Source organism: Rahnella sp. BIGb0603 (genome assembly GCF_024808755.1).
Lineage (GTDB): Bacteria > Pseudomonadota > Gammaproteobacteria > Enterobacterales > Enterobacteriaceae > Rahnella > Rahnella contaminans.
Map to the genome: position 1 here is coordinate 57,672 of NZ_JANUEX010000004.1, position 57,671 is coordinate 115,342.

At 50.5% G+C, this 57,671-nt stretch carries 52 protein-coding genes, 1 tRNA gene and 1 other RNA gene (2 of these 54 cut by a window edge); 26 read left to right on the top strand and 28 right to left on the bottom strand.

Annotated elements, in window-relative coordinates; all coding sequences use genetic code 11:
* From zapA to asr, 4 genes are all read left to right on the top strand, one after another.
* Positions 1-99 carry the 3' end of a cell division protein ZapA gene (zapA, locus tag M2403_RS11635; RefSeq protein ID WP_013576788.1) on the top strand. It extends 231 nt beyond the left edge of the window, so 99 of the gene's 330 nt are visible here — the last part of the coding sequence; its start codon lies beyond the left edge, outside the window; its stop codon occupies positions 97-99.
* Between the two features lie 49 nt (positions 100-148).
* Positions 149-332, top strand: a non-coding RNA gene (ssrS, locus tag M2403_RS11640) — 6S RNA.
* A gap of 39 nt (positions 333-371) precedes the next feature.
* Positions 372-968: a 5-formyltetrahydrofolate cyclo-ligase gene (locus tag M2403_RS11645; RefSeq protein ID WP_259229241.1), complete on the top strand. Its 597-nt coding sequence runs from the start codon at positions 372-374 to the stop codon at positions 966-968.
* A gap of 180 nt (positions 969-1,148) precedes the next feature.
* Positions 1,149-1,628 (top strand): acid resistance repetitive basic protein Asr, encoded by a 480-nt coding sequence (gene asr / locus M2403_RS11650; RefSeq protein WP_259229242.1) that lies wholly within the window; start codon positions 1,149-1,151, stop codon positions 1,626-1,628.
* 352 nt (positions 1,629-1,980) lie between these two features.
* On the opposite strand, the gene serA is transcribed toward asr, so the two are convergent.
* Both serA and rpiA read right to left on the bottom strand, forming a co-directional pair.
* Positions 1,981-3,219: a phosphoglycerate dehydrogenase gene (serA, locus tag M2403_RS11655; protein ID WP_165059167.1), complete on the bottom strand. Its 1,239-nt coding sequence runs from the start codon at positions 3,217-3,219 to the stop codon at positions 1,981-1,983.
* 340 nt (positions 3,220-3,559) lie between these two features.
* A complete protein-coding gene (rpiA, locus tag M2403_RS11660; RefSeq protein ID WP_152327761.1) occupies positions 3,560-4,222 on the bottom strand; it encodes a ribose-5-phosphate isomerase RpiA in 663 nt (220 codons plus the stop codon).
* Positions 4,223-4,437: 215 nt separating this feature from the next.
* Between rpiA and M2403_RS11665 the strand changes: the two genes are divergently transcribed.
* Positions 4,438-5,340 (top strand): LysR family transcriptional regulator ArgP, encoded by a 903-nt coding sequence (locus M2403_RS11665; protein WP_101075345.1) that lies wholly within the window; start codon positions 4,438-4,440, stop codon positions 5,338-5,340.
* A gap of 62 nt (positions 5,341-5,402) precedes the next feature.
* Here the strand turns inward: M2403_RS11665 and M2403_RS11670 are convergent, their stop codons facing one another.
* The 10 genes from M2403_RS11670 to tkt all read right to left on the bottom strand — a co-directional run bounded on the left by M2403_RS11670 (position 5,403) and on the right by tkt (position 19,806).
* Positions 5,403-6,143, bottom strand: a complete 741-nt coding sequence (locus M2403_RS11670; protein WP_193333203.1) for an oxidative stress defense protein — start codon at positions 6,141-6,143, stop codon at positions 5,403-5,405.
* 122 nt (positions 6,144-6,265) lie between these two features.
* Positions 6,266-6,883 carry an arginine exporter ArgO gene (argO, locus tag M2403_RS11675; RefSeq protein ID WP_152327759.1) on the bottom strand — a complete coding sequence of 206 codons (618 nt, stop codon included), beginning with the start codon at positions 6,881-6,883 and terminating at the stop codon, positions 6,266-6,268.
* Positions 6,884-7,053: 170 nt separating this feature from the next.
* The gene (gene mscS, locus M2403_RS11680; RefSeq protein ID WP_152327758.1) at positions 7,054-7,935 is read right to left on the bottom strand and encodes a small-conductance mechanosensitive channel MscS; all 882 of its coding nucleotides are present in this window, start codon (positions 7,933-7,935) and stop codon (positions 7,054-7,056) included.
* A 135-nt stretch (positions 7,936-8,070) separates the two neighbouring features.
* The gene (locus tag M2403_RS11685) at positions 8,071-9,339 is read right to left on the bottom strand and encodes an MFS transporter (protein WP_259229246.1); all 1,269 of its coding nucleotides are present in this window, start codon (positions 9,337-9,339) and stop codon (positions 8,071-8,073) included.
* Positions 9,340-9,399: 60 nt separating this feature from the next.
* A complete protein-coding gene (locus M2403_RS11690; protein ID WP_165059163.1) occupies positions 9,400-12,498 on the bottom strand; it encodes a beta-galactosidase in 3,099 nt (1,032 codons plus the stop codon).
* Between the two features lie 134 nt (positions 12,499-12,632).
* Positions 12,633-13,715, bottom strand: coding sequence for a LacI family DNA-binding transcriptional regulator (locus tag M2403_RS11695; protein ID WP_259229247.1), 1,083 nt, complete (start codon positions 13,713-13,715; stop codon positions 12,633-12,635).
* A 134-nt stretch (positions 13,716-13,849) separates the two neighbouring features.
* A complete protein-coding gene (gene fbaA / locus M2403_RS11700) occupies positions 13,850-14,929 on the bottom strand; it encodes a class II fructose-bisphosphate aldolase (protein ID WP_165059161.1) in 1,080 nt (359 codons plus the stop codon).
* A 129-nt stretch (positions 14,930-15,058) separates the two neighbouring features.
* Positions 15,059-16,222 (bottom strand): phosphoglycerate kinase, encoded by a 1,164-nt coding sequence (pgk, locus tag M2403_RS11705; RefSeq protein ID WP_165059159.1) that lies wholly within the window; start codon positions 16,220-16,222, stop codon positions 15,059-15,061.
* Positions 16,223-16,294: 72 nt separating this feature from the next.
* Complete coding sequence (gene epd, locus M2403_RS11710) at positions 16,295-17,311, bottom strand: erythrose-4-phosphate dehydrogenase (protein ID WP_152327752.1); 1,017 nt, start codon at positions 17,309-17,311, stop codon at positions 16,295-16,297.
* Between the two features lie 500 nt (positions 17,312-17,811).
* Positions 17,812-19,806 carry a transketolase gene (gene tkt, locus M2403_RS11715; RefSeq protein ID WP_259229250.1) on the bottom strand — a complete coding sequence of 665 codons (1,995 nt, stop codon included), beginning with the start codon at positions 19,804-19,806 and terminating at the stop codon, positions 17,812-17,814.
* A gap of 248 nt (positions 19,807-20,054) precedes the next feature.
* On the opposite strand from tkt, the gene M2403_RS11720 reads away from it, so the two are divergent.
* Both M2403_RS11720 and M2403_RS11725 read left to right on the top strand, forming a co-directional pair.
* Entirely contained in the window at positions 20,055-20,807 is a 753-nt protein-coding gene (locus M2403_RS11720) for a M48 family metallopeptidase (RefSeq protein ID WP_152327750.1), read from the top strand.
* Positions 20,808-21,024: 217 nt separating this feature from the next.
* Positions 21,025-21,783 carry a M48 family metalloprotease gene (locus M2403_RS11725; protein WP_259229251.1) on the top strand — a complete coding sequence of 253 codons (759 nt, stop codon included), beginning with the start codon at positions 21,025-21,027 and terminating at the stop codon, positions 21,781-21,783.
* A 118-nt stretch (positions 21,784-21,901) separates the two neighbouring features.
* On the opposite strand, the gene speA is transcribed toward M2403_RS11725, so the two are convergent.
* On the bottom strand, positions 21,902-23,884 hold the full coding sequence (gene speA, locus M2403_RS11730; protein WP_152327748.1) for a biosynthetic arginine decarboxylase: 1,983 nt from the start codon (positions 23,882-23,884) through the stop codon (positions 21,902-21,904).
* An 871-nt stretch (positions 23,885-24,755) separates the two neighbouring features.
* Between speA and metK the strand changes: the two genes are divergently transcribed.
* The 8 genes from metK to ruvX all read left to right on the top strand — a co-directional run bounded on the left by metK (position 24,756) and on the right by ruvX (position 32,035).
* Positions 24,756-25,910: a methionine adenosyltransferase gene (gene metK / locus M2403_RS11735; protein ID WP_152327747.1), complete on the top strand. Its 1,155-nt coding sequence runs from the start codon at positions 24,756-24,758 to the stop codon at positions 25,908-25,910.
* Between the two features lie 414 nt (positions 25,911-26,324).
* Positions 26,325-27,719 carry a sugar porter family MFS transporter gene (locus M2403_RS11740; protein ID WP_152327746.1) on the top strand — a complete coding sequence of 465 codons (1,395 nt, stop codon included), beginning with the start codon at positions 26,325-26,327 and terminating at the stop codon, positions 27,717-27,719.
* A 75-nt stretch (positions 27,720-27,794) separates the two neighbouring features.
* The gene (locus M2403_RS11745) at positions 27,795-28,316 is read left to right on the top strand and encodes a SprT family zinc-dependent metalloprotease (protein WP_152327745.1); all 522 of its coding nucleotides are present in this window, start codon (positions 27,795-27,797) and stop codon (positions 28,314-28,316) included.
* A 93-nt stretch (positions 28,317-28,409) separates the two neighbouring features.
* Entirely contained in the window at positions 28,410-29,123 is a 714-nt protein-coding gene (endA, locus tag M2403_RS11750; protein ID WP_165059151.1) for a deoxyribonuclease I, read from the top strand.
* A gap of 100 nt (positions 29,124-29,223) precedes the next feature.
* A complete protein-coding gene (gene rsmE, locus M2403_RS11755) occupies positions 29,224-29,955 on the top strand; it encodes a 16S rRNA (uracil(1498)-N(3))-methyltransferase (RefSeq protein WP_165059149.1) in 732 nt (243 codons plus the stop codon).
* An 11-nt stretch (positions 29,956-29,966) separates the two neighbouring features.
* A complete protein-coding gene (gene gshB, locus M2403_RS11760; protein WP_259229252.1) occupies positions 29,967-30,917 on the top strand; it encodes a glutathione synthase in 951 nt (316 codons plus the stop codon).
* A gap of 126 nt (positions 30,918-31,043) precedes the next feature.
* Positions 31,044-31,607, top strand: a complete 564-nt coding sequence (locus M2403_RS11765) for a YqgE/AlgH family protein (protein ID WP_152327741.1) — start codon at positions 31,044-31,046, stop codon at positions 31,605-31,607.
* Complete coding sequence (ruvX, locus tag M2403_RS11770; RefSeq protein WP_152327740.1) at positions 31,607-32,035, top strand: Holliday junction resolvase RuvX; 429 nt, start codon at positions 31,607-31,609, stop codon at positions 32,033-32,035. The genes M2403_RS11765 and ruvX overlap by 1 nt, the downstream gene beginning before the upstream one ends.
* Here ruvX and M2403_RS11775 read toward each other — a convergent pair.
* The gene (locus M2403_RS11775; protein ID WP_259229254.1) at positions 32,026-33,048 is read right to left on the bottom strand and encodes a type IV pilus twitching motility protein PilT; all 1,023 of its coding nucleotides are present in this window, start codon (positions 33,046-33,048) and stop codon (positions 32,026-32,028) included. The genes ruvX and M2403_RS11775 overlap by 10 nt on opposite strands.
* A 22-nt stretch (positions 33,049-33,070) precedes the next feature.
* Here M2403_RS11775 and M2403_RS11780 point away from each other — a divergent pair, with 22 nt between their 5' ends.
* The 6 genes from M2403_RS11780 to hemW all read left to right on the top strand — a co-directional run bounded on the left by M2403_RS11780 (position 33,071) and on the right by hemW (position 37,327).
* Positions 33,071-33,790 carry a YggS family pyridoxal phosphate-dependent enzyme gene (locus tag M2403_RS11780; protein ID WP_208951577.1) on the top strand — a complete coding sequence of 240 codons (720 nt, stop codon included), beginning with the start codon at positions 33,071-33,073 and terminating at the stop codon, positions 33,788-33,790.
* Between the two features lie 78 nt (positions 33,791-33,868).
* Positions 33,869-34,690 (top strand): pyrroline-5-carboxylate reductase, encoded by an 822-nt coding sequence (gene proC / locus M2403_RS11785; protein WP_152327737.1) that lies wholly within the window; start codon positions 33,869-33,871, stop codon positions 34,688-34,690.
* 21 nt (positions 34,691-34,711) lie between these two features.
* A complete protein-coding gene (locus tag M2403_RS11790; protein ID WP_104923215.1) occupies positions 34,712-35,266 on the top strand; it encodes a YggT family protein in 555 nt (184 codons plus the stop codon).
* Complete coding sequence (gene yggU / locus M2403_RS11795; protein WP_152327736.1) at positions 35,251-35,556, top strand: DUF167 family protein YggU; 306 nt, start codon at positions 35,251-35,253, stop codon at positions 35,554-35,556. The genes M2403_RS11790 and yggU overlap by 16 nt, the downstream gene beginning before the upstream one ends.
* 33 nt (positions 35,557-35,589) lie before the next feature.
* Positions 35,590-36,198 (top strand): XTP/dITP diphosphatase, encoded by a 609-nt coding sequence (locus tag M2403_RS11800; RefSeq protein WP_152327735.1) that lies wholly within the window; start codon positions 35,590-35,592, stop codon positions 36,196-36,198.
* Positions 36,191-37,327: a radical SAM family heme chaperone HemW gene (gene hemW / locus M2403_RS11805; protein WP_259229256.1), complete on the top strand. Its 1,137-nt coding sequence runs from the start codon at positions 36,191-36,193 to the stop codon at positions 37,325-37,327. Before M2403_RS11800 ends, hemW begins: the two co-directional genes overlap by 8 nt.
* Before the next feature lie 569 nt (positions 37,328-37,896).
* Here the strand turns inward: hemW and M2403_RS11810 are convergent.
* From M2403_RS11810 to trmB, 4 genes are all read right to left on the bottom strand, one after another.
* Positions 37,897-38,631 (bottom strand): DUF2884 domain-containing protein, encoded by a 735-nt coding sequence (locus M2403_RS11810; protein WP_208951574.1) that lies wholly within the window; start codon positions 38,629-38,631, stop codon positions 37,897-37,899.
* Between the two features lie 24 nt (positions 38,632-38,655).
* Positions 38,656-39,582 carry a glutaminase B gene (glsB, locus tag M2403_RS11815; protein WP_165059139.1) on the bottom strand — a complete coding sequence of 309 codons (927 nt, stop codon included), beginning with the start codon at positions 39,580-39,582 and terminating at the stop codon, positions 38,656-38,658.
* Between the two features lie 74 nt (positions 39,583-39,656).
* The gene (locus M2403_RS11820) at positions 39,657-39,983 is read right to left on the bottom strand and encodes a YggL family protein (RefSeq protein WP_015698505.1); all 327 of its coding nucleotides are present in this window, start codon (positions 39,981-39,983) and stop codon (positions 39,657-39,659) included.
* Complete coding sequence (gene trmB, locus M2403_RS11825; RefSeq protein WP_152327731.1) at positions 39,983-40,702, bottom strand: tRNA (guanosine(46)-N7)-methyltransferase TrmB; 720 nt, start codon at positions 40,700-40,702, stop codon at positions 39,983-39,985. Before trmB ends, M2403_RS11820 begins: the two co-directional genes overlap by 1 nt.
* Positions 40,703-40,921: 219 nt before the next feature.
* Between trmB and mutY the strand changes: the two genes are divergently transcribed.
* From mutY to mltC, 3 genes are all read left to right on the top strand, one after another.
* Positions 40,922-42,016, top strand: a complete 1,095-nt coding sequence (gene mutY, locus M2403_RS11830; protein WP_152327730.1) for an A/G-specific adenine glycosylase — start codon at positions 40,922-40,924, stop codon at positions 42,014-42,016.
* On the top strand, positions 42,013-42,285 hold the full coding sequence (locus M2403_RS11835; protein ID WP_101075311.1) for an oxidative damage protection protein: 273 nt from the start codon (positions 42,013-42,015) through the stop codon (positions 42,283-42,285). The genes mutY and M2403_RS11835 overlap by 4 nt, the downstream gene beginning before the upstream one ends.
* Before the next feature lie 67 nt (positions 42,286-42,352).
* The gene (mltC, locus tag M2403_RS11840) at positions 42,353-43,432 is read left to right on the top strand and encodes a membrane-bound lytic murein transglycosylase MltC (RefSeq protein WP_152327729.1); all 1,080 of its coding nucleotides are present in this window, start codon (positions 42,353-42,355) and stop codon (positions 43,430-43,432) included.
* Positions 43,433-43,502: 70 nt separating this feature from the next.
* On the opposite strand, the gene speF is transcribed toward mltC, so the two are convergent.
* Positions 43,503-45,665, bottom strand: coding sequence for an ornithine decarboxylase SpeF (gene speF, locus M2403_RS11845; protein WP_259229257.1), 2,163 nt, complete (start codon positions 45,663-45,665; stop codon positions 43,503-43,505).
* Between the two features lie 681 nt (positions 45,666-46,346).
* On the opposite strand from speF, the gene M2403_RS11850 reads away from it, so the two are divergent.
* Positions 46,347-46,422 (top strand) — tRNA-Phe (locus M2403_RS11850).
* A 290-nt stretch (positions 46,423-46,712) separates the two neighbouring features.
* On the top strand, positions 46,713-47,051 hold the full coding sequence (locus M2403_RS11855) for a DUF1294 domain-containing protein (protein WP_208950348.1): 339 nt from the start codon (positions 46,713-46,715) through the stop codon (positions 47,049-47,051).
* A 76-nt stretch (positions 47,052-47,127) separates the two neighbouring features.
* Here the strand turns inward: M2403_RS11855 and M2403_RS11860 are convergent, their stop codons facing one another.
* The 9 genes from M2403_RS11860 to M2403_RS11900 form a co-directional block, all read right to left on the bottom strand.
* Positions 47,128-48,213: a GDP-mannose 4,6-dehydratase gene (locus tag M2403_RS11860; protein WP_217152845.1), complete on the bottom strand. Its 1,086-nt coding sequence runs from the start codon at positions 48,211-48,213 to the stop codon at positions 47,128-47,130.
* Between the two features lie 145 nt (positions 48,214-48,358).
* Positions 48,359-49,513 carry a glycosyltransferase family 4 protein gene (locus M2403_RS11865; RefSeq protein ID WP_152328021.1) on the bottom strand — a complete coding sequence of 385 codons (1,155 nt, stop codon included), beginning with the start codon at positions 49,511-49,513 and terminating at the stop codon, positions 48,359-48,361.
* Positions 49,514-49,659: 146 nt separating this feature from the next.
* A complete protein-coding gene (gene cpsG / locus M2403_RS11870) occupies positions 49,660-51,039 on the bottom strand; it encodes a phosphomannomutase CpsG (RefSeq protein ID WP_259229258.1) in 1,380 nt (459 codons plus the stop codon).
* A 14-nt stretch (positions 51,040-51,053) separates the two neighbouring features.
* Positions 51,054-52,475: a mannose-1-phosphate guanylyltransferase/mannose-6-phosphate isomerase gene (locus M2403_RS11875; protein WP_259229260.1), complete on the bottom strand. Its 1,422-nt coding sequence runs from the start codon at positions 52,473-52,475 to the stop codon at positions 51,054-51,056.
* 65 nt (positions 52,476-52,540) lie between these two features.
* Positions 52,541-53,521: an acyltransferase gene (locus M2403_RS11880; RefSeq protein ID WP_259229261.1), complete on the bottom strand. Its 981-nt coding sequence runs from the start codon at positions 53,519-53,521 to the stop codon at positions 52,541-52,543.
* Positions 53,522-53,556: 35 nt separating this feature from the next.
* Positions 53,557-54,858: a glycosyl hydrolase family 28-related protein gene (locus tag M2403_RS11885; protein ID WP_259229262.1), complete on the bottom strand. Its 1,302-nt coding sequence runs from the start codon at positions 54,856-54,858 to the stop codon at positions 53,557-53,559.
* Positions 54,858-56,054 (bottom strand): O-antigen ligase, encoded by a 1,197-nt coding sequence (locus tag M2403_RS11890; RefSeq protein WP_259229264.1) that lies wholly within the window; start codon positions 56,052-56,054, stop codon positions 54,858-54,860. The genes M2403_RS11885 and M2403_RS11890 overlap by 1 nt, the downstream gene beginning before the upstream one ends.
* A 12-nt stretch (positions 56,055-56,066) precedes the next feature.
* Positions 56,067-57,176, bottom strand: coding sequence for a glycosyltransferase (locus M2403_RS11895; RefSeq protein ID WP_259229265.1), 1,110 nt, complete (start codon positions 57,174-57,176; stop codon positions 56,067-56,069).
* Positions 57,148-57,671, bottom strand: the final stretch of a protein-coding gene (locus tag M2403_RS11900; RefSeq protein ID WP_259229266.1) for a glycosyltransferase family 4 protein. Its footprint extends 640 nt past the window's final position; 524 of the gene's 1,164 nt are visible here — the last part of the coding sequence; its start codon lies beyond the right edge, outside the window — the gene reads right to left on this strand; it ends in the stop codon at positions 57,148-57,150. The genes M2403_RS11895 and M2403_RS11900 overlap by 29 nt, the downstream gene beginning before the upstream one ends.

Genomic DNA, 57,671 nt, shown 5'->3' on the forward strand with positions numbered 1-57,671 from the left:
AATATGGAACAACGTATCCGGATGCTGCAACAAACCATCGAGCAGGCATTGCTCGAACAAGGCCGGATCTCTGAACGTGAAGGGGCGCCTTTCGAATAACACACGTTGCTGATGTGGCTCGTCACAGGCCAGTCAGAAGCGGTAAAAAATTTCTCTGAGATGTTCGCCAGCGGGCCCGTCCCCTGAGCCGATAATTAGTACCAACAGAATGTGATGATCCGTAATCGGTGCGCATGCTCGGTCCGTCCGAGAAGCCTAAAGATTGCGACAGCACGTTCACCTTGAACCATGGGTTCAAGGGTTACAGCCTGCGACGGCATCTCGGAGATTCCCCTTTCTTTTCGGTACATCCCTTTCTGGTGTTTGTATCTATGTCGCACACTCCTCTTTTTACTTCTGCCCGACAAAATATTCGCACTGAAATTCGCCAGCGTAGAAAAAATCTGACTGCCGGTCAGCAAACAGAGTTTGCCCTTCAGGCCGCAGATCGCGTTGCCGCGCACCCTGAAATTCAGTCTGCCACCACGATTTCAGTTTTTCTGTCCTTCGACGGAGAGCTTGATACCACACCGCTGATTCAGCGCCTGTGGCAGGAAGGAAAAGAGCTCTGTCTGCCGGTGCTGCATCCGTTTTCCCCTCACCATCTGTTGTTCCTGCGCTATGCGCCTGAAACACCGCTGGTACGCAATCGTCTTAAAATCCTCCAGCCACAACTTGATATCACACAGGTTGTGCCATTGTCTCAGTTGGATATCATCCTGACGCCGCTGGTCGCGTTTGACCGCCACGGACAACGTCTGGGTATGGGTGGAGGGTTCTACGACCGCACGCTGGAGCACTGGCGGGATGGCGGGCCGTATCCGATTGGCTTAGCGCATGATTGCCAGCAGGTGGACGTCTTGCCGGTGGAGCACTGGGATGTGCCTTTGCCGCAAGTGATCACGCCGGGCAAAGTGTGGACGTGGTGAAGATAGGCTGACTGTTGATACTCCTCTCAGAGAATACTCCCCTCAGAAAATTTCCCTTATACATACCGTTACACGCCGAAACCAATCCCTCACGGACAATAAATTCCGTCATGTCTATTATCTTCTCAACGGCCCCGCAGTGGGGCAGACACATAAACCGATATCTCTGAGGAATTAAACATGAAAAAAGTATTAGCTCTGGTTGTAGCCGCTGCAATGGGTCTGTCTTCTGTCGCTTTCGCTGCTGAAACAACCGCTACTCCGGCACCTGCTGCTGCAACGACCGCTGCGCCTGCGGCCAAGCATGTAACTAAACACAAGACTCACAAGAAAGTCGCTCAGAAAGCGCAGGCTGCTAAAAAACACAAAAAAGCCGCTAAGAAAGCTGCTCCGGTAGCCCAGAAGGCCCAGGCTGCTAAAAAACACGTGAAACACGCTAAGAAAGCTGCTCCGGTAGCGCAGAAAGCGCAGGCTGCTAAGAAACACGTGAAACATGCTAAGAAAGCAACTCCGGTAGCGCAGAAAGCGCAGGCTGCTAAAAAACACGTGAAACATGCTAAGAAAGCTGCTCCGGTAGCGCAGAAAGCGCAGGCTGCTAAAAAACACGTGAAACATGCTAAGAAAGCTGCTCCGGCTACAAAAGCAACCCCAGCAGCATAAGAAGTTACCAAGAAGTCTTTGTGAGGTATTAACTCGCAATTACCAGAAATGCTAAATTTACACCCGGTTCGCCGGGTGTTTTTTTCTCCAGTTTTTATCCTGAGGTACTGTGGATGATGCTGCGCCGCTTCCAGTTCGAAATCACCCTGTCTTCACTGATCCTCTGTGGTCTGGTCAGCCTGTTCTTTTACTTCTGACATTTTCGTGAAGTGCCCTGAGATGGCGCCCGTCATCGGCTCAACGCCTTGAGCAATCTGGCAAACGACTCATCCGGTAAGATCTTCCCGTCTGCGGGAAATAGCATAAAAAAACCGCCTTTCGGCGGTTTATAATCTGTTACTGCGCAGATCTCTCAATAAAGCAAGCGCGCACGGATCGTGCCCGGAATCGCTTTCATCAGTTGCAGCGCGGTGTTCAACGTTGTGACATCCGTTTCAGCATCGATAACCACATAACCGACTTCCGGGCTGGTTTGCAGATACTGTGCTGCAATGTTGATCCCCTGCTCCGCGAAAATCTGGTTGATGCTGGTCAGCACACCCGGACGGTTTTCGTGGATATGCAGCAAACGGCTGGCTTTCTCGGTATGCGCTGGCAAAGAGGCTTCCGGGAAGTTAACCGCGGACAAAGTCGAACCGTTGTCAGAGTATTTCGCCAGTTTGCCCGCCACTTCCAGGCCTATGCCTTCCTGCGCTTCCATGGTAGAACCGCCGATGTGTGGCGTCAGCAGCACGTTGTCGAATTCACACAGCGGAGAATTGAACGGATCGCTGTTGGTCGCCGGTTCTTCCGGGAAGACGTCGATAGCTGCACCGGACAGATGTTTGCTGCGCAGCGCATTGCACAGGGCAGGAATGTCGATCACCGTGCCGCGTGAGGCGTTGATCAGCAATGCGCCCTGTTTGATTTGTGCCAGTTGCACTTCGGAAATCATGTTTTTGGTGCCTGGCGTTTCTGGAACGTGCAGGGTCACGACGTCGCTGGTGCTGAGCAGTTCTTCCAGAGTCGCAATCGGCTGCGCATTACCCAGCGGCAATTTGCTTTCGATGTCGTAATAGAAGACGCGCATCCCCAGGCTTTCCGCCAGAATACCTAACTGTGTACCGATGTGGCCGTAGCCGACAATACCCAGACGTTTACCACGCGCTTCAAAAGAGCCGACGGCCAGTTTGTTCCAGATCCCGCGGTGCGCTTTGGCGTTGGCCTCAGGAATACCGCGCATCATCAGCAACATCTCGCCCAGCACCATTTCGGCGACGGAACGGGTATTAGAGAACGGTGCGTTAAAGACCGGAATACCACGACGGGTTGCCGCTTTCAGGTCAACCTGATTGGTACCGATACAGAAACACCCTACAGCCACCAGTTTTTCTGCTGCCTGGAACACTTCTTCGGTCAGCTGAGTACGCGATCGGAGTCCAACAAAGTGCGCATCACGGATCGATTCTTTCAGCGATTCCGTATCTAAAGCACCTTTGTGAAATTCAATATTGGTGTAACCCGCGGCACGGAGTGTATCAACCGCACTTTGGTGGACGCCTTCCACTAACAAAAATTTAATCTTGTCTTTCTCAAGTGATACTTTTGCCATTTCCCGACCCTATATTTTTTCTGGCTGAATTCGAACTGCTAGGTGACTGCTCACAGTCAACATAACAAAAAATACGCCATCATCAATACAAACGATTGCCTGCCAGACAGCAGAAGGCTCACCGCGCCTGTTGGTTTTCAGCATTTCCTGCTGGTTAGATTTTACAAAGCAAGACGTTCAGGAGGCGATAGTGAGAAATGTGACATAAGTCACCAAATTAAGGCTTTTGAAGAAAAGATGATTCATTCAGAAAATTATCATCTTCATAACATTGTGTTATGACAGGGGGATGACTGGCTGCTTTCAGCAAAAGCAGCCAGATCTTCTGCTTATTGATAGGTTACTTCAGCGTGACAGTTTTTACGCCTTCAGAAGTGCCTACCAGCGCAACGTCGGCGCCACGGTTGGCGAACAGCCCTACCGTCACCACGCCCGCAATTCCGTTGATCTTATTTTCCATCGCGACGGCATCCAGAATGCTCAGATTATGGACGTCGAGAATGATATTGCCGTTGTCAGTCAGAACGTTCTGGCGGTATTCCGGCAGACCACCGAGTTTCACCAGTTCACGCGCAACGTAAGAACGCGCCATCGGGATGACTTCTACCGGCAGCGGGAATTTACCCAGCACATCGACTTGCTTAGACGCGTCCACAATACAGACGAATTTTTTGGCGATCGCGGCAATGATTTTTTCGCGGGTCAGCGCAGCGCCGCCGCCTTTGATCATCTGCATGAAGCCGTTGATTTCATCCGCGCCGTCAACGTAAACGTCCAGCGAGTCCACTTCGTTGCTGTCGAAAACGTGAATGCCTAAGCTTTTCAGTTTTGCCGTTGAAGCGTCAGAGCTGGAAACGGCGCCCTCGATCTGACCTTTGATCGAACCCAGTGCATCGATGAAATGGGCGGCGGTGGATCCGGTTCCGACACCGACGATGGTGCCCGGAGTCACGTAATCCAGTGCGGCCCAGCCGACTGCTTTTTTCAATTCTTCCTGCGTCATAATGGCTTCTCTGTCTGATAACGTAAGTGGCGTGAATACGGAAAAGTGTCGGTGATTATAAAGCATGTGCCGGCAGATTGGGCAGACAAGAGCGTGACCAGATCACACTTATTAAGTGCAATTGGGTTGTAAGCGCCCCGATTTTCCTCACCACAAAACCTGACAATCTGTGGCATAGTGTTCGGATAAAATTAAATCCAAGGGACAGAACTCCGATGAAACGCCCGGACTATAGAACGCTACAGGCACTGGACGCGGTGATCCGTGAGCGCGGTTTTGAGCGCGCCGCACAAAAGCTTTGCATCACCCAATCGGCGGTCTCTCAGCGCATTAAACAACTGGAAAATTTGTTCGGCCAGCCTCTGCTGGTGCGTACCGTGCCGCCTCGTCCGACGGAACAGGGGCAGAAATTACTGGCCCTGTTACATCAGGTGGAACTGCTGGAAGAAGAGTGGCTCGGCAGTGACAGTAACAGCGACAGTAACGATACGCCGCTGCTGCTTTCGCTGGCGGTTAACGCCGACAGCCTGGCAACCTGGCTGTTACCGGCGCTGAAATCCGTGCTGGTCGATTCACCTATCCGCCTGAATTTGCAGGTTGAAGATGAAACCCGGACGCAGGAACGTCTGCGCCGCGGTGAAGTGGTCGGCGCGGTGAGTATTCAACCGCAGCCGCTTCCGAGCTGTCTGGTCGATCAACTTGGCGCGCTGGATTACCTGTTTGTCGCTTCCAAGCCGTTTGCCGATCGGTATTTCCCGAACGGCGTCACCCGTTCCGCGCTGCTGAAAGCGCCGGCGGTTGCGTTTGATCATCTCGACGATATGCACCAGGCATTCCTTCAACAGAACTTCGATTTGTCACCGGGCAGCGTGCCGTGTCATATCGTTAACTCGTCGGAAGCCTTTGTGCAGCTGGCACGTCAGGGCACGACCTGTTGTATGATCCCGCATCTGCAAATCGAGAAAGAGCTGGAAAGCGGCGAGCTTATCGACCTGACGCCCGGCCTGTTCCAGCGCCGGATGCTGTACTGGCACCGCTTTGCGCCGGAAAGCCGCATGATGCGTAAAGTCACCGATGCCCTGCTGGCACACGGACACCAGGTGTTGCGTCAGGACTGATTTAGCGCCGCAGAAAACAAAAAACCCGCCGGAGCGGGTTTTTCATTATTACGGCGTCATATTTACTGAGCTGGTGCGGGTGCCTGCGGCTGCAGTTCGAACACCACATCGACCTGATCATCAAAGTGAATGCTTTGCTGTTCGTAGGTTTCAGCGGCATCATTTTGCGTGGGTGCGGCGGCGGCTTTAAACATGCGCGCAACCGGCATTGGCTGGTAGTTGGCGACGTGATAACGAATGCTGTAAACCGGCCCCAGTTTGGTGTGGAAGCCCTCTGCCAAAGATTTCGCCTGCTGTGTGGCGTTATCAATGGCTTTCTGGCGCGCTTCGTCACGGAAACGATCAGGATTTGCCACACCCAGTTCGATAGAACGGATTTCATTCAGGCCGGATTTTAATGCACCATCCAGCAAATCGTTCAGTTTATCCAGCTGACGCAATGTCACCTGAACCTGCCGCACCGCACGGTAGCCTTTCAGCTCTGAACTGCCGTCTTTCAGGTAATTATATTCCGGCTGTGTGCTGAGATTCGCGGCATTGATGTCTTTCTTTTCAATTCCGTTTTTCTGCAGGAAACCAAAATATTCCGCCACACGATCGTCGGCTTGTTTCTTGGCGCTCGCGGAATCTTTTGCCGATACGCTCACTTCAATGGCCAGCGTCGCGATATCCGGTGTGGCGTCAACGCTTGCCGTACCTGATGTCACCACGTGCGGGCCGGCAGGAACTTCTGCCGCGTGCAACGCTAAAGGTAAAGTCCCTAATCCCAACATCGCTGCTACAGCCAATGCTTTCAGTTTCACAGTGCCTCCATTAATCATCAAAGATCTGGCAATAGTTAATTCAATCAATCCGCAAAACCGTAGCATAAACCGTTACAACTGAAACTAAGATTAGTGACAAAAACCTGTTTTCGGGTAAAAACTCAAAATACGCCGGTCTGACGCGCCAGTTGTACGGCAATCCCCCACATAATTACGCCAACAATAAAGTTGATGACGCGCTGCACTTTCCCGGTGTTTAACCAGGGCGCGAGTAATGCCGCGAGAATGGCCAGCCCGAAGAACCACAGCACAGAAGCACTGACCGCGCCGAGCGCAAACCACGAACGTTCGTCGTGGCTCAGGCTTCCGCCCAGACTACCCAATACGACGAACGTATCGAGATAAACGTGAGGGTTGAGCCAGGTCACCGCCAGCATGCTGACGACAATCTTCCAGCGGCTTTGCTTCGCCACTTCCGCCTGTGCCAGTTCAGGATTTTTGCTGAATGCCGTGCGAAACGCGCCCCAGCCATACCACAGCAGAAATGCCACGCCGCCCCAACTTACCAGCGCTAATAACAGCGGCGATTTGCTCAGCAGCGCGCTGCCGCCAAATATCCCGCCGCAAATCAGCACGATATCGCTCAGCGCGCATAAAGACGCAATCATCAGATGATACTGGCGGCGAATGCCCTGATTCATCACAAACGCATTCTGCGGTCCGAGGGGTAAAATCATTGCGGCGCTCATCGCCAGTCCTTGCAGGAAAATAGCCAGCACGTGAATATCCTTAAAGAGTTAATAACAGAGATTGCGCGCAGTGTAAGGGCTTTGGTGTCATTAGAGGAAATGGATATTTCTAATCGGTCATTAGCCTGACTTATTTGTGAGGAGCCCATTTTTCAGACACAAAAAAGGCGCCCGCAGGCGCCCTTTGAGAAGCCGCGACTTTATTCCGCAGGCTGTACGTTTTTATCCACAACGACAGGGGCCGCCGGATACAAATGAACGTCCATTTGCGGATACGCAATATTGATATTGTTTTTATCCAGCGCACGTTTGAACGATTCCAGCAGATCCCATTTCACGTTCTGCGCATCACCGTTGCTGGTCCATGCGTACACGATGAAATTCAGGGTAGAAGCGGCCATTTCATTCAGACGTACGGTGACGCCTTTATCCTGTAACACACGCTGATCGGCAGTGATGATCTCGGTGAGGATCGATTTGACCAGATCAATGTCAGAGTCATAACCCACGCCGATGGTCATATCGATACGGCTTGTCGGTTCGCGTGAATTGTTGATGATGTTACCGGCAATAATTTTACCGTTTGGTACGACGATGATTTTGTTGTCCGGCGTACGCAGAGTGGTTGAGAAAATCTGTACGTGCGTCACCGTACCGGCTACGCCGCCGAGATCCACATATTCACCGGCACGGAACGGACGGAAAATAACCAACAACACGCCAGCCGCGAAGTTAGACAGCGAGCCCTGTAACGCCAGACCGACGGCCAGACCGGCGGCACCGATAACCGCAATCACCGACGTGGTTTGCACCCCGATGCGTCCGAGAACCGCAATCAGCGTGAAGGCGATAATCGCGTAACGCACCATAGCGGAAAGGAAATCAGAAACCGTGATATCAATACCACGAACTTTCAGAACACGGCTGACACCGCCGGAAACGACGCGGGCGATTATCAGACCGACGATCAGAATGAAAATAGCCGCCACAATGTTCACAGCATAATGCAGAAGTAAGGCCTGGTTTCTCACCAACCAGTTGCCAGCATTATTAATGCTGCCTACAACGTTCAAATCATCCATTTAAAGTACCCCAAAATTACACCCTGTCGGGCTGCAAGAAACCAAAGCTGCCCGACGATGCGGGCAGCAAGTGTGCTTTAAGGTTAACTAACAATGCGATGAAGTGCCAACCGCCCGTTGAGAAAGGCTATCAGATTAGGAATTTACGCGGCTGTTCTTAAGCGTTTCAGGCGTTTTGAAAGCCTGTAACGGCCCTCTTCCGCTCAGCGTGAAGGCCGAAATCACGGTGAACGTCAGCGCCACTAATCCCAGGATCAGGTACGTGCCGTGGAAACCGATACGGTCATACATATTCCCGGCGAAGACGGACATAAACATGATCGCCACCTGTTTGAAGAAGCAGAACGTCACCAGATAAATCGTCGCGGAGAAGCGCACTTCAAACACTGAAGTGATGTATTTGAAGCAGCCGACAATCAGGAACGGCACCTCAAACATGTGCAGCGTTTTGAGCACCACGACTTCCAGCGGCGATGAGGCAAACGACGAGCCGATGATGCGAATCGACATAATCGTTCCGGCCAGCAGCAGCGCATTTTTCCCGCCAATGCGGTTCACGATAAGCGGTGCGAAGAACATGATGCAGGCGTTCAGCAACTCGCCCATGGTGGTGACATAGCCGAAAACGCGTGTGCCTTCGGACGACGAATCAAAGAACGAAGTAAAGAAGTTGGCGAACTGCTGGTCGAAGACGTCGTACGTGCAGGACACGCCGATCACGTAAATCGCCAGGAACCAGAGTTTGCGGTCTTTGAGCAGCTCAAGGGCAATCTTCAGGTTGAACGGTTTGGTGTTCGCGCCCAGTTCATTAACTACGCGCGCGGTAGGCGTAACTTCAGGTTTGGCGATCAGCAAGAGGATTGCCAGAATGACCGCACAGCCGGAACCGAGCCAGAAAACAAATTCGTTGTTGATGGTGAACATGATGCCGACCACCGACGCACACAGCGCCCAGCCGACACAACCGAACATCCGCGCACGGCCAAATTCAAAGCTGCTGCGGCGGCTGACTTTTTCGATATACGCTTCAATCGCAGGCGCACCGGCGTTGTAAATCAGGCCGAGATAAATCCCGCCGACCACCGAACCGAGATAGATATTAATTTTCAGCAGCGGGCCGAACACGTAAATAAAGAATGGTGCGAAGAGAACCAGCATACCGGTGATCACCCAGAGCAAATGCTTTTTCAGCCCCAGTTTATCGGCCAGTAAACCAAACACCGGCTGAAAAAGCAGGGAGAACAGCGAAATGCTGGCAAATATTATTCCGGTGTCACTTTTACTGATCTGATTGATGTCGTGCAGCCAGATCGGGAAGAACGGGAAATATGCACCCATGATGAAAAAATAGAAGAAGAAGAACAGCCCGAACATCCAAAAGTTAGTATTTTTCAGGTAATACATACGCAGTTTCCTTACGTCTGAATATTTCGCCGCCGGAGATGAACCCGGCGGCACAGGCTGTCAGGCACGTTTCCAGGTGAATGAATAATGATACTGGCCGGCAGTCAGCAGGAAATCAGGGCTGACGCTCGGGCTCCACGAATCATCACCACCGACGCCCATATGGAAACCGTCGATGTTCAGCCAGGTGCCCTCTTCTTCACGCAAAAGGTGACGATGACTGGTTTCCATCAGCTGTTGCAGGCTGAAGCGGCTCAGGCCAAAGTGGAAATTACCCTGCAACGTCCAACCGGCGTATTCCAGTTCACGCGTCCCACCGCGCAAACCGTTTTCGGTCGGGAAAACGTACGGCGTATACAGATCGCCGAGTGGCAATGTCCAGCGCCCGTGCTGCGCGGCCAGACGACGATCCGGATAGTTTTCATGCGGTCCCAGCCCCAGCCAGCGGACGTTTTCCGCGATATCTGCCAGCTGACAGGTCAGGCCGATGCGCCCCGGCGACGGCACGTTCGCCGCCACACTGACGTCGGCGCTGATATGCAACTCACCCTGATTATCGATGCGGAAAATTTTGCGGCTCAGCAAACGCACTTCCTCACCCGCCATAAATGCATGCGTGGTAGTAATCACCACGCCATCCTGCAACTGATCGGCGGAAATATTCAGCAGACGCGATTCCAGCTGATACATTCCGGCGGCTTTCCAGCGCTCCACCCACGCATTCGGATCGATTCTGGTGACTTCGCTGACGCCTATATCGTTATCCACCGGCGCACGGACAAACTGGTCGCGCAGTGCAGAGAGCAGGCGCGGCGTTTTGTCATCAAACCACTGTTCCAGTAGTCCGGTTTGCTGACTGAACTGCCAGCGTTGCGCGCCGTGGACTACAGAAATCATATCGCCCTGCCGATCCAGAACCGGCGCGCTGGTGGAGGTTTTCTCCTGCACCGGCAGGCTGAGCGGTTGCGGCAGCTGCCATTGATCCCAGGCGCTGCGGTGCCCCGCTTCGGACCACGCGGTTGCCTGCGGCTGGTGTATCGCGACGTTCAGCCACAAATCGCCTTCTGCCTGAGGGATATCACCCAGATCCAACACTTGTTTGCCGTCAGGCGCGATGTTCAGTACCGTTTCGCCCTGTGAAATGACTTCGCCGTCACGCTCGATACGCCAGACCAGCTGTTCGTTATCACTTTGGCGGAACAGATACTCGCTCTGAATTTCAATCGTCAGCGGTGAGGTGCCGGTGAGCGAGAACTGGAAGAATTGCTGCGCACGCTGCGCTTCAAACAGCGACGGATGCGGCGTGCGGTCGGCAAATACCAGTCCGTTCATGCAGAACTGACGATCGTTTGGCGTATCGCCAAAATCACCGCCGTAGGCCATATAACGTTCGCCGTCTGCGCCGGTGCGCAGCAGACTTTGATCGACCCAGTCCCAGACGAAACCGCCCTGTAAACGCGGGAACTGGCGGAAGGCTTTCCAGTATTTATCGAAACCGCCGAAGCTGTTGCCCATGGCATGGGCGTATTCGCAGAGGATCAGCGGACGCGTTTCGTCCGGCATACTGATCCACTTTTTAATCGACCATTTGGGTACCGCCGGGAATGGCTGATCCTGCTCAACGCGGGAATACATCGGGCAAATGATGTCGGTCGCCGCGCTGTTGGCACCGCCGCCTTCATACTGCACCGGACGCGTCGGATCGACAGATTTTATCCAGCGGTACAGCGCGTCGTGATTCGCACCGTGGCCGGATTCATTGCCCAGCGACCAGATGATGATGCAGGGATGGTTGCGGTCACGCTGAACCATGCGGGTGACGCGCTCGCTGAAGGCGTTGAACCACACCGGATCGTCTGAAAGACGATTCATCGGCTGCATACCGTGGGTTTCGATATTGGCTTCATCGACCACATACAGGCCGTATTCATCGCAAAGTGTGTACCACAGCGGATGATTCGGATAATGCGAGCAGCGCACGGCGTTAAAGTTGTGCTGTTTCATCAGCACAATGTCACGGCGCATGGTGACTTCATCCATCACCTGACCATTTTCAGGATGATGTTCGTGACGGTTAGTACCGCGGATCAGAACCGGCCGTCCGTTGACTTTCAGCAGCCCGTTGCTGATTTCCACCTGACGGAAACCGACGTCGCAGGCTTCAGCTTCGATAAGCTCACCCTGCGGAGAAATCAGGGAAACCACCGCGCGATAAAGAGCGGGCTGTTCGGCACTCCATAGTGCAGGATGGCTGACCGGCAGACGCAGCGTGGTGCGATCATATGCCGCCCCGCGTTCATCAATGATTTCACTGCCAAGCGCCTGCTGATGTTCTGCGACCTGCTTATCGCCCTGCCACAACTGAACGCGCACCTGATAATCAGCCGCGCTTTCCTGAGGTACCGCCGCGCTGACCTGCACTTCCAGTTCAGCCTGCGTAAAACCGTGGAACAGATGCGTGCGCACCTGGTAATCCGTGATCTGCTCCCGGGGTTTATGCAGCAATGTGACATCGCGGAAGATGCCACTCATGCGCCACATATCCTGATCTTCCAGATAGCTGCCGTCGCTCCAGCGCAGAACCATCACTGCCAGACGGTTTTCACCGGCATGTAGAACATCACTGAGATCGAACTCCGCCGGTAAACGGCTGTCCTGCGAGTAACCGATCCACTGGCCGTTGCACCACAGATAAAACGCCGAACTGACGCCGTTAAACACGATGCGGGTCTGTCCGCTGCTCAGCCAGTCATTATCCACAGAAACTGTGAGCGAGTAACAACCTGTAGGATTTTCTGCGGGCACAAACGGCGGATTAACCGGGATGGGATACTGAACGTTGGTGTAAATCGGCGCATCATAACCTGCAAGCTGCCAGTTAGATGGCACCTGCACCTTGTCTGCATCCGCGAGGTCACCTTCCAGCCATTGTTCGGGCACGGCTTCTGGCCGGTTAAAATAGCTGAATTTCCATTCCCCGCTCAGGGAAACAATATTAGGGGAACCTTGATTTCGTCTGGCTTCTTCACTTTCCCGCCAGCTGTTAAAAGGCGGGTGCGCCGCAAGACGGTTATATTGCGTTGATGATGGTTTTTCCCAGTCACGGCGCCCCAGAACGGTGGCCAGTGACGACAGTTTTTCATCCGCTGATAATGTCATAATAATCCCCATGCAAATTGTTATGCGCTCACAATAATATAAACATGCGTAAAGGGAGCAATTAAGTAAAGCAAGGGAGTGCGGGAAAGGGACGCGGATCACAGATCCCGCGCCGGAGAAGCAAAAAAAGTAAATCAGCGCGGGCTGAGCTGGCGGGCGATGCGGAGAAGTTCCTGCGACAGTGCTTCCTGAGAAACGGCAGATTCACCGGGTTTCGACGTTGTGTGGCGTTCCACCAGAGAGGTCGGCAATAACAGCGACGATTGCTGCTTATCGCCATGATGATGCAGATGGTCAACCAGCCGCTTGACGCTCTCGTGGCCGAGCAGACGGAAATCTTGCTTGATGGTAGTCAGCGGCGGGAAGAAAAACGCGCTGTCTTCGGTATCGTCATAGCCGATCACCGAAATCTGTTCCGGTACGCGCAGGCCAAATTCATGCACCGCACGTAACACACCGAGCGCCATCTGATCATTGGCAATCAGGATCGCCGTAGGCCGCACCGGCTGGTTGAGCAGTAATAATGCCTGCTGATAGCCGGAAGCCGCGCTCCAGTCACCGTGCTGTATGGCACAGGGCGTAATCTGGTGCTTTGCCAGCGTACTCAGCCAGCCTTCGTAACGCAGCCGCGCAGAGATGGATTCCAGCGGGCCGGTCAGCACCGCAATTTTCTGATGCCCCAGCGCCAGAAGGTGTTCAACGCCCTGCTCTGCCCCGCAATGCGGATCGAACAGAATTTTAAAGACGTCAGCCTGCGGATCGACATCCAGAAACAGCACCGGTAAATCACCGCAAAGCTGTGCAATGACGCCCGCATCATCGTTTGACAGCGGCACGTTAATCAGCACGCCATCGACGCGCTGAGACATCAGCTCATTCACCGCCGTGCGGCAGGCAGAAAGGCTCAGGTTATCAATCATCGAAATAACAACGTTAAAACCTAACTGATTGGCGCGGGTTTTCATTGCAGAAGCAATTTGGGACGGCGCATCAAGGGCGAGTTCGGTAGTCGCCAGCCCCAGCGTATAACTTTGTTTCCCGGCCAGCTGCTGGGCAACGCGATTCGGCACGTAGTTTAAAGCCGCCATGGCCTGCTCAACTTTATCCCGCGTTTTTGCCGAGACGTGCGCCGCCTGATTCAGCACACGCGATACAGTCTGATAAGAAACGCCCGCCTGACGCGCGACGTCATCGAGGGTGACAGATTTTGGCTTCATGGCTCTCTCTTTGGGGTGCGGCCGCAAATACGTAACAGGCTATTGTGTCTGGAAAACAGGCAATAAAAAAGGGGCCGAAGCCCCTTTGACGATTATCCTCACATTCCGGTGGTCAAGCACCGGAAGGGTAAGAATTACAATACGTCGATTGCATTCAGTTCTTTGAATGCCAGTTCCAGGCGAGTCACCATGGAGGACTGTGCAGCACGCAGCCAAACGCGCGGGTCATAGAATTTCTTGTTAGGTTTGTCCGCGCCTTCCGGGTTACCCAACTGACCTTGCAGGTAAGCTTCGTTTTTCTTGTAGAACTGGAGGATACCGTCCCAGTTAGCCCACTGGGTGTCGGTGTCGATGTTCATTTTGATAACACCGTAGCCTACAGATTCTTTGATTTCAGCTGCAGTAGAACCGGAACCGCCGTGGAATACGAAGTTCAGGCTGTTGTGTGGCAGGTTGTGTTTTTTGCACACGTATTCCTGAGAATCACGCAGGATCGTTGGAGTCAGTTTAACGTTACCTGGTTTGTAAACACCGTGTACGTTACCGAATGACGCAGCGATAGTGAAACGCGGGCTGATAGCGTTCAGTTTTTCGTATGCGTAATCAACGTCTTGTGGCTGAGTGTACAGTGCAGATGCGTCCATATGGCTGTTGTCCACGCCATCTTCTTCACCGCCGGTGCAACCCAGTTCGATTTCCAGAGTCATGTCGATTTTTGCCATGCGAGCTAAGTACTTGCTGCAAATTTCGATGTTTTCTTCCAGAGACTCTTCAGACAGGTCGATCATATGGGAAGAGAACAGTGGCTTACCGGTTTTCGCGTAGTGAGCTTCACCCGCGTCCAGCAGACCGTCGATCCATGGCAGCAGTTTTTTCGCACAGTGGTCGGTGTGCAGGATAACGGGCACGCCGTAATGTTCTGCCATCTGGTGTACGTGATGTGCGCCAGAGATTGCACCCAGGATTGCCGCGCCTTGTGGCACGTCAGTTTTCAGGCCTTTACCCGCGATGAACGCAGCGCCACCGTTAGAGAACTGAACGATAACCGGTGAACGGACTTTCGCAGCAGCTTCGAGAACGGCGTTGATAGAGTCGGTGCCTACGCAGTTAACCGCTGGCAGAGCAAATTTGTTTTCTTTAGCAATAGCGAAAACTTTCTGTACATCATCACCAGTGATAACGCCTGGTTTTACGAAATCAAAAATTTTAGACATAGTTCTTTGTCCTGTATTCGTCGGCCGTAGATGGATTGAATCGGTTTGCTATGTCGCGCGAGTTCCACTGTGCAGCCCCTCGCGCGGCAAAGAAGAACAGGAAGCCGCTGGCTCCCCGCTCAGGGTTCATTACTTCTTAGCACGCTCTTCCAGCATCACAACCGCTGGCAGTGCTTTCCCTTCAACGAATTCCAGGAATGCGCCACCGCCAGTGGAGATATAGGAAATTTTGTCAGCGATACCGAACAGGTCGATAGCCGCCAGAGTGTCGCCGCCGCCTGCGATAGAGAATGCATCGCTGTCAGCAATAGCCTGCGCCACAATTTCGGTCCCTTTACGGAAGTTAGGGAACTCGAACACGCCTACAGGACCATTCCACAGAATGGTTTTAGCGTTTTTAATGATCTCAGCCAGGCGGTATGCAGACTCATCGCCCATGTCGAGAATTTGTTCGTCATCTTTGATGTCTTTTACAGACTTCACCGTCGCGGTAGCCGTTTCGGAGAACTCAGTCGCCACGCGAACATCGGTAGGAACAGGAATGTCGCAGGTTTCCAGCAATTTGCTTGCGGTACCGACCAGATCTGCTTCGTACAGGGATTTACCGACGTTGTTGCCTTGAGCAGCGACGAAGGTATTCGCGATACCGCCACCAACGATCAGCTGGTCAGCGATTTTGGACAGGGAATCCAGAACGGTCAGTTTGGTAGAAACTTTAGAACCGCCAACGATAGCCACCATCGGACGAGCCGGGTTACCCAGCGCTTTACCCAGTGCTTCCAGTTCTGCAGACAGCAGCGGACCGGCACAGGCGATTGGCGCAAATTTACCCACACCGTGAGTAGAAGCTTGTGCGCGGTGCGCAGTACCGAAGGCGTCCATCACATAGATGTCACACAGGGCAGCATATTTTTTGGACAGGGCTTCGTCGTCTTTCTTTTCGCCTTTGTTGAAGCGAACGTTTTCCAGAACAACCAGCTCGCCTTCTGCAACTTCAACGCCATCAAGGTAATCTTTCGCCAGACGCACTGGAGATTTCAGATGTTCTTTCAGGTAGTTAACAACCGGCAGCAGAGAAAACTCTTCGTTATATTCGCCTTCAGTCGGACGACCCAGATGCGAGGTAACCATCACGCGTGCGCCTTGTTTCAGGGCAATTTCGATGGTTGGCAAAGAAGCGCGGATACGTGCATCTGACGTTACTTTGCCATCTTTAACTGGCACGTTCAGATCGGCACGGATCAGTACGCGTTTACCCGCTAAATCCAGATCGCTCATCTTAATAACAGACATGGTGAATCCTCTCGTTGATTCTCTTTAAAGTTGCTTGAAGGCAATTTCGGCCAGAAGGCCGGAACAGCCGTACTAGAAACCGCTAGCGGACATTGCCAATGTTGTATCCAACATTCGGTTGGCAAAACCCCACTCGTTATCGCACCAGACCAGTGTTTTTATCAGGTGCTGTCCACTTACCCGCGTCTGCGTTCCATCGACGATGGCGCTGTGGGGATCATGGTTAAAATCTGTCGAGACTAATGGTAGTTCGGTATAGTCAACTATACCACGAAAAGCGCCCGTTGCGGCCTTTTGCAGCAGCTGGTTCACCTCGTCTACCGTCACGGAACCCTCGACAAATACGCTCAAATCAATGGCTGTGACATTGATGGTCGGCACACGCACTGAGATAGCTTCAAAGCGATCGCAGAATTTGGGCATGATGCGCGTGATCCCTGCGGCCAGTTTGGTATCGACCGGAATAATGGACTGACTGGCCGCGCGCGTACGGCGTAAATCTGCGTGGTACGCATCAATGACAGGCTGGTCATTCATCGAAGAATGGATGGTCGTTACTGTGCCCGACTCAATGCCAAAGGCATCGTCGAGCAGCTTGATCACAGGGATAATACAGTTGGTGGTGCAGGACGCATTGGACACAATGCGGTGCTGGCGTTCGAGCAAATCGTGGTTCACACCGTAAACCACCGTAGCGTCAAGATCATGACCGCCGGGATGCGCGAACAGAATTTTTTTGGCACCGGCCGCGAGCTGAGCTTCACCGTCTTCACGGCTGCCATAAACGCCGGTGCAATCGAGCACGACGTCAATACTCAGTTCGCCCCATGGCAACTGGCTGGCATCAGACTGATGAAGTAAACGGATGGAGTCATCGCCGACGTAAAGGTTTTCCCCTTCCTGGCGGACATCCCAGGCGAAGCGGCCGTGGCTGGAGTCGTATTTGAGCAGATGTGCCATGCCTTCAGGGCTGGCGATTTCATTGATGGCAATAACGGAGATTTCCGCACGACGCCCGGATTCGTATAACGCGCGCAATACGCTACGGCCAATGCGACCAAAGCCATTAATTGCAATACGTATTGGCATACATCTCCCTGTTACACGGTTGTTACTCAATATCAGTAACACCTATAGTAATGCAGCGTGCGTTTACGGTGAATCACCATCGTCATCTGTCAGCACAATGCGTACGGCAGAAAAATCTCAGTTTCAGTCACGATAACAACCTGGTGACGATGTTAAGCTCAAATAGCCCGACTGAAACGGTTCAGCTGAGAATAAACCAAACGATGAATAAAAGGAATAATTCGTCAAACACTGAGGCATTAATCGCGCTGAACGCTTAAAAAAACGCCAGACAATTCTGTGTATTCACAGTGATTTTACTTTTTCATCACCTTTTCAACAGTGATTTTTCTCAAAAACCGACGGTTTGAAACAGCATCAGAATGCAGGGAGTTTAGCGGAGTCGGCACCCGAAGGGTTTGACCTGCGTCATTTCGCGCGAAACTGAGAACCTGCGCATAAAATTGCCGACGAAAAAAAAGCACCCGAAGGTGCTTTTAAGCAGCGTTAAGAAAACCGGATTACTTCAGCAACGCCTGTGCCTGAGCAACAACGTTATCTACAGTGAAACCAAATTCTTTGAACAGCAGGTCTGCCGGAGCAGATTCGCCGAAGCTGTGCATACCAACGATCGCGCCATTCAGGCCAACGTATTTGAACCAGTAATCCGCGATACCTGCTTCAACTGCAACACGTGCAGAAACGGCTTTCGGCAACACAGATTCACGGTAAGCCGCGTCCTGTTTGTCAAAGGCGTCAGTTGAAGGCATGGAAACCACGCGCACTTTAGTGCCCGCAGCCGCCAGTTTATCAGCCGCTTCTACAGTGATACCGACTTCAGAACCGGTCGCAATCAGGATTACTTCCGGCGTACCTTCGCAATCTTTCAGCACATAACCACCGCGCGACACGTTGGCTAATTGCTCAGCGGTACGTGGTTGCTGAGTCAGGTTCTGGCGGGAGAAGATCAGAGTCACCGGGCCGTCATTACGCTCAATCGCGTATTTCCATGCCACAGCAGATTCAACCTGATCCGCAGGACGCCAGGTGCTCATGTTTGGCGTCACGCGCAGGCTGGCAATTTGCTCAACCGGCTGGTGCGTCGGGCCGTCTTCGCCCAGACCGATAGAATCATGGGTGTACACGAACACGTTGCGGATTTTCATCAGCGCAGCCATACGCACGGCGTTACGTGCGTATTCCACGAACATCAGGAAGGTCGCAGAGTACGGCAGGAAACCACCGTGCAGCGCGATACCGTTGGTGATCGCGGTCATGCCGAATTCACGCACACCGTAATGGATGTAGTTACCCGCCTGATCGTCGCCAATAGACTTAGAACCGGACCACATGGTCAGGTTGCTTGGCGCCAGGTCGGCAGAGCCGCCCAGGAATTCCGGCAACACTTTACCAAAAGCTTCCAGCGCGTTTTGTGATGCTTTACGGCTGGCGATGTTGGCAGGTTTAGCCTGCAGTTCTTCGATAAATTTCTGTGCTTCTGCTTCCCAGTTGGCTGGCAGCTCACCGTTCACACGACGTTTGAACTCTTTTGCCAGCTCAGGGTGTGCCTTGGCGTAAGCATCAAACTTGTCGTTCCATGCCGTTTCTTTCGCCTGGCCCGCTTCTTTAGCATCCCACTGAGCATATATATCTTGCGGAATTTCGAAGGCAGCGTATTTCCAGCCCAGCGCTTCACGGGTTGCCGCCACTTCAGCAGCACCCAGTGCAGCACCGTGGACATCGTGAGTCCCGGCTTTGTTCGGTGAACCGAAACCGATCACGGTTTTGCACATCAGCAGCGATGGCTTATCAGTCACTTTATGTGCTTCTTCGATAGCCGCTTTGATGGCGTCAGGATTATGGCCATCAACACCACGCACAACGTGCCAGCCGTAAGCTTCGAAACGTTTAGCGGTATCATCGGTGAACCAGCCTTCTACGTGGCCGTCGATGGAGATGCCGTTGTCATCATAAAACGCGGTCAGTTTGCCGAGTTTCATGGTACCGGCCAGAGAACACACTTCGTGAGAAATGCCTTCCATCATGCAGCCGTCGCCCAGGAACGCGTAAGTCTGGTGATCGACGATGTCGTGGCCTGGTTTGTTGAACTGCGCACCCAGCGTACGTTCTGCAATCGCCATACCCACTGCATTCGCAATGCCCTGACCCAGCGGGCCAGTGGTGGTTTCTACGCCAGGGGTATAACCGTATTCCGGGTGACCCGGAGTTTTAGAATGCAACTGACGGAAGTTCGCCAGCTCGCTGATTGGCAGGTCATAACCGGTGAGGTGAAGCAGGCTATAAATCAGCATGGAACCATGGCCATTGGACAGCACGAAGCGGTCGCGGTCAGCCCAGTTCGGGTTTGACGGGTTGTGGTTCAGGTAATCACGCCACAAGACTTCGGCAATGTCTGCCATGCCCATAGGGGCGCCAGGGTGGCCGGAATTCGCTTTCTGCACGGCGTCCATACTAAGTGCGCGGATAGCGTTCGCAAGCTCTTTACGAGAGGACATGTTCTACTCCAGGTCGGATTAAAAAAGCAGTCAAGAAAGTCATTTTCTCAGACTCGGCATTAAAACGGCAATCCTTAATCACTCTCGTGACTAAGTTCACAGAATTCGCTTTTAAATCAGTGCGTTTTTTCAGACTTACACTATAGATCGGGCGATCCCAAAAACCTATCTTAACGCTATTCTTACAATCAGCGCCTTTTTGAGGCTGTACTGACTTTATTATTAACGTTCTCCGGGAACCCAAACTGATGAAATTCCACCCCGTTTTGCTGAGTCTTTGCGCGGCCGCACTGGTCAGCGGTTGTTCAACCCTTAATACCGATACCTTAATGCAATCCGGCGCGCAGGCTTATCAGGCTTATACACTGAGCGACGCCGATGTAAAAACCCTGAGTGTTCAGTCTTGCGAAGAAATGGATAAAAAAGCGCAAATAGCACCAGAAAGCAGCGAATACGCACAACGTCTGAAAAAAATCTCGGCGGCGCTGGGGGACAACATCAACGGCACGCCAGCCAACTATAAGGTGTACCTGACCAAGGACGTCAACGCCTGGGCGATGGCGAACGGCTGTATCCGCGTGTACAGCGGCCTGATGGATATGATGAACGACAACGAAGTCGAAGGCGTCCTCGGCCACGAAATGGGTCACGTCGCGCTGGGGCATACCCGTAAAGCGATGCAGGTTGCCTACAGCGCCACGGCGGCACGGACGGCGGTGGCGTCACTGGGCGGCGTCAGCACCACGCTTTCGCAATCGCAGCTGGCCGATCTCGGTGAGAAATATGTTAACGCGCAGTTCTCTCAGAAACAGGAATCCGAAGCCGATGATTACTCGTTTGATCTGCTGAAAAAACGCGGGATAGATCCGACCGGGCTGGCGACCAGTTTTGAAAAACTGGCAAAACTGGATCAGGGAAGCAGCATTGGCTGGTTTGACGATCACCCGTCATCCGAAGCGCGTGCCAAACATATCCGCGATCGCATAGCTGCCGGTAATTAATTCCTTCATACATTAAGATGCGCCCGCTAAGGGGCGCATCTTTTTATTATCGATTTAAGTGAAGCTTCCTAATTTTATTAAAAATCCATTATTCAGAAATAAATACCGCACAAAATCTGAAAATAACCCTCCATGAAGACTTTTCCTCGCTAAGTAAAAACGTTTCGTTATTCTTCCTGCGTTTTTATTTAATTTAACTATCAAAGGAAGATGGATTATGAATTTTCGCATAACTGCAATTGCGTTCGGGATCACCATATTATTAAGTGGTTGCCAGAACGGCGCACTCAATACCGATGCCTTAATGAAATCGGGTTCAGATGCTTACAAAGCGGCCACGCTGACCGATCAGGATGTCATCAATATGACGGAAGGTTCCTGTAAAGCGCTGGATGCCGAATCTCAAATTGCTTCATCAAAAAGCAAATACACAAAACGCCTGAATAAAATTGCCAAAAACCTCGGTAACGACATCAATGGCCGGCAGGCTAACTACAAAGTCTATCTCACCAGCGACGTCAACGCCTGGGCGATGGCGAACGGCTGTATCCGCGTTTACAGCGGCCTGATGGACATGATGACCGACGATGAAGTCGAAGGCGTACTGGGCCACGAAATAGGTCACGTCGCACTGGGTCACAGCAAAAAAGCCATGCAGGTGGCATACAGCACTTCCGCCGCGCACAGTGCAGCGGGCGCAGCCGGTGGCATTGCCGGACAGCTTTCCAGCACACAGCTGGCCGATCTGGGTGAAGACCTGATTAACGCGCAGTTCTCTCAGAAACAGGAATCTGACGCCGATAATTATTCTTACGACTTGCTGAAAAAACGCGGCCTGCCGACCAAAGGGCTGGTTACTGCCTTTGAGAAACTGGCAAAAATGAGCGGTGGCAGTGAGAAGAGTTTATTCAGCTCTCACCCGCCTTCTCAGGAGCGCGCAGATAATATTAAAAAGCGTATCGCCGAAGATAAATAACCGCGAGAACAAATTCGTTATTTATATCCTCAAAAATAGAATATTCATGACCTAAATAATAAAGGCACCCGAAGGTGCCTTTATTTTATCTTTCATTCAGAGCCGAAAACCGGCGCCCTTATTCGTCTTCTTCCAGATACGTATAACCGTATAAACCGGATTCAAACTCTTCCACAAACTGCGCCTGCAGTTCCGCATCCAGATCGGTTTCTTTTACCTGATCGCGGAAGCGGGTCAGCAACACATTCGGGTCAAGCTGCACGTATTCGAGCATATCGGCCACAGTGTCGCCTTCGTCAGACTGCTGCACTTCTATGCTGCCGTCAGGGAACACAAACACGTCCACTGCCGCGGTATCGCCGAACAGGTTGTGCATGTTGCCGAGAATTTCCTGATACGCGCCTACCATGAAGAAGCCAAGCACCGGCGGATTCTCAGGATCATACGGAGGCATCGGCATTGTGGTCGCCACACCGTCACCGTCGATGTAGTGATCGATAGTCCCGTCGGAATCACAGGTAATATCCAGCAGCACAGCACGGCCAACCGGCGGTTTGTCCAGCCCTTCGAGCGGCAGAACCGGGAACAGCTGATCGATACCCCACGCATCCGGCATGGACTGGAACAGCGAGAAGTTCACGTACAGCTTATCGGCCATACGTTCCTGCAATTCGTCGATAATCGGACGGTGCGCGCGGTTGCTTGGATCCAGCTGATCCTGAATTTTATTACAGATATTCAGGTAGATATCTTCCGCCCAGGCGCGCTGAGTCAGATCCAGAATACCGTGTGCATAGGCCGAATGGACGTCGTGCAAGTCCATCTGGCTGTCGTGCAACCATTCGCGCAGTGAGCGACGGTTTTCCGGATCGTGCATTTCGTTCCAGGTATCCCACATGCTGCCCAGCGCACGTGGTGCATCATCTTCCGGCGCAACCGGCTCTTTGAACTCGTTGCGCTCAACGCCAATCACGTTGGAAACCAGAACTGTGTGGTGCGCGGTTACAGCACGGCCAGACTCGGTAATCACCGTCGGATGCGGCAAACCATGTTCATTACAGGCGTCGCCAATACCCCAGATGACGTTGTTGGCGTATTCGTTCAGGCCGTAGTTCACCGAACAGTCAGACTGTGAACGGGTGCCTTCGTAATCCACACCCAGACCGCCGCCGACGTCGAAGCACTGAATGTTGACGCCAAGCTTGTGCAGTTCAACGTAGAAGCGCGCCGACTCACGCACACCAGTCGAGATATCGCGGATATTCGCCAGTTGTGAACCCAGATGGAAGTGCAGCAGTTGCAGGCTTTCCAGACGTCCGGCTTCTCGCAGCATTTCCACCAGTTGCAGAACCTGAGACGCCGCCAGACCAAACTTGGACTTTTCGCCACCGCTGGACTGCCATTTGCCGGAGCCTTGTGAGGACAGACGCGCACGCACGCCCAGACGCGGGATGACGTTCAGACGTTCAGCTTCTTCCAGCACCAGTTTAATCTCGGTCATTTTCTCGATAACCAGATAAACCTTGTGACCGAGTTTCTCGCCGATCAGCGCCAGACGAATATATTCGCGGTCTTTATAACCGTTACAAACGATAACAGAACGGGTCATTCCGGCGTGAGCCAGAACCGCCATCAGTTCCGCTTTTGAACCTGCTTCCAGGCCCAGCGGTTCGCCGGACTCGACCAGAGATTCAATGACGCGGCGATGCTGGTTAACCTTGATCGGATAAACCAGGAAGTAATCACCCTCATAACCGAACGATTCACGCGCGCGCTTGAAGGCGCCGTTAATCGAACGCAGACGGTGTTGCAGAATTTGTGGGAAACAGAACAAAGCGGGCAGACGCTGACCGTCCTGCTCGCGCATGTCTTTCACCAGTTGCGCCAAATCGACACGGGCAGAAGGCTCGTCAGGATCCGGGCAAACACTGATGTGGCCCAGTTCATTGACGTCAAAATAGTTGTTACCCCAATAGGCAACGTTGTAAGTGCGCAGCATTTTGCTGGCATCACGATCGTTCACGGCAACCTCCTGCATGGAGCGCAAAGAAACAGTATCGCCCGGTTGTGACGGACGGTGGGACTGGATGTCATCAGACATAGGTAAATCCTCTTTCTATACTGACAACATGGCCAGCCACTATCGCAGTAACAACAGGTGAGAACAACCCGCAAGGCTGGCTTTCAGACAGGATAAAACCCTGCGAGCCACAGCCATGGGACTGTTTTTCACTCATATCATTGTAAAACACGTTTTTAGACTCCGTGTAACGAGTCGGAAGAAATCAGGGGAAATCACCCCGGAGGTCGCAGGCTACATCAGTTATATGTCGGGAATACGATCCCGGTTTTACTGAGTAGCGTACAGATGTCGGCGACTGACCTGTCTGTAGTCAGGCTGTCTGTAACATCGCAGAGAGGGCAGACATTTCTCTGAAAGAAGGTCCGCTGAAAGAAGTGCTGCAAGGCGCATTAAAGGCTGCAGGGGATGCTGTTGAAATGTAACAACCGGTAAAAAGTGGGTCATTAACCTAACCACCTCCACACGTGCCACGCATCACCCGCGGGCATTCGAGCTGAGAAAACAGTAATCACTGGAATACGCTGGGATCTACAGTCTCTATAAATGTGTACAGCGCGCGCCGTTTATACCGGCAACCTGCTGAAATTGCAAAATGAAAATGACGTCAGGATTGTTTCTATGCGTGAATATCACTGCAAACCCGCACAATAACGCCATGTTCGCCACAAAAATGACTGGCTTTCAGCACAGGTGCTATCCTAAAATAGCCGTCCAGATGTTAATCCGTCCGTAGCAATTTTAGGGATTAATGCGCAAACTGCTTTAAGGCTTTGCCTAATGGGGATATGCAGGACGCATTGTGACAATGACGAGCTGTGCTCCTCATCTGCCCGTCTCCCCGGTGCTATGCAGTGATATCTAACCCGTCGTATGTAAGGTAAAGAACATAATGGCTAAACACCTCTTCACGTCCGAATCTGTTTCAGAAGGACATCCAGATAAAATTGCAGACCAGATTTCTGACGCAGTACTGGACGCAATTTTAGAGCAAGACCCGAAAGCACGTGTTGCATGTGAAACTTATGTCAAAACCGGCATGGTCCTGGTTGGCGGTGAAATCACCACCAGCGCATGGGTCGACGTTGAAGAAATCACGCGTCAGACCGTTCGCGAAATTGGCTATATCCATTCTGACATGGGTTTCGATGCCAACTCTTGTGCCGTACTGAGCGCTATTGGTAAGCAATCTCCGGACATCAATCAGGGCGTTGACCGCACTGACCCGCTGGAACAAGGCGCGGGCGACCAGGGTCTGATGTTTGGTTATGCTACCAACGAAACCAGCGTTCTAATGCCAGCTCCGATCACTTACGCACACCGTCTGGTGCAGCGTCAGGCTGAAGTACGTAAATCAGGCACCCTGCCATGGCTGCGTCCTGATGCGAAAAGCCAGGTCACTTTCCAGTATGACGAAGGCAAAATCGTTGGTATCGATGCCGTTGTGCTGTCCACTCAGCACGCTGAAGACATTGCGCTGAAAGATTTGCAGGAAGCGGTGATGGAAGAAATCATCAAACCTGTACTGCCAGCAGAATGGCTGAACGCCAGCACCAAATACCACATCAACCCGACTGGCCGTTTCGTTATCGGTGGCCCGATGGGCGACTGCGGTCTGACCGGACGTAAAATCATCGTTGATACCTACGGCGGCATGGCCCGTCACGGCGGCGGTGCATTCTCAGGTAAAGATCCGTCGAAAGTTGACCGCTCTGCTGCTTACGCTGCACGTTATGTGGCGAAAAACATCGTGGCAGCCGGTCTGGCTGATCGTTGTGAAATCCAGGTGTCTTACGCCATTGGCGTGGCTGAACCGACTTCCATCATGGTGGAAACCTTCGGTACGGGTAAAGTTTCTAACGAACAGCTGACCCTGCTTGTGCGCGAGTTCTTCGACCTGCGTCCATACGGCCTGATTCAGATGATGGATCTGCTGCACCCGATCTACAAAGAAACCGCTGCATACGGTCACTTTGGTCGCGAACATTTCCCATGGGAAAAAACCGACAAAGCGGCTCAGCTGCGCGAAGCTGCCGGCCTGAAATAAGTTTTTCAGACTGTTCTGCACTGAAACCCTGTCCTTGCGGCGGGGTTTTTTATTGCCTGTTTTTAGGGGATTAGCGCGGAATGAATAGGGATGAAATCTGATTTTTAAAGACATGTGAAAACGGTTACATATAATAACTTGTTATAAATTAATAGATTATTTAGATGATTAAAAATGTGTCACATAATTTTGATTGATATAAATCAATTTATGGGCTATTACTCTGCATGAAAGCCCCTTCCCTGCTGCATATCTCATTGAAACCCTTACCGAACAACATTCCCGATGACACCTATAAGTGTAAACGATTACAACACTGTGACCGGGTTCACGTTAAGCTGTGTACAGGGTAAATAACATAACAACCTAAGCATTATTACAAACTCAAAACGATTGCATTATTTTGGAGACCGGATGAACAACTCAACTTCGACCAAAGGAAAACGCTCGAACAAAAGCGTCACTTTCTTTGTGTGTTTTCTCGCTGCGCTGGCCGGACTGTTGTTCGGTTTAGATATCGGCGTCATCGCTGGTGCCCTTCCGTTTATCAGCCATGATTTTCAAATCACCAGCCACCAGCAGGAATGGGTGGTCAGCTCCATGATGTTTGGTGCCGCCGTCGGTGCTGTCGGCAGTGGCTGGATGAACTTCCGCATTGGTCGTAAGTACAGCCTGATGATTGGCGCGATCCTGTTCGTTGCCGGTTCCCTGTGTTCAGCCTTCGCGCCAAACACAGAAATTCTGATTATTGCCCGCGTCCTGCTGGGTCTGGCGGTCGGCGTCGCGTCTTACACTGCGCCAATCTACCTGTCAGAAATTGCACCGGAAAAAATCCGCGGCAGCATGATTTCCATGTACCAGCTGATGATCACCATCGGTATTCTGGCGGCGTACCTGTCTGATACCGCATTCAGCTACACCGGCGCATGGCGCTGGATGCTGGGCGTTATCACCATCCCTGCCGTGTTGCTGCTGATTGGCGTATTTTTCCTGCCGGACAGTCCGCGCTGGCTGGCCGCACGCGGTGACGATGGCAAAGCCCGCCGTGTTCTGGAAAAACTGCGTGATTCCAGCGAACAGGCGAAACGTGAGCTGGATGAAATCCGTGAAAGCCTGAAAGTAAAACAAAGCGGCTGGGGTCTGTTCACTAACAACAAAAACTTCCGTCGTGCAGTTTACCTCGGCATCCTGTTGCAGGTCATGCAACAGTTCACCGGCATGAACGTCATCATGTATTACGCACCGAAAATCTTCGGCATTGCCGGTTTTGCCAGCACGTCTCAACAAATGTGGGGAACGGTCATTGTCGGTCTGGTTAACGTTCTGGCGACCTTTATCGCCATCGGTCTGGTTGACCGCTGGGGCCGTAAACCTACCCTGAAACTGGGCTTCCTGGTTATGGCCGTCGGTATGGGCGTGCTCGGGACTATGCTGCACATTGGCGTTGTATCAGATGCCGCGAAATACTTCTCTATCGCGATGCTGCTGATGTTCATCGTAGGTTTTGCGATGAGTGCCGGTCCGCTGATTTGGGTTCTGTGTTCTGAAATTCAGCCGCTGAAAGGCCGTGATTTCGGTATCACCGTTTCAACCGCGACCAACTGGATTGCCAACATGATCGTGGGCGCGACCTTCCTGACCATGCTCGACAGCCTCGGCAACGCCAACACCTTCTGGGTTTACGCGGCGCTGAACGTTGTGTTCATCTTCATCACCATTGCGTTAATCCCTGAGACCAAAAACGTCTCTCTGGAACACATCGAACGCAACCTGATGAAAGGTGAAGCGCTGCGCGACATCGGTAAGTAAGCCCGCCATTCCTCCCCTGCAAAGGGGAGGAATTCAATATTGCATCTCGCTTCCCACCGATTTATCCTTCGCCTGATGAAAACCTCACGCCTTCCCATCGCCCTGCAACAAGCCGTCATGCGCTGCCTGCGGGAAAAACTCCAGATGGCAAATCAGTTTTTTGGCACCGATTACGCGGAGCCGGAAATCACATATCAGCAACGCGGTACCAGCGCGGGCAGCGCGTACCTCCAGCACTGGCAAATCCGTCTTAACCCTGTCTTGCTGATGGAAAACCAGCAGCCTTTTATTGATGAAGTGGTTCCGCACGAGCTGGCGCATTTGCTGGTTTACCGGCGGTTTGGACGCGCACCGGCGCCGCATGGCAAAGAGTGGCGCTGGATGATGGAACATGTGCTGGGTGTTTCCGCCAGCCGGACGCACAAGTTCGAAGTCGCCTCGGTGCAAAGCAAAACCTACCCATATTTATGCGCCTGCCGTGATCACCAGCTGACTGTCCGACGCCACAATAAAGTGATGCGTAAAGAGTCAGAATATCGCTGCCGGCATTGCGGTGAGTTGTTACGTTTTAACGCTAAAGGCACCGCTAACTGCTGATTTTTCAATCACTAAATAGCCATATTGTCTGATTGTCACACCGCTTCGCATCCGTTACCCTTGCGACCTTTTACACTCGGGCTATTCGGAAACATGTTTCGTAAAACACTTTTATCCTTTCTGTTTATCGGTGCTCTGGCACCGCTGAGCGCTTTCAGCCAGTCTGGCAACGCCATTAATAATTTCACTCAGGCCAAAGCGGCGGCAGTGAAAATTAACCAGGGTGCGCCTACATTTTATTGCGGTTGTACCATCAGCTGGCAGGGGAAAAAAGGCACGCCGAATCTGCAGTCCTGTGGCTATCAGGTACGTAAAAGTGAACAGCGCGCCAGCCGGATTGAGTGGGAGCATGTGGTTCCTGCCTGGCAGTTCGGCCATCAGATGCAGTGCTGGCAGGATGGCGGTCGCAAAAATTGTGCGAAAAACGCGGATTATCGCCAGATAGAAACGGATTTGCACAACCTTCAGCCCGCAATTGGCGAAGTGAACGGCGATCGCAACAACTTCATGTACAGCCAGTGGAACGGCGGGGAAGGCCAGTATGGACGCTGCGAAATGAAAGTCGACTTCAAGGCCAAGGCCGCCGAGCCACCTGCCCGCGCCCGTGGTGCTATCGCACGCACCTATTTCTACATGCGCGACCAGTACAAACTGAACCTGTCCCGTCAGCAAACTCAGCTGTTTACTGCCTGGGATCGCCAGTATCCGGTCACCGCCTGGGAATGCGAACGCGATAACCGCATTGCGAATGTGCAGGGAAATCACAATCCGTACGTTCAGCAGGCTTGCGCGCAAAGAAAAAGCTAACTTAGTATTAAACTCATCATCAGAGCACATTAGTTCGCGACAATGCGGACTAATGTCGCCAAAATAACCCCTCTCAAGACTTTAAGGACAGCAGCCTCACATGCGCATACCTCGCATTTATCACCCTGAACCGTTAAACGCGCACAGCGAAATTGCGCTCAGTGAAGATGCCGCGAATCACGTCGGGCGCGTTCTGCGCATGCAGCCTGGTCAGGCCATTCAGTTATTTGACGGCAGTAATCAGATCTTCGACGCCAGCATTACGCAGGTGGATAAGAAGAACGTGCGCGTCAGCCTGGAAGAAGGCGTGCTGTCAGACAATGAATCCCCGCTGAATCTGCATCTCGGCCAGGTGATTTCGCGCGGCGAGAAGATGGAATTCACCATCCAGAAATCCATTGAGCTGGGCGTGAATACCATTACGCCGCTGTTTTCCGAACGCTGTGGCGTGAAACTGGACGGTGAGCGTCTGGATAAGAAATTGCAGCAGTGGCAGAAAATTGCCATTGCCGCCTGTGAACAGTGTGGCCGAAACCGCATTCCGGAAATTCGTCCGGTCATGCAGCTTGAAGCCTGGTGCGCCGAGCAGGACGACAGCCTGAAGCTGAACCTGCATCCGCGCGCCAGTCACAGCATCAATACCCTGCCGCTGCCGGTGAATCATGTTCGCCTGCTGATCGGCCCGGAAGGCGGTTTATCCGCCGACGAAATTGCAATGACCTCCGGTTACGGATTTACTGATATCCTGCTGGGACCCCGTGTTCTGCGTACAGAAACTACAGCACTCACCGCGATAACGGCCTTACAGGTTCGTTTCGGCGATCTGGGTTAAGAGGAGACCAAATGATCAAGCTTGGCATCGTGATGGACCCGATTTCTTCCATCAACATCAAAAAAGACACCAGTTTCGCAATGTTGCTCGAAGCGCAGAGTCGTGGCTACGAGCTGCATTACATGGAAATGAATTCCCTGTATCTGCGCGGCGGCGAAGGCCGTGCGACCACCAAAAAGCTTAGCGTAAAGCAGGATTACAACGGCTGGTATGAATTCGGCACCGAACAGGATATCGCCCTGCAGGAGCTCGATGTGATCCTGATGCGTAAAGATCCGCCGTTTGATACCGAATTTATTTATGCCACTTACATCCTTGAACGCGCCGAAGAAAAAGGCACGCTGATCGTCAACAAACCGCAGAGCCTGCGCGACTGTAACGAAAAGCTTTTCACCGCCTGGTTCCCGGAACTGACGCCGGACACGCTGGTAACACGCAACGCGGCGCAGCTGAAAGCGTTCCATAAAGAACATACCGATGTGATCCTCAAACCGCTCGACGGTATGGGCGGCGCATCAATCTTCCGCCTGAAACCGGAAGACGCGAACGTTTCCGTTGTCATCGAAACACTGACCGAGCACGGCAGCCGTTTCTGCATGGCGCAAAACTATCTGCCTGCCATTAAAGACGGTGACAAACGCGTTCTGGTTGTCGACGGCGAACCAGTGCCTTACTGCCTGGCGCGTATTCCTGCACAAGGCGAGACCCGAGGCAATCTGGCTGCCGGTGGCCGCGGTGAAGCACGTCCGCTGAGCGAAAGCGACTGGGCAATTGCCCGCACCGTTGCACCAATCCTCAAGCAAAAAGGCCTGATTTTTGTCGGTCTGGATATCATCGGCGATCGCCTGACCGAAATTAACGTTACCAGCCCGACCTGTGCGCGTGAAATCGAAGCCGCATTCCCGATTTCCATCACCGGTATGCTGATGGACGCTATCGAAAAGCGTCTGGCTGCACGCTAATCACGCAATATCGTCATTAACGGGTTATCCGCACTGCCGGATAGCCCGCTTTTTTTGATGACGCTGCCGTAATAAACTGGCTTGTCTGATTTTGTTTCTATTTTGAGGTTAAACATCCTACATACCATGAATCTACAACATCACTTTCTTATTGCGATGCCCGGACTGGACGAACCCCAGTTCAAACGTTCGGTCGTGTATATCTGCGAACATAATGAAGACGGCGCAATGGGTCTGGTGATTAATAAACTGGTCGAAGATTTCACCGTCGAAAATGTGCTCGATAAACTCGATATCAGCCCTGAGCCACGCGATCCGGCAATCCGCCTCGACCGCCCGGTCTTTTCCGGCGGCCCTCTGGCAGACGATCGTGGTTTTATTTTGCATACGCCGCGTGAAGGTTTTGGGTCCAGTATCCGGATTTCAGACTGCACCATGATCACTACGTCCAAAGACGTTCTTGAAACATTGGGCACGCCTGACCAGCCGAAAAATGTGCTGGTGGCGCTCGGGTATGCGGCCTGGGAACAGGGGCAGCTGGAGCAGGAATTGCTGGAAAATTCATGGCTGACCATTGAAGCGAGCAGCGACATTCTCTTCCACACACCGATTGCAGACCGCTGGCGTGAAGCCGCGAAAATGATCGGCGTGGATGTCAGCCAGCTTGCCACCCACGCAGGGCACGCATAATGGGTAACCGCACAGTCTTCGCCTTCGATTTCGGCACCAAAAGCATCGGCCTTGCGATCGGCCAGGAAGTCACTGGCACGGCGCGCCCGCTGACGTCGTTTAAAGCGCAGGACGGCACGCCGGACTGGCTGAAGATCGAAAAGCTGCTGAAAGAATGGCTTCCTGATCTGGTCGTGGTTGGTCTGCCGCTGAACATGGACGGTACAGAACAGCCGCTGACGGCACGTGCACGCAAGTTTGCCAACCGTCTGCATGGCCGTTTTGGCGTTCAGGTGGAGCTGCATGACGAACGTCTGAGCACCGTTGAAGCACGCGCGGATTTGTTTGACCGTGGCGGCTTTCGCGCGCTGGACAAAGGCAGCGTGGACGCGGCTTCGGCGGTCATCATTCTGGAAAGCTGGTTCGAGAAACAATGGAGTCAGTCCTGATCCGCAGCCAGTAACCCGGCGCTTTGCCGCTGCTGGCGGCTCTGCGCAAATGTCTGCATTCCGGCCTGTGCGCCGGTTTGCAGTACATCGGCCAGCTGATGCGTTTTCCCCTCGCGGATCAGATTGCACACACCCGGCGTTGATGTCAGCACTTCAAACAATGCCACCCTTCCGCCCTGCTGTTCCTCCGTCGCTTTCGTTACCGCCAGCTTTTGGGCAATCACCGCCCGCAAACTGCCTGCCAGCTGTGCCCGGACAAACGCCTTTTCTTCTGCGGGAAAAACATCGACCAGCCGGTCAATCGCCTGCGTGGCATTACGCGTATGCAAGGTTGCCAGTACCAGATGCCCGGTTTCTGCCGCGGTCAGCGCCAGCCGGATACTTTCGGTGTCACGCAGTTCCCCCAGCAGCAACACATCCGGATCCTCACGCAGGGCACCGCGCACGGCCTCAGAAAAAGAGCGCGTATGCTGCCCCAGCTCACGCTGCTGGATCAGGCAGCGCTGGCTGGTATGAATCAGCTCAATGGGATCCTCAAGCGTAATGATGTGCCGCGCCGTATGCCGGTTGAGATGGTTAATCAGCGCTGCCAGCGTGGTGGATTTCCCGCTACCGGTCGCGCCGGTAACCAGAATCAAGCCATCCTCCTGCATAATCAGCCGCTGCAAAACGTCAGGCGCGTGAAGCGTGGCCAAATCCGGACAATGCGCCGGAATGGGTCGCAGCGCCGCGGAAAGCCCGTGCCATTGCTGAAAAATGTTGAGCCGCATCCGCACGCCCGCCCCGAGCGTCAGCGCTTTATCCACCTGTCCGGCCTGATGCAGACAGTCAAGCTGCGCGGTATCCAGCCACTGCTGGCTGAGTGCCTGCATCGCCGACGCCTTAACAACCGGCAGATCCTCGCAGCGGCATAATTCGCCATCAATGCGTAACATTGGCGGATAGCCGGTACAAAGGTGCAGATCAGAGGCATTTTGCTTTACACTACGCCCCACTAATCCATCAATATCCATGTTGAAATCCTCCCGAGTCCTTATGAGCCTGAGTCAGCAAAACGCTATTGAGCAGAACTTACAGAATGTCCGCGAGAAAATCGCAGCCGCTGCACAGCTTTGCGGCAGGTCTCCAGAAGAAGTTACTTTGCTTGCAGTCAGCAAAACGAAACCTGCGAGCGCTGTCGAAGAAGCTATCGCCGCCGGGCAGTTTGCCTTCGGTGAAAACTACGTGCAGGAAGGCGTGGATAAAATTGCCCACTTTGCCGGGCATCAGCCAGCGCTCACCTGGCATTTCATCGGACCATTGCAATCAAACAAAAGCCGCCTGGTGGCCGAGAATTTCGACTGGTGCCATACGATTGACCGTCTGAAAATCGCCCAGCGCCTCAATGAACAACGTCCGGCTGATCTTGCGCCATTACAGGTTTTGATTCAGGTGAATATCAGCGATGAAGCCAGTAAATCCGGTATTGCGCTGGAAGACGTTGCGGAGCTGGCGGCGCAAATCATGGCGATGCCTAATCTGAATCTGCGCGGTCTGATGGCAATTCCGGCGGCAGAAACCGATTACGCACGCCAGCTGGACGTTTTCAGCCAGATGCGCGACGCACTGAAGGCATTGCAGGTCATTTGCCCGCAAGCGGATACGCTTTCAATGGGCATGACCGACGATATGCCGGCAGCCATTGCGGCAGGCAGCACCATGGTGCGTATCGGGACGGCGATTTTTGGTGCCCGCGATTACAGCGCCAAACAGTAACCGCTGCGATGCAGTAAACTGTTTTAAATCATCATTAAATGACTTACTTATCCCCTGTTCTGACAGCAAGGAGCACCAATGCAACATCGTAAACTCTGTTTTATCGGCGCCGGTAACATGGCAGGCGCGATTATTGCGGGTCTGGTCGAAAGCGGCTATCCGGCAAATCTGGTCAGCGTTTGTGCCCCTTCCACCACGCACCGCGACGCGCTGGCTGAAAAATATGGCGTTAAAAGCAGCAGCGATAACAATGGCTGCGCAAAAGACGCTGATGTGGTGGTACTTTCTGTAAAACCACAAATGATGGCCGATGTATGTAAAGCACTGCAAAAAGACGTGGATTTTAGCGGCAAGCTGGTACTGTCGATTGCCGCAGGCGTCAGCGTGGCGCGTTTCTGCGAGCTGCTGGGCGATAATCTGAACATTGTGCGTATTATGCCTAACACGCCGTCTCTGGTCGGAAAAGGCATGAGCGGTTTGTTCGCGCCAGAACAGGTTTCACAAGCTGACCGCGATTACAGCGGCGAGCTGATGACCGCCGTCGGCAAAGTGTGCTGGGTCGATACCGAAGAAGGCATCAACCATATTATTGCTGCTGCGGGCAGTGCGCCGGCGTATTTCTTCCTGTTTATGGAAGCGATGCAGGCTGAAGCACAGCGTCTGGGCTTTAGTGCAGAAGCGGCACGGATGCTGGTGGAACAGGCTGCAAGCGGGGCGACTGCGCTGGTCGCCGCCAGCCCGGACACGCCATTGTCACAACTTCGTGAGAATGTGACGTCCAAAGGTGGCACGACGTTTGAAGCACTGAAAGTTTTCACCGATCGTAAATTACCGGAGATTGTCTCCGAAGCCATGCAGGCCGCCATTACCCGCGCACAGGAAATGGAAAAACAGTTTTAACATACTTAGATAAGGCAATTTATGCTGACCAATTTGTTAGTCATGGTAATTAATACTTACGCAATGATTTTACTGCTCCGCATCTGGATGCAGTGGGCGCGTACAGATTTTTATAATCCGTTATCCCAGTTTGTCGTAAAAGTCACACAGCCGGTTATCCGTCCGCTTCGCCGGGTGATCCCGCCGCTGGGGCCGATTGACAGCGCGTCATTGCTGATTGCGTTCCTGCTGCTGACGCTCAAATACCCGCTGATGGAGCTGATTATCAGCGGCGGGATTTCACTGAGCCTGGTGAATTTGCTGGCGGGTCTGGTTTCGTTAATCAAAACCGCAGGCTCGCTGATTTTCTGGGTTGTGATTATCCGCTCCCTGCTGAGCTGGGTGACGCAGGGTCGTGGCCCGATGGATTATCTGCTGATGCAGTTAACTGAACCGCTGATGGGGCCAATTCGCCGCATCTTACCCGCGCTGGGTGGCATCGATTTTTCAGGCATGATTATCGTGATTATTCTTTATATTCTCGATAATTTCTTCGCGAACTTAAATTACATCGGAACATTATGGCAGTTGCCGTAAATCCGGTGAGCTGGCAGTCCGATGCGCTGGTTTTGCGGTTGATTATTCAGCCCAAAGCCAGCCGCGACAGCCTGGTCGGTTTGCATGGCGATGAATTCAAAGTCGCCATCACCGCGCCACCAGTGGACGGTCAGGCCAACACGCATCTGGTGAAATTTCTCGCCAAACAGTTTAAAGTCGCCAAAAGTCAGATAAGCATTGAAAAGGGCGAGCTGGGCCGCCATAAACAAGTCCGCATTACGAATCCGCAAAATATCCCGACCGAGGTCGCGGTACTGCTCGCTGAATAAACTCATTTCAGATGGTCTTCAGGACGTTATTTTATGCAAAAAGTCGTATTGGCTACCGGCAACGCCGGTAAAGTCCGTGAACTCGCACACCTTCTGGCCGATTTCGGGCTGGACGTTGTCGCACAAACCGAACTCGGCGTTGAATCCGCTGAAGAAACCGGCCTGACGTTCATTGAGAACGCCATTCTCAAAGCCCGTCACGCGGCGGCAGAAACCGGTTTACCGGCTGTGGCCGATGACTCCGGCCTGGCCGTCGATTTTCTGGGTGGCGCGCCGGGGATTTATTCCGCACGTTACGCAGGTGTTGATGCCAGCGATCAGCAAAATCTCGACAAACTGCTCGTTGCGTTGAAAGACGTGCCGCAGGGCCAGCGCAATGCACAATTTCATTGCGTTCTGGTTTACATGCGCCACGCAGAAGACCCGACGCCGCTGGTGTGCCACGGCAGCTGGCCGGGTGAAATTGCCTTTGCAGAAGCCGGTGAAGGCGGTTTTGGTTACGACCCCATTTTCTTCGTTCCGGAACTGGGCAAAACAGCCGCAGAGCTGACGCGTGAAGAAAAAAGTGCGGTATCGCACCGTGGTCAGGCGCTGAAACTGCTGCTGGCAGCGATGAAAGAGGCTGTACAGAAGAATGCGTAAGTTGCCGCCGCTGAGTCTCTACATTCATATTCCGTGGTGCGTGCAAAAATGCCCTTACTGCGATTTCAACTCGCATGCGTTAAAGGGTGAAGTGCCGCACGACGACTATGTCGCGCATCTGCTGGCCGATTTGGATGCAGATTTGCATCTGGCCGCAGGCCGAAGCGTAGGGACAATTTTTATCGGCGGCGGAACCCCAAGCCTGCTGAGCAGCGAAGCGATGCAAAACCTGCTCGACGGCGTACGTGCGCGTTTGCCTCTCGATGCCAGTGCGGAAATCACCATGGAAGCCAATCCGGGTACCGTCGAAGCAGACCGCTTCAGCGGCTATCAGCGCGCCGGTGTGAACCGCATTTCAATTGGTGTGCAAAGTTTCGATGCGCAAAAACTGGAGCGTCTGGGGCGTATTCACGGGCCGGAAGAAGCAAAACGCGCCGCCCATCTGGCGACCGGCCTGAATTTGCGCAGTTTTAATCTGGATCTGATGCACGGTTTACCGGATCAGACACTCGAAGAAGCGCTGGACGATTTGCGTCAGGCCATCGCACTGAATCCGCCGCATTTATCGTGGTATCAGCTGACCATCGAGCCTAATACGATGTACGCCTCACGTCCGCCAACGTTGCCGGATGACGACGCGCTGTGGGATATCTTTGAGCAAGGCGACCGGCTGCTGACGGCCGCCGGTTATCAGCAATATGAAACGTCTGCCTATGCTAAACCCGGCTATCAGTGCCAGCATAATCTCAATTACTGGCGCTTCGGGGATTATCTCGGCATCGGTTGCGGCGCGCACGGCAAGCTGACACAGCCCGACGGGCAAATTCTGCGCACGGTCAAAACCAAGCATCCGCGTGGTTATATGCAGGGACGTTACATGGACAAACAGCATCCTGTGGAAACAGAAGATTTGCCGTTTGAATTCTTCATGAACCGTTTCCGTCTGCTCGAAGCCGCACCACGCGAAGAGTTTGGGTTGTATACCGGGCTGGATGAATCGGTGATCCGCGCACAGCTTGACGAAGCCATCGCCAAAGAATATCTGGTGGAAACCGGCACTCACTGGCAGATCACCCGCAAAGGTAAACTGTTCCTGAATTCGCTGCTGGAGCTGTTTTTGGGTGAGTAAGGATTAGAAAATAAGAAACCGCCCCGAGGGGCGGTTGGTTAAGTGCTCAGTACTGGCCTATGTTAACGCTGAAATTGATGTGTGAAACATGAATGTTCCATCCGTCGCTTTCAGTAGTCGCCATAGAACCAAGCACGATGAGAAGCGCATAAATGCACTTTTTCATATTTGCAGTTTCCCGAAGAAACCGCGTTTCACCAAATCACACCGGGATAACGTGGCAAATGGCCAGCATCTGTTGAGGTGCCAACTTTCGCGGTGTGTCAGTTCCAATCCCTGAGCCCGGTGCCCCGTCTCCAAACGGGGGAATTAGTCCCGACAGGATATTATCACCCTCTAAATTACTTCGTCACGTTTATATGACCTCCCGGATAAGATTTTCGGCGTACGGGAAAATGATGCGTGTTGGGATTGTCGCAAATTTGAATTGGGTATATTATCAGCTGCGTTGGGGTGCTGACTTTCGTGCTACTTACGGAAGTAGAAACTCTGGAAGATGTAGCTCCAACTACATGTTCCAACAAAAAAACCGCGTAATCGCGGTTTTTTTGTGTCTGGCATTTAGCAAATTACTGTTTCAAATCTGCCAGTAACGCTTTGTGCTGGGTATCCAGCGCGGTGACGCGTTTACAAACATCATCGCCGAAGGCTTTAAACTCTTTTTCCTGTTTGTTCCACTCTTCCTGTACGGCCTGTTGCAGACCGCCGAGATTGCCCATCATTGCCTGCAGGGGATTGCCGCCGCTCGTGGCTTGTTTCAGGCCCATCTCGTTGATGCTGTCCTGCATCACACCGCCCATAGTTTGTTCCATCAGCTTCTGGCCATTCTGCTTAACCTGATCCACCGCTTTGTAGTGGAAGGTCAGCCCGTCAGTGCGATGCTCGATAATCAGATTCATCTGCTCTTTCAGCTGTTTATCCAGCTTGACCAGACGATTACGCACGTTGCTGTCGCTGCCGAGTTTATCGACAATCACACGGTCAACGGCCACACGGCCTTTTTCGAGATGCGCCGTCGCGCCCTGATCAATCCATGGCAGGTCACGGCGCAGGCCAGCCTGATAATCGATGGCTTCCTGACGCTGTTTTGCGCTCAGGGTCATGTCTTTTCCGTTAAGAGTCACATTGCCGTTAGGGGTCATCAGCAAGTCACCGCTTTTGCCGACAACCTGCACGGTTTGCGGCTTGATGATCACGTCGTCTTTAGGCTGAACGGCACACTGATAATCAGCCTGCACGCTCCATGCACTCAGCGCCAGCAATGCAGCCAGTCCGGTTTTTACCACTCCACTTTTTACTAACATGTACTCTCCCTTAAGACAGCAAACTCAAAAAATTGAACGGCCAATTCGTTGCGCCAGTAATTCTAAGGCAGCAATACCTGCCAAAGAGTTCCCCGCCGCATCAAGTTCCGGCGACCAGACAGCGATACACATCTCTCCCGGCACGATAGCAATAATGCCGCCACCGACACCGGACTTGCCCGGCATGCCGACGCGGTAAGCGAATTCACCGGCGCCGTCGTACATGCCGCTGGTCACCATCATTGCGTTAATCTGTCGCGCCTGACGGGCATCAATCAGCGGCTGCTCATTACCCAGCGGATGGCCCTTGTTCGCAAGATAAACGAACGTCCGCGCCAGTTCCTCACAACTCATGCGCAATGCGCAATAATGGAAATAGGTGTGCAACACGGTGATGACGTCGTTATCGAAATTACCGAAAGATTTCATCAGGTAAGCGATGGCGGCGTTGCGATCGGAATGATCGAATTCAGAACGCGCAACGTGCCGATCGTAGTTGAGATCGGCCGAACCGGCCAGTTGACGCACCACTTCCAGCATTCTTTGCTTGGGCGCAGTCAGACGGGTTTGCAGCATATCGCAAACCACCAGAGCACCGGGGTTGATAAACGGATTGCGCGGTTTCCCCTGTTCCAGCTCAAGCTGAACCAGCGAGTTAAACGGCTGGCCGGAAGGCTCTTTGCCCACGCGTTGCCAGATTTCGCTTTCCTGATAGCGGGTCAGCGCCAGCGTCAGGCTGAGCACTTTAGAAATCGACTGGATTGAGAACCGGGTATTGGCATCACCGGCACGAAAGATCTCCCCTTTCGTGGTACACACGGCAATCCCCAGATGATCAGGGCTGACTTCTGCCAGCGCGGGAATATAGTCGGCGACTTTACCACGGCCAATCAGCGGCCTGACCTGCGCAAGAATATCTTCCAGCAAACTGTTATCGAGCTCGGTACCCAACGTCCTTCCTCCAGATGTAACAAAGGTGCCGGAAAGGCACCTTTAAAAGATTCAGTGTTCAACTGCTGGCAGAATCAATCCCACCAGATATCGAACAGGTCTGAAACTTCAACGTCTTCCATTTTATGGTCTTCTAACCATTTTTTGACCTGCGCGCGCTGTTCATCAGTGCAGTGACCGATATCCTGACGGCAAACCAGACCTTCCCATTGCAGATAGCCGCTGCCGTCGAAGGCCAGTTTGTTTGGCTCGATCACACCGTCAATGAATTTATCCAGTGATTCGTCAATGGTTTCTACCGCGGTACCTTCCGGGAAACGCCATTTTACAGAGAAGCCCAGTTCCTGGAACTCGGCAATGTGTAACTTCTTACGTAAACGACGACTGCGATTTGTAGCCATTATTGCTTCCTCTCAAACATCAGATCCCACACGCCGTGGCCTAAACGCTGGCCACGCATTTCGAACTTAGTTACCGGGCGCGATTCGGGGCGCGGTACATAATTATTTTCCTGCGACAGATTTGCCCAGTTTTCGAGACTGGTCATCACCTCAAGCATGTGTTCTGCATACGGCTCCCAGTCGGTTGCCATATGGAATACGCCACCCACTTTCAATTTCCTGCGCAGTTTCTCAACGAATTCAGGCTGCACGATACGGCGCTTATTATGACGCGCTTTATGCCACGGGTCAGGAAAGAATAGCTGTACCATGTCCAGCGAGCCATCCGGAATCATTTTTTCCAGTACTTCAACCGCATCGTGACACATCACGCGCAGGTTGCTGACGCCCTCTTCGTGCGCCGTTGCCAGACAGGCACCGACGCCCGGCGAATGCACTTCGATCCCGATAAAGTTCTGGTCAGGATTCTGCTGCGCCATGGTGACAAGCGACGTGCCCATACCAAAACCGATTTCCAGCACAACCGGTGCTGAGCGACCAAATAAGGCATCAATATCCAGAGCTTCAGTCTGAAACTCCACGCCCATCACCGGCCAGAAGTTGTCCAGCGCAAATTGCTGACCTTTGGTCAGACGGCCCTGACGGCGGACAAAGCTGCGGATACGGCGCATCGCGCGACCGTTCTCATCGAACTCCGGAGAAATGACGTCGTTTTTCATGGTGTTTCCACTCCGTTACGCAAGACGCGGTATTCGGTCACTGCTGTATTTTGGTCATTAACTGTTAAGAATGGCGCATTATCCAAACTTACTCCCGATTAGCAAGGCTTGCGGGCAGGAAATCCGTCAATACAGTGCGGAAAGTTCCGGTTTACAGCCAGACGGGAACTGTGATGTGATCAGCCCCGTCTTTTAACCCTGCCGGACTGTAATTCACCCATGATGGAAGCCTCCACTTTTTCGCCGCTGGTGCTCGACTGGTATCAGCGCTATGGCCGTAAAACGCTGCCGTGGCAAATCGCCAAAACGCCTTATAAAGTCTGGCTTTCTGAAGTGATGTTGCAGCAAACGCAGGTCGCAACCGTTATTCCTTATTTCGAACGGTTTATGGAACGCTTCCCGACGGTGTCCGATCTCGCCGCCGCCCCGCTCGATGAAGTGCTGCATCTGTGGACCGGTCTGGGTTATTACGCCCGGGCGCGTAACCTGCATAAAGCGGCGCAAACTATTGCCACTCAGCACAATGGCGTGTTTCCGACCACTTTTGATGAAATTCTCGCGTTGCCGGGCATTGGTCGTTCGACCGCAGGCGCCGTATTGTCGCTGGCGCTAAACCAGCACTATCCCATTTTAGACGGTAACGTGAAGCGCGTGCTGGCCCGGTGTTATGCCGTTGACGGCTGGCCGGGCGAGAAGAAAACTGAAAATCGTTTGTGGAAAATAAGCGAAGACGTCACACCGGCTGAAGGTGTCGCGCAGTTTAATCAGGCGATGATGGATTTAGGGGCGATGGTCTGCACCCGCAGCAAACCAAAATGCGAACTTTGCCCGGTGAAATCCGGCTGCGAAGCCTACGCACATCACAGCTGGGCAAAATATCCGGGTAAAAAACCCAAGACGACGTTGCCGGAAAAAACGGCCTTTATGCTGATGATTCAGCAGGACGAAAAAGTCTGGCTGGAGCAGCGGCCGCCGGTGGGCCTGTGGGGCGGTTTATTCTGCTTCCCGCAATTTGCGACAGAAGAAGAACTGGCGCAGGGGCTTCAAAAATACGGTGTTACGCAAAATCAGTTGCAGCAGCAGACCGCTTTTCGCCACACTTTCAGCCATTTCCATCTGGATATCGTCCCGATGTGGTTAAATCTGCGAACGACAGCGGGTTGCATGGATGAAGGTGCGGGTCTCTGGTATAACTTAGCGCAACCACAACAGGTCGGGCTGGCCGCACCGGTCGAGCGTTTGCTGACCTCTCTGGCAAAACAAGCCGATGGCAAAAAACCGTCCCAACAGAATGATCATAAGGAATTAGCATGAGCAGAACGATTTTTTGTACTTTTCTGAAACGCGATGCCGAAGGACAGGACTTCCAGCTTTATCCGGGCGAGATCGGCAAACGTATTTTCAACGAAATTTCGAAAGAAGCCTGGTCTCAGTGGATGACCAAACAAACCATGCTGATCAACGAAAAGAAACTCAGCATGATGAACCCGGACGACCGGAAATTGCTGGAACAGGAAATGGTTAATTTCCTGTTTGAAGGTCAGGATGTTCATATTGAAGGCTACACCCCGCCTTCAAAATAACGTTCAGGAACAGAAATTTAGGCAGGCTCGTGCGCGGCCTGCTTCTTTCACCAGAAATGGTTTTCAGATGAAGAAAATTTTAGCTTTGCTGGTTATCGCACCGATGCTGATTTCCTGCTCCGGCAGTAAAAAAAACCAGTTCGACGAAGCTTTCGTAAAAGACACCAACGGATTCGATATTTTGATGGGGCAGTTCGCTCATAACATCGAAAATATCTGGGGTATGAATGAAGTCCTGATTGCGGGTCCGAAAGACTACGTAAAGTATAGCGATCAGTATTACACCCGCAGCCACATCAACTTTGATGCGGGTACCATCACGATTGAAACCATTTCCGGCACCGATCCGGCCGCGAGCCTGCGTCAGGCGATCGTCAGCACCTTACTGGTGGGCGATGATCCGGGCAATGTTGACCTCTATTCCGACGCCAACGATATCCAGATCAGCCGTGAGCCGATGCTTTACGGGCAGGTTCTCGACAACACCGGGCAGCCTATCCGCTGGGTCGGCCGTGCCAACAGCTTTGCCGATTATCTGGTGCAAAACAAACTGATGCGCCGCCAGTCCGGCATGCATATCATTTATTCCGTCACGATCCAGATGGTGCCAAACCACCTGAATCAGCGTGCGCATAAATATCTGCCGATGATCCGCGAAGCCTCCGCCAAATACGGCGTCGATCAGTCGCTGATCCTGGCGATCATGCAAACCGAATCCGCCTTTAACCCGTATGCGGTCAGTAACGCCGATGCGCTGGGCCTGATGCAGGTTGTGCAGCATTCCGCCGGGGTTGACGTCTTTAAATCCGAAGGCAAGTGGGGCAAACCGAGCCGAAGCTATCTGTTCGATCCGCAGAACAATATCAACACCGGCACCGCGTATCTGGCGATGCTGCAAACGACGTATCTGGGGAACATCAGTAACCCGACGTCACGCCGTTACGCCGTGATCACGGCCTACAATGGCGGTGCAGGTAGCGTGCTGCGCGTGTTCTCACAGAACAAAACGCAGGCGTTCAACATCATCAACAACATGGCGCCGGGCGATGTCTATACCACGCTGACCACCAAACATCCGTCAGCAGAATCGCGCCGCTATCTGTACAAAGTGAACAACACGCAGCGCAGCTATCGCCGTGTAGACTGATGTGATTCCGGTACAAAAAAAACGGAGGCCAGCTGGCCTCCGTTTTCATTTCTGCGTGAGCGTGTGCGGATTACTCCGCGACGACGTAGCCCATAATACGCTTCCAGCCGACCGGTTTTTTCTCGATATAAACGCCCTGAAGTTCAGGCGAGAAGCCCGGCAGCAGATTAATCCCCTCTTCCAGCGCCATGAAGTAACGCTGCACAGCGCCGCCCCACAGCTCGCCCGGCACGACACACAGAACGCCCGGCGGATACGGCAACGCACCTTCCGCCGCGATACGGCCTTCGGCTTCGCCGACAGGCACCAGTTCAATGTTGTCGCGGATAAACTCGTTATGAGCGTCCTGCGCGTTCATCACCGCTTTCGGGAAACTCTTCTCGCGGAACATCTCTTTTTGCAGCTCTTTCACATCAAAACTGACGTACAGGTTATGCATTTCCTGGCACAACTGGCGGATGGTGTAGTTGCGGTATCTGTCTTCGTTTTTACGGTAAACGGTCGGCAACACTTCGCTCAGCGGCGCGTCTTCTTCGATGTACTGCTCGAAGCGAACCAGCTCTTCCACCAGCAGCTGCATTTTGGCCGGCGTTTCGGCTGGCGTCAGCAGGAAAAGGATCGAGTTGAGATCGCATTTCTCCGGCACGATGCCGTTCTCACGCAGGTAGTTCGCCAAAATAGTCGCGGGAATACCAAACTCGGTATATTTCCCGCTGGACGCATCAATGCCTGGCGTGGTCAGCAGCAGCTTGCAAGGATCAACAAAATACTGTTTTTCCGCGTAACCCGAGAAGGCATGCCAGCGCTCGCCCGGCACAAAATCGAAGAAACGCACATCGTTCGCCATTTCAGCGGTTTCATGATCCTGCCAGCGCTTTCCACCGACCACCGGCGGAACAAACGGCAGAATCATCGAACACTGATCGAGCAGCATTTTGCGGGTTTCGATACCCAGCTTCACGCACTCCATCCACATATGTTTACCGCTGCCACCGGCATGAATACGCGCGTTGACATCAAGCGCGGCAAAAAGCGGATAAAACGGGCTGGTTGAAGCGTGCATCATGAATGCGTTATTCAGCTTCTTATGGCTGCAATGACGCTTCTGGCCTTTGATATGATTGTCTTTTTTATGGATCTGCGACGTCTGCGAGAACCCGGCCTGCTGCTTATGCACGGACTGCGTGACGATAATGCCCGGATCGTTTTCGTTGAGCTCCAGCAACAGCGGTGAGCACTCTTTCATCATCGGGATGAATTGCTCATAACCGACCCATGCAGAATCAAACAGAATGTAGTCGCACAGATGCCCGATTTTATCGACCACCTGACGCGCGTTATACACGGTGCCGTCATACGTGCCGAGCTGGATAATCGCCAGGCGGAACGGACGTTTTTCTCCAGCACGTTGCGGCGCCACTTCTTTGATTTGTTTGCGCAGATAAGTTTCATCGAAACAGGCCGCGTCGATGCCGCCGATAAAACCAAACGGATTGCGTGCGGTTTCGAGATACACCGGCGTCGCGCCCGCCTGAAGCAGTGCGCCGTGGTGGTTGGATTTATGGTTGTTACGGTCGAACAGCACCAGATCGTCGCGCGTCAGCAGCGCGTTGGTCACGACTTTGTTCGCGGCAGAAGTCCCGTTGAGCACAAAATAGGTTTTATCCGCGCTGAAGACTTTCGCCGCATACTTTTGCGCATCTTTCGCCGAGCCTTCGTGGATCAGTAAATCGCCCAGTTTGACGTCGGCGTTGCACATGTCGGAACGGAAAATGTTCGGGCCGTAAAAATCATAGAACTGACGCCCTGCCGGATGGCGACGGAAAAACTCACCGCCCTGATGCCCCGGACAGGCAAAGGTCGCGTTCTCCATCTCGACATACTTTTTCAGTGTGTCGAAAAACGGCGGGAACAAAGCTTCTTCATAGCCCTGCGCAGCCGATTCAATCTGCGCCGCATAGAACGCCTGATTGGCATCGGACAGCGTAATCACGCCTTTCAGCGACGGTAAAAACTCCGGCGCAATCTGCTCCGTTCCCTGCACTGCAACAAACGCGGGGATCCCGAATCCCAGCGTTTCTATCTCCGCCAGCCTGCCGTGATTCAGATCCCCGACAGAAATAATGATGGCCGCCACGTCGGCATAATCGGCACGACGCAGATCGACGACCAGGCGGGACGTCTGGAGATAAGGGGCGACAGAAGCGCTTGCTGCAAGTTTTAAGTGTTTCATTCAGACTCTCAAACGGTTAAGTAAGAGGGTGTGCCACAGGGCACGGCAATGAGCTGGTTCTTACGTCTTAAAGGTATAATGCGCAGAGTCCAGCCCGGCAAATGACGTTGGCTTGAGCGCGAGGTCGAGTGCGATGAAACGATGCCCGAGGGGCAAAGTGGTGACAGATCGACGTTCAGGCCAGGCCACGTCTGATAGACAACAGTAAAATCAGAGGTGCGCTCTGTTTTTACTAATATCTAACAGCAGGCAAACGGTAGCCTTACCGCATGAAAGGATCTGCAAAAGGAGGAAAACTGGAATCGTGGTGATTACAGCACCCGGAGATCATCATCAGATTTTTTCTGCACTTACGAAAAGCGCGATGTGATAAACCAGCCATGCCGCAACCCTCTTGAGCTGTCGCGTGAAAACGGGATCAGAGTTGTTTAATAAATCGGCGCAATAATGGCATCTTTTATTCCCCTGTTCAACCCTGAACATTGCGGGAAATTCTTGCAGAATGCGACATCACAAAACGCGAAAATCCGCCCATCCCACCCTGTTTTGACAGACACTTTCCCGGTATCGTAAGTTAAATCGCCAAAATGCGGTAAAAAGCATCAGTCGGGTGACGAACGCCACCGTTGTTACAAAAAGCCGTTGACGACACATGCCCAATACGGTTTAATGCGCCCCGTTGCCCGGATAGCTCAGTCGGTAGAGCAAGGGATTGAAAATCCCTGTGTCCTTGGTTCGATTCCGAGTCCGGGCACCATCTTTAAAGAAACCAGCTTAACGGCTGGTTTTTTGCTTTCTGAGCTACGGACTCTCCATCGAACTCCGTTCGATTATTCGTCTCATACTGAGACTCACCCCTTCGGGGCCAGCGCAAGCGCTGTTCAAAGCTGCTTCGCAGCATTGTCCGAGTCCGGGCACCATCTTTAAAGAAACCAGCTTAACGGCTGGTTTTTTGCTTTCTGTCCTTTCTGTCCTTTCTGTTTTTCTGTCCTTTCTGTCCTTACTTTTCTTTATAGTTACACGGGTCTTCCTTCAATTTCCGGTGATATCTCAATGAACGCGGTCTGTTATGTCCTGCTGATGTTCACGGTCGGCGTCAGTCTCATCTCTCCTTATCCTGTCCGGGTGGGCTTATTACTGATCAACCTGCTGACATTACTGATTTACGGTGCCGACAAGCTAGCCGCCCACAAAGGCTGGCGAAGGATACCGGAAAACACATTACTGCTGTTCGGACTGCTCGGTGGCTGGGCTGGCGCACTGGCGGGTCAGCAACTTTTCCGGCATAAAACGCAGAAGCAACCTTTCAGAACGAGATTTATGCTCAGTATCGCTGCCAATATCGCTGCCGTTTTACTGGCACTCTGGTTGGGCTACGGACGGTAAAAATCAGGCAAAAAAAAGCCGGAGAATGTCAGCGCATTCTCCGGCTTTTTATACATCTCAGAAACAGCGGCTGGCGTTATCCGTACAATTTCAGCCGTGCAGCTTTCTTCGCACAAGCAAGGTCCGCCTGCACCATCTCAATCACCATATCCTGCAAAGATGTTTCCGGTGCCCAGCCGAGTTTACGGCGGGCTTTGGTCGGATTGACATTGACCTTACAGGCTTCGGCAGGCCGGATATAACGCGGGTCTACGGCGACAATCACGTCCCCGACTTTCAGGGCCGCCGCAACCGGGCTGATGATCGCGGTAATAATCCCCTTCTCTTCCACGCCCTTGCCTACAAAGCGCAGCTTAATCCCGAGCTCCAGCGCCGCAAACGTCACAAACTGGCGGACGGTATACTGCACACCGGTAGCCACCACAAAATCCTCGGGATTATCCTGTTGCAACATCAGCCACTGCATTTTGACGTAATCCCGGGCATGGCCCCAGTCACGCAGCGCATTCAGATTCCCCAGATGCAGACACTTCTCCAGCCCCTGCGTAATATTGGCCAGGCTGCGGGTAATTTTGCGCGTGACGAAGTTCTCGCTGCGGCGTGGTGACTCATGATTAAAAAGAATGCCGCTGCATGCATATAACCCGAACGTTTCGCGATAATTCACAATGGTCCAGAAATCAGAAATACCCGTGGCATACCAGGAGGGATAAATATTCAGGCTCACCATTTCATTAATCGCGATGCCATTCACCAGACCGCATAACGCCGAAGGCGACGCATGATAATAACGCGTTTTCGTTTCCAGCCCGAGAATACGGATAGCCTCCAGTACCTTCAGCGCACTGAATTCCCCCGTGGAAAACAGATCATCTGCGGAGTCAGAATTTTCAGACAACTGACCTGCTACTCCCAGATTATAAACTTCGTCCGGTCGGATAATAGCGAGCAAATCGCGAGCCGTTCCCGTGCTGATATCAGCATAAGTATAAATATGAAGATCAGAGGATTTATCGTGGAAATTACTGCCCGCATTACCGGTATTATGCGGAACGACATTCCCGCCAATCCCGTGAACAGTATAACCTTTCTTTAATAAAAGCTCGGCAAGATAAGAACCATCCTGCCCGGTTATATGGGTAATCAGTGCGACTTTAGACATATAAGATCCTTTGATTACAATTTAATAAACACATCATGAATGATGCCCGATTATAATCGTAAGGTTATTCACCGGAAGGCAGAGAGTGAACCAGAATTAAGATGCAGAAACGATTTAACAAATGGCATAAGTGAACCGTAAAGAATTAATATATGACTTTCTTACTTTCATTAAACGCTTGCCACTTTGTTTTAATATAGTCATCCAGTTCACTGTGAAAACGTTCTTCAGAGAACCGCAATGCATTGTTGCGGCAATTCACCGGCAGGAAAGATCCCTGAAGGGTCTCGAAGTGCAAAACAGCGCGCAGGAGTGAATCTGCCGTCTGCTCTGCAAAGAAAATACCGGTCGGATTTACTTCACCATAAGGCCGGATGGACTCCAGTACGCCGCCTTTGCCAAAAGCAATGACCGGTGTTCCGCAGGCCTGCGCTTCAACCGGCGTGATACCAAAATCTTCTTCGGCAGCAAAGACGAACGCCTTCGCACGACGCATATGATCCTGCATGACCTCGTCCGGTTGATACCCTAAAATCTCAATATTCTTGCCCGCTTTCGCTTTTATTTTGGTCATCTCAGACCCGTCACCAATGACTACCAGCTTTTTGTCCGGCATCTGGCTGAACGCTTCCACAATAATATCGATGCGCTTGTAGGGCACCATACGGGACGCGGTAAAATAGAAGTCGTCTTTATTTTCCTGCAACGTAAAACGGTCCACGCTCACCGGCGGATAAATAACATCTGCATCACGCCCGTAGACTTTTTTAATTCTCCGCGCGATGAAATGTGAATTAGCAATGAAATGGTCTACGCCGTTGGCGGTACGGCAATCCCAGATGCGTATTTTGTGCAAGAACCATCGTGCTAATTTACCCTTAAGGCCTTTATCTAAACCAGCTTCCCTGAGATACTGATGCTGAAAATCCCAGGCATAACGTATCGGAGAATGGACATAACTGATATGCAGCTGGTCGGGCCCGGTGAGTACCCCTTTTGCTACGGCATGGCTGCTGGAAAGAATAATATTGTGCTTTGTGACATCCAGCTGCTCGATGGCTAACGGCATCAGGGGCAAATATTGCTGATACTTTGTTTTTGCATACGGAAGCCGTTGAATAAATGATGTCTTAACATCTTTACCGTAAAATTGTTTTCTGGATTCATCAGAGAGAAAATCAACAACCGAATAAAGCTCGGATTCAGGATAAAGTTTTATAAATTCTGCAATAACTTTTTCTGCCCCGGCAAAAGTCACCAACCAGTCAGCGACAATCCCAACACTCACTTCATGTGACATCATTAAAACCTCATAAATTATTATTTTGGTATGATGATAAAAAAAATACAAATAAGAGTAAACGCGAAACATTTCGGAAATTAAAAGTGAGTAATACGAATTAGATAGTGAGCTGTATTACTCACCAGAAAATATTTTACAGATAATTACATACTGCGGAGAATAGAAAGAATCCTCCTCGTCTGTTCCTGCATCAGTTTTGAATTAGCCCTGGATTCCACATTCAGACGCACAACCGGTTCCGTATTTGAGCTGCGAAGATTAAACCGCCATTCATCAAACTCAAGGCTGATACCGTCCGTATGATCGACATTAATGGCTTCACCTTCATAAACCGCCAGCACGCGCGCAATAGATTCTTTCGGCTGATGCAGGAAACTGTTTATTTCACCTGAAGCCGGATAGGCAATAATGCGGTCATTAATCAGTTGGCGCAGGGACTTGCCTTTTACATGCAATAGTTCCGCCACCAGCAGCCACGGAATCATCCCGCTGTCGCAATAATAAAAATCGCGGAAGTAATGATGGGCGCTCATCTCACCACCGTAAACTGCATCTTCCTGGCGCATACGTTCTTTAATAAAAGCATGGCCGGTTTTCGACATAACAGGCACGCCGCCCGCACCGGTGACAATATCAATGGTATTCCAGCTCAGACGCGGGTCATGGATAATTCTTGAGTTGGGATATTTTTCGAGGAAGGCATCGGCAAGCAGACCGACGATATAATACCCTTCGATAAAATTACCGGCATCATCAAAGAGAAAACATCTGTCAAAATCACCGTCAAAAGCGATCCCCATATCTGCTTTGTGCTTAATGATGGCATCCGTCGTGTCCTGACGGCACTCCGGCAATAACGGGTTAGGAATACCGTTAGGGAATGTGCCGTCTGGCTGGTGATGTACTTTGATAAATTCAACCGGCGCACCGGCCTGTTTGAAGCGCGCTTCGATTGCATCAATAACATGGCCCGCAGCGCCATTACCCGAGTTGATGACCAGTTTCAGCGGACGGATAAAATTCTTTAAATCGACATAACTGAGTAATTTATCGATATACGCATCGAGTACCGACGCTTTTTCGTAGGTTCCACGCTGAGCAGGATCGGCAGGTGAAAAATTGTTCTCTTCTGCCAGACGTTGTATTTCCACAAGCCCGGTATCACCGCTTATAGGTTTAGATTCTTCACGAACTAATTTCATGCCGTTATAGTTCATCGGATTATGGCTGGCCGTCACTTCTATTCCGCCATCCAGTGCCAGATAAGACGTCGCAAAATAGATTTCTTCTGTACCCGTCACGCCGATATCAACAACGTCCGTTCCCGCATCCTGCAAACCTCTCGCCAGCGCAAGTTTTAATGCTTCGCTGGTTAAGCGGACATCGCCTCCCAATACCATTTTATTAGGTTTTAAATATTCACCGTAAGCCCGACCAATCCGGTAAGCAATATCTTCGTTAAGTTCAACGCCCAGTTCACCGCGGATATCGTAAGCTTTAAAGCAAGTTAATGTACCTGACATATTTCATCCCCAAATTAACAGCGACCATAGTGATCTTTTATACGGATAATATCGTCATCTTCCAGATAGGATCCCGACTGAATTTCCAGAAGTTCCAGAGGAATTTTTCCCGGGTTCTCTAACATATGCTGAGCCCCAATAGGGATAAACGTTGATTCATTTTCACTGAGCAGATAATTTTTATCTTCGAGAATAACTCTGGCGGTGCCCGACAGAATGACCCAGTGCTCCGCGCGGTGATGGTGCATTTGTAATGAGAACTGTCCGCCCGGTTTAACGGTGATGCGGTTCACATGATAACGGGGTGCAGTCACAACATTATCGTTACGGCCCCACGGGCGATAGGATTCGCGGTGCAAACGATATTCCCGTCGTTTATTATCTTTTAAATATTCGACGACTTTTTTAACGTCCTGCACCTGGTTTTTATCAATCACTAAAACGGCATCTTTTGTATTTACGATGACCAGATTATCCACACCAATGGCGGCCACCAATTTCTCATCGGTGTTGATATAACAATTGTTCGCATTATGGGTAAATACATCGCCACTGATGGCATTCCCTTCAGCGTTTTTATCATTCACTTCCCAAAGCGCCGACCAGGAACCCACATCATTCCAGCCCGCATCTAACGGAACAACAATCGCATCCGTGGTTTTTTCCATTACGGCATAATCAACAGATTCATCCGGACAGGAAATAAATGCCGCTTTATCTACACGGATAAAATCTTGCTGCTCATCAGTATGCGAAGTCTCAATCGCTTTCTGACAGGCTTCGAGTATGTCCGGCCTGAATTTCGCAATCTCTTCAAGAAAACGTCTGGCGCGGAACAAAAACATACCGCTGTTCCAGTAATACTCGCCGCTTTCCAGATATTGCAATGCGACCTCAAGATTCGGTTTCTCGACAAAACGCTGTACCCGAAAAACAGGATCGGCATCACTGCTGAATTCTGTTCCCCTCTGGATATAACCGTAACCGGTTTCAGGGCCTGTTGGCACGATACCGAACGTGACCAGTTTCCCCTGCTCAGCGAACGGAATAGCATTCTGCACGGCCTGATGGAAGGCATCCGGAGACTCGATAACATGGTCGGCAGCAAGCACCAACAGTAACGGATCAGAACCGTTGTCGATGGCACTGAGCGCAGCCAGCGTAATAGCAGGCGCCGTATTGCGCCCGACAGGCTCAAGAATAATATTGCCGGAGAGCTGGTCTATTTGTCGTAATTGTTCGGCAACAAGAAAACGATGCTCTTCATTACAAATTACCAGCGGTGCAGAAACGTCCAGCCCTTTTAAACGGGTGACCGTTTCCTGCAACATGGAATTATCGCCATGCAGACGAAGAAATTGTTTTGGATAAAGCTCACGAGACATTGGCCACAAACGGCTACCGGTGCCGCCAGCCATGATTACTGGAAGGATCATGATTACCCTCACCTGATTGATATATTTAATATGGAGAACTAAATGTATTTTCTAAAAATTATTATCTAAAATAGAAAATGCAATTTTTTTCTATACTTAAGAAGAAAGAGCGATGTCACTAAAGTTAAACCGACTGTAATCATATATATTTGAGGAATAGTAAATCTTGAACTAAGATTGATCAGGAAAATAATATAAGGATGGACAAAATACATAGCCCCACTGAGTAAAGCTAATTTCTTGGTATTAAAACCCTTAAAGTAACACTCATGATTTTTCATGAGCAACACAAATAAAACCGGACAAACAACAAGTAGTGAAAGTATAAAATCAATATGATAAGTATTTTTGTTAAAAATAGTTTTATAAGAAAACGTAAGTTCAGCCACTAAAAATACTAATCCAACCACCAGTGCTAACAAACTAATTTTAACACTACTCTTTTGGATTAAACTATTCTTAGCAATGAATGAGCCAATGTACATCATTGGAAAACCGAAAAATAAACCATTTCTAAAGATCCAGTACTGAGAAAGGATTTTATAATAAGTGCTATCAATATTTATAAAAACTCGTGAGTATTGCAACAGTAGACCTAAAATAAACAATCCAACAGACAGATGCAGCCCATATTTAATATCCTTGAAGTAATATAATCCTATACCTCCTATTGCCATTGCAGAAATATACCAAAGGTGATGATAACCAAAAATTATTTCTGAAATAAAAACAGCCAGGTGTCTAGCATTTAACCCATCGTAAGGAATGTACATTGGGAGGTAGATAACCTGCCAGGAGACAAATAATATCAGCACTCTTACTAACCAGCGTTTGTATAGATTTAAATCTGTAACATTAGTTTGGAAATAATAACCATTAATAATAAAAAAAATAGGAACTGCAATTCTAAAAAAACCATCTACAGTATAAAAACTTAACGCAGGGTCATTAGGGAAAACATCTACGTGTATTGCTACAACCATTAAAATCAATAAAACCCTAAAAACATCAAGCAATTGATTTCTATCTTTCATATATTTAGACATCTAATTTACCAACGTGAGGATTATAATTAAACTTACTATCTCAACTGTGAAGAAATAAATTTTTCATCTAAAAGGATTCTATGACGAAGCTTTGTAGAAACCGCGACATCATTAGATGGTGAATAAATAAAATTATTGGTCGCATTACTATTTTTCAAAAGAATTATAAACTTACTATTAACGCCTGATATTGATTTAATAACATTAAATTTAGAATAAACTGCCATCACAACATCACAGTTAACTCCTTCTATGTTGTTAAATATATTATTTTTTTTATCATTTAATGTTTCAGGCAAACTAAAGAAAACAGACACTGCCGTTTTTGCATTTCCAATATATATATCCTCGACCAGACAACCAGATGAGTTATTAATAAGGATACCCTCTGATGTTACTGTTCTGCCAAGATTCGGAATACGAATATTCTTTATCGTGCAGTCTTCACAAAGGTTTGTTGCGATACCACTACCATTCATACTGCCCGGAGTCATTGGATTATATTGAACGGCATTTTCGATTAGACAGTTTGTTGAGTTTGCAATAAATCCAATGGAATAATAAGTTCTTTCCAGATCCGGACTAATTACATATAAGTTTCGTGCTGAGCAGTTATGATTTGATGGGGTTTCAGGAGGTACATCAGACCCCATACCTATTAATTGCGTCCACCCACTTCCCCAAATATTATAAGCATGGCAATCACGTGCATTAACGAAATTAATCCCATACCCCCCCCATCCTCTTGCATTTTTATTTGTAAATTTAGCCTCTAAAAAAACATCATGAATCAATGAGTTTTCTGCTTGTAAAAAATGAGGATTATCACGGAGATACTCTCTCTGGGATGGATTTTTAAAACCCAAGTTAATGGTAGTGGGATTTTTCTTATTCTTATACCATTCATTAGCAAAATTTTTGTTTGCTTCCTGGCTCGAGCCTATAACAAACCCCCCACGCCCTTTAATAAATAAAGGATCTTCAAACACTATTCGTGTAGTTTTACCTTCACCAAAAACCTCTGTGTTATCAGATAAATATACGGGGAAAGATAATTTGTAATATTTAACAGGATCAGGGATATATATTTTTGCGCCACCTATTTTTAACGAATAGTCGCAAGCATTCTGAAATGCTGAGGCATCATCGTTAATACCATCACCGCGGGCACCAAAATCCATGACGTTTAATGAATGCTCTTGTGCAGCTTTTTTCAATGTGCCGTAGGCATTATTAACAAAAAAGTAGGTTCCAAAAAGTCCGATTGCTGAGTTTTTCAAAAACAATCGCCTTTCAGAGTTTATGCATTCTTCCAGATACTCATCTTGATTCATCATTAATCACCTTCATTATGACTTATGAATGACTTTCTGTTGTATAAACTCATTGTGAATAAAAACAGTGGCACACTTACCCAAAATGTTGATATATCAATGAATATGCCAGATATTATGTACGCAATAATCAATGGGAATTTCTCTTTATTATTTTTATAAACAAATGCACACATTGAAAGTAGGAAAGAAAGATAGAGGAATAAACCAACAACACCTGTTTCCACTGAAAGTGAAAGGAACATATTATCGGGTATTAGGCCATACTTTTCTGTCGATAAACGATAACCCACACCCAGTAGCGGATTATCACCCACCAGCCCTAACAGCAGTGCCCAGGTTGTGAATCTTCCAGAACTGATATCTTCCTGATTAGCGCCAGAAAGCCTTCCCCAGAAAGATGTCAGATATTCATTATTCATACCAAAAATAAAAATTGAAATAATAAAAGCAGATATAAAAATTAATGTTACGGGTTTTATCTTGCGCTCCATTCCTAATGTTATAACAAAATAAACAAATACAGCAACGATGAGACTTCTGGACATTGATAGATAAATGTTAATTAGAAAACAAAGTAAAATACCTGTGAAAATTAGAACGTTTTTCCCAGATTTTTTAAGCTCAATAAATGCCGTTAGTCCCAAAAGAAGTACAAGATTACTATAAGCACTGGAATCCTTTGCAACACCACCAGCTCTAAATACATAACCCATCCCAGGGTATTTATACATTTGTGTCGCTGTCAATGCCTCACTTTGCAAAAAAAATCCCAAACAAGCTTCAAGTGTCACTAATACAAAAAGAGCAATAAAAAAATACGCAACTCTTTTCTGCTGGCTTTCCGTAATCCCACGGCTGAAAGCTAATATAAGCACACCAGGAACATACATTTCCAACATTCGTAGGTATCTTAAATAAGAAGGCATATGATCTATCGAGCCTGGATAATAAAGATAACTATACGTAAGGCCTAACAACACCCACACAAACCAAAGAGAGATAAACAATATAATATACAAAGAAAGTCCATTTTTTTTCTTTTTAGTCAACAAGAAAAAAAACAGTGATAGCAAAGAAAAAGGAAATGCGACTTCTAATCCAGATAGGTTCCCCCTTCCAAAGGGTATTAATGTAATTATTGCCATGGCAAGACATGAAAATTGAATTGCAATGCTATCTTTATTTACAAGTTGCATTAAAAACCTTCATCATTTTATAAGATCAGTATATAAATTTAGTTCAGCGAGATAAGTTTGTTCTGGAGAAAACCTACTGATTATAAAACTCCTGGCACTGGCTATTATTCTTGCGTGATCATTTTTTACGAGTTTTAACTTCTCAGAAAGTTGCTCAATATTTCCTAACTCATAGAGATAACCTGTGACATTATCCTCAATTAATTCTACATTCCCCCCAGAATTTGATGCTAAAACAGGGATTTCATAAAGTTGTGTTTCGAAGATAACTCGCCCTAGTGGCTCACGATCCGACGGGACACAAACCAAATCAACATCTTGCAACTGATCCCGGACGTCGGAGATAAATCCTGTGAATTCTACGCGATCCTGAAGATTGTGTTCCTGAGTATACAGCTGTATTTCTTTATAATAGTTTTTATCTTTCTCGGAACTTCTTGGTTCACCAATAAAACGAAGTTTTACAGAATGGTCGTTCATCAGTGCAAAAGCTTTTAATACTTCCATCTGATTTTTAACTTCTGTAATTGCACCTATAACGGCTATCACATAGTCATTATCACTTTTTGTATTATTTATACTTTCACCATCTGATTTTCTAAGAAATTTCAAGTCTAATGGGTTGTATATGACTTTAACCTTTGATAATGAATCCGACACTCTTACAAATGTACTTTTTACATACTCAGAATTTGCCAATATTACGGTAGAAAGCCGATATATGATATTATCAACAAAACCATGATCAGATAATTCTATACCACAACGAGCTCTGAACACTGTTTTTTTTCCTCGAATTCTGAAGGAAGGCATCGCAAACAAACCATCATAAAAAGTATTACAATGGGCTATGGAGTAACTTTTACTTTTATTAAATGTTTTGAGCATCAAATTTACGCCACCTAAGAGTCGCGAATTCAATGGCTTACTGTCTATGTAACAAATATTATTTTCTTTTATGCCGGACTTTAATAACTCATTCTTATATTTACTATTATCACTGTCTATCAGGATATCGAATTCAACTTTATCACTTATTTTTTCTAAGAGTGCTATCAGGCTTCTTTGACCACCTGCCACATCTTGGCAAGTATCAACGTACAATACCTTTTCTTTTTTCATGGTAATCCTCTCCACTAAAATCGTTCAATGTTAAATCGGCAAGTTTTGACCAGGTAAATTTCTTAACCTCAACAATGCAATTATTGCTTAATCTAGCAAGTGTTTGCCTTTCATTATAAAGCTTCAAAATCGCCGCTGAAATTTCATTAATACTTTCTTTCACCACCAAGCCTGTATGATTATTTAGCACTACTTCGCTTATAGCACCGACATCAGTAGCAATAGAGGGAACGCCATATTTTGCTGCTTCGAGAAAAACGAGGCCAAAACCTTCTATTTTCTTATTACTATGTTTTGCAGCAAGTATAAAAACCTTATTATTTTTATAAATATTTTCGAGTTCTTTATCATCTACCCCAGTCCGTATATCTAGATTAACCTGTTTTTTCCTTGCCAAATCCTTTAATTTATTTTTATATTCATCACTGCCATTCCCAACCACGGTATAATGAATCTCTCTCCGAATATCAGGGGGGATTAAACCTAATGATTCAA

What these genes read in the sequence shown, in the direction of transcription:
- M2403_RS11645 (WP_259229241.1), top strand. Translation starts at nt 372, where the DNA reads ATGTCGCACACTCCTCTTTTTACTTCTGCCCGACAAAATATTCGCACT.
- asr (WP_259229242.1), top strand. Translation starts at nt 1,149, where the DNA reads ATGAAAAAAGTATTAGCTCTGGTTGTAGCCGCTGCAATGGGTCTGTCT.
- serA (WP_165059167.1), bottom strand. Translation starts at nt 3,219, where the DNA reads ATGGCAAAAGTATCACTTGAGAAAGACAAGATTAAATTTTTGTTAGTG.
- rpiA (WP_152327761.1), bottom strand. Translation starts at nt 4,222, where the DNA reads ATGACGCAGGAAGAATTGAAAAAAGCAGTCGGCTGGGCCGCACTGGAT.
- M2403_RS11665 (WP_101075345.1), top strand. Translation starts at nt 4,438, where the DNA reads ATGAAACGCCCGGACTATAGAACGCTACAGGCACTGGACGCGGTGATC.
- mscS (WP_152327758.1), bottom strand. Translation starts at nt 7,935, where the DNA reads ATGGATGATTTGAACGTTGTAGGCAGCATTAATAATGCTGGCAACTGG.
- M2403_RS11685 (WP_259229246.1), bottom strand. Translation starts at nt 9,339, where the DNA reads ATGTATTACCTGAAAAATACTAACTTTTGGATGTTCGGGCTGTTCTTC.
- M2403_RS11690 (WP_165059163.1), bottom strand. Translation starts at nt 12,498, where the DNA reads ATGACATTATCAGCGGATGAAAAACTGTCGTCACTGGCCACCGTTCTG.
- M2403_RS11695 (WP_259229247.1), bottom strand. Translation starts at nt 13,715, where the DNA reads ATGAAGCCAAAATCTGTCACCCTCGATGACGTCGCGCGTCAGGCGGGC.
- fbaA (WP_165059161.1), bottom strand. Translation starts at nt 14,929, where the DNA reads ATGTCTAAAATTTTTGATTTCGTAAAACCAGGCGTTATCACTGGTGAT.
- pgk (WP_165059159.1), bottom strand. Translation starts at nt 16,222, where the DNA reads ATGTCTGTTATTAAGATGAGCGATCTGGATTTAGCGGGTAAACGCGTA.
- epd (WP_152327752.1), bottom strand. Translation starts at nt 17,311, where the DNA reads ATGCCAATACGTATTGCAATTAATGGCTTTGGTCGCATTGGCCGTAGC.
- tkt (WP_259229250.1), bottom strand. Translation starts at nt 19,806, where the DNA reads ATGTCCTCTCGTAAAGAGCTTGCGAACGCTATCCGCGCACTTAGTATG.
- M2403_RS11720 (WP_152327750.1), top strand. Translation starts at nt 20,055, where the DNA reads ATGAAATTCCACCCCGTTTTGCTGAGTCTTTGCGCGGCCGCACTGGTC.
- M2403_RS11725 (WP_259229251.1), top strand. Translation starts at nt 21,025, where the DNA reads ATGAATTTTCGCATAACTGCAATTGCGTTCGGGATCACCATATTATTA.
- speA (WP_152327748.1), bottom strand. Translation starts at nt 23,884, where the DNA reads ATGTCTGATGACATCCAGTCCCACCGTCCGTCACAACCGGGCGATACT.
- metK (WP_152327747.1), top strand. Translation starts at nt 24,756, where the DNA reads ATGGCTAAACACCTCTTCACGTCCGAATCTGTTTCAGAAGGACATCCA.
- M2403_RS11740 (WP_152327746.1), top strand. Translation starts at nt 26,325, where the DNA reads ATGAACAACTCAACTTCGACCAAAGGAAAACGCTCGAACAAAAGCGTC.
- M2403_RS11745 (WP_152327745.1), top strand. Translation starts at nt 27,795, where the DNA reads ATGAAAACCTCACGCCTTCCCATCGCCCTGCAACAAGCCGTCATGCGC.
- endA (WP_165059151.1), top strand. Translation starts at nt 28,410, where the DNA reads ATGTTTCGTAAAACACTTTTATCCTTTCTGTTTATCGGTGCTCTGGCA.
- rsmE (WP_165059149.1), top strand. Translation starts at nt 29,224, where the DNA reads ATGCGCATACCTCGCATTTATCACCCTGAACCGTTAAACGCGCACAGC.
- gshB (WP_259229252.1), top strand. Translation starts at nt 29,967, where the DNA reads ATGATCAAGCTTGGCATCGTGATGGACCCGATTTCTTCCATCAACATC.
- M2403_RS11765 (WP_152327741.1), top strand. Translation starts at nt 31,044, where the DNA reads ATGAATCTACAACATCACTTTCTTATTGCGATGCCCGGACTGGACGAA.
- ruvX (WP_152327740.1), top strand. Translation starts at nt 31,607, where the DNA reads ATGGGTAACCGCACAGTCTTCGCCTTCGATTTCGGCACCAAAAGCATC.
- M2403_RS11775 (WP_259229254.1), bottom strand. Translation starts at nt 33,048, where the DNA reads ATGGATATTGATGGATTAGTGGGGCGTAGTGTAAAGCAAAATGCCTCT.
- M2403_RS11780 (WP_208951577.1), top strand. Translation starts at nt 33,071, where the DNA reads ATGAGCCTGAGTCAGCAAAACGCTATTGAGCAGAACTTACAGAATGTC.
- proC (WP_152327737.1), top strand. Translation starts at nt 33,869, where the DNA reads ATGCAACATCGTAAACTCTGTTTTATCGGCGCCGGTAACATGGCAGGC.
- M2403_RS11790 (WP_104923215.1), top strand. Translation starts at nt 34,712, where the DNA reads ATGCTGACCAATTTGTTAGTCATGGTAATTAATACTTACGCAATGATT.
- yggU (WP_152327736.1), top strand. Translation starts at nt 35,251, where the DNA reads ATGGCAGTTGCCGTAAATCCGGTGAGCTGGCAGTCCGATGCGCTGGTT.
- M2403_RS11800 (WP_152327735.1), top strand. Translation starts at nt 35,590, where the DNA reads ATGCAAAAAGTCGTATTGGCTACCGGCAACGCCGGTAAAGTCCGTGAA.
- hemW (WP_259229256.1), top strand. Translation starts at nt 36,191, where the DNA reads ATGCGTAAGTTGCCGCCGCTGAGTCTCTACATTCATATTCCGTGGTGC.
- M2403_RS11810 (WP_208951574.1), bottom strand. Translation starts at nt 38,631, where the DNA reads ATGTTAGTAAAAAGTGGAGTGGTAAAAACCGGACTGGCTGCATTGCTG.
- M2403_RS11820 (WP_015698505.1), bottom strand. Translation starts at nt 39,983, where the DNA reads ATGGCTACAAATCGCAGTCGTCGTTTACGTAAGAAGTTACACATTGCC.
- trmB (WP_152327731.1), bottom strand. Translation starts at nt 40,702, where the DNA reads ATGAAAAACGACGTCATTTCTCCGGAGTTCGATGAGAACGGTCGCGCG.
- mutY (WP_152327730.1), top strand. Translation starts at nt 40,922, where the DNA reads ATGATGGAAGCCTCCACTTTTTCGCCGCTGGTGCTCGACTGGTATCAG.
- M2403_RS11835 (WP_101075311.1), top strand. Translation starts at nt 42,013, where the DNA reads ATGAGCAGAACGATTTTTTGTACTTTTCTGAAACGCGATGCCGAAGGA.
- mltC (WP_152327729.1), top strand. Translation starts at nt 42,353, where the DNA reads ATGAAGAAAATTTTAGCTTTGCTGGTTATCGCACCGATGCTGATTTCC.
- speF (WP_259229257.1), bottom strand. Translation starts at nt 45,665, where the DNA reads ATGAAACACTTAAAACTTGCAGCAAGCGCTTCTGTCGCCCCTTATCTC.
- M2403_RS11860 (WP_217152845.1), bottom strand. Translation starts at nt 48,213, where the DNA reads ATGTCTAAAGTCGCACTGATTACCCATATAACCGGGCAGGATGGTTCT.
- M2403_RS11865 (WP_152328021.1), bottom strand. Translation starts at nt 49,513, where the DNA reads ATGTCACATGAAGTGAGTGTTGGGATTGTCGCTGACTGGTTGGTGACT.
- cpsG (WP_259229258.1), bottom strand. Translation starts at nt 51,039, where the DNA reads ATGTCAGGTACATTAACTTGCTTTAAAGCTTACGATATCCGCGGTGAA.
- M2403_RS11875 (WP_259229260.1), bottom strand. Translation starts at nt 52,475, where the DNA reads ATGATCCTTCCAGTAATCATGGCTGGCGGCACCGGTAGCCGTTTGTGG.
- M2403_RS11880 (WP_259229261.1), bottom strand. Translation starts at nt 53,521, where the DNA reads ATGTCTAAATATATGAAAGATAGAAATCAATTGCTTGATGTTTTTAGG.
- M2403_RS11885 (WP_259229262.1), bottom strand. Translation starts at nt 54,858, where the DNA reads ATGATGAATCAAGATGAGTATCTGGAAGAATGCATAAACTCTGAAAGG.
- M2403_RS11890 (WP_259229264.1), bottom strand. Translation starts at nt 56,054, where the DNA reads ATGCAACTTGTAAATAAAGATAGCATTGCAATTCAATTTTCATGTCTT.
- M2403_RS11895 (WP_259229265.1), bottom strand. Translation starts at nt 57,176, where the DNA reads ATGAAAAAAGAAAAGGTATTGTACGTTGATACTTGCCAAGATGTGGCA.